This window comes from Marinilabilia sp., assembly GCF_016278715.1.
In the GTDB taxonomy this organism is placed as follows: Bacteria; Bacteroidota; Bacteroidia; order Bacteroidales; family Marinilabiliaceae; genus Marinilabilia.
Window position 1 is genome coordinate 1 of record NZ_JADQBH010000088.1, and the last position, 56,857, is coordinate 56,857.

Genomic DNA, 56,857 nt, shown 5'->3' on the forward strand with positions numbered 1-56,857 from the left:
CATATTTTTCCACAAGGAAGTTCTAAGATTTGCCGAAAGCTCTTTGCGCTTCACAAAGGTCAAATCTTCATTTTCTCCCTGAAGAGAATTGGTTGACTGCTCGGAAGCACCGTCATACCATCCCCACCATGCACCATCTGCCTGATTAAAGTTACCTGCATACTCATAAAAACCATCAATACTCATATCTGTATGCAGAACACTTCCAGATACGCTCAACATCAAGTCATCAACAACGGAAGAGCCTGAAAGAAAATCTTCCTGTCCTATTCTCCAGCCAAGTGTCACAGAGGGAGAAAACGCATCACGGTTCCCTTCTGCAAATTTTGCTGAATGAACCAAAGCTCCACCAAGATCAGCGTAATACTTATTTTTCAGATTGTACCCCAGTTGAAGACCAAGATTAGCATTGGCTGTGCTGTGATAAATCTCTGATTGCGTTTGCTGATAGCCGGTAGCGACCAACATGGCAGAAAAATTATGTGTGTTGTTAATAGTAGTGGTATAATCGAACCAACCTGAAAAGGCAATGGTTTGGAAATAGCTTTCATCCCTAAAAACAGGATCCCCTGATTTCTCATCATTACCTTCTTTTGTCAATTCAGCAATAACATCCTCTCCATTGTAGTTATACCATGAAGGGACAAAAACTGCATATTCATTTTCATAAGCAGATGTGTAAGCGGTAGAATAGTCAACTGCAAACTGGGTATGAAAAGAAAGCCCTTGTAAAAGGTTTTGCAGATCGAAATCCAAACCGGTATCAAACTGAAACTGACGATTGTTACTCTTATTATACCCACCGCCATAAACATCGGCAAAAGCATTTGTCATAGCAACACGCGAACCTCCAAGAAAATACTTTCCATCAATAATATTAAGACTATTGTCAATCATTGGCATGGCACTCAATGCATTCTCATCAAGATAACTTCTGGGAATAAGAGGAGAAACACGGTTGGGCCGCATTGTGGAAGCGTAGGTCCAATAATTATCAACATTTTCATCATCATCAGGATCACTATCTGTATAATTGTTTCCCCTTGATGTATAAAAAGTTGCATTGGCGTTTACATGTGCATCAATAAAATCGTTTAGCTTGATGTCTACATTTCCACGAATGTTCAAACGTTCCTCATAGTTATTTTCTGCTTCACCGAAGTTCATAACATTGCCCATACGAGAATACCCAACATTACTGTAATACTGTGCACGCTCATTTCCACCTATTAATTCGGTGGTTACATCTGTACGATTATAGGCTTTCTGAAGATAATCTGAAGAATAAAAATCTACATCGGGATAACGGTATGGATTGTTCCCTGATGCAAAGTTATAAATATCTTCATCGCTAAACGAGACATTTTTACCATCGTTGACCGAAGCCTCATTGTACAGGCTCATATACTCAGCAGAACCCAAATACTTGGGATAGCTTTTGGACACATGAAATCCGGTATTAGCCCGAACGTTAACCTCCAGAGGCTGCGCTTTACCGCGCTTGGTGGTGATGTAAATCACCCCTTTTGCGGCACGACTACCATACAAAACCACAGCAGAGGCACCCTTCAGGAAAGTAATTTCATCAATTTCGCTGGGCAAAACATTATTGGCATCGCGGGGAATACCATCAACCAACACAAGCCGGTCGTCCATTCCCCACATTGAATTTCCATTCCAACCACCAATAAAGCCCTCCATGCTCTCCAAACTATAGAGATAATAGTTTTTCTTAAGCAGGTCTTCTACATCGACAACAGAAACCCCCCCCAGAAGATCATTTTTAGAGACCTCCCGAAAGGCAACCTGAACCATAGAGTCCTGTTTTTCTATATTCGTCGAATCAGTTTCATTTTCTGCAGTTGCCTGTGCCTTCATAAAGAAAGGCAGCAAAACAAACGCCGCACATAAAATGATTCTTATTTGTATATGTTTCATTGTTTATTTCTTTGATAAATTACACTACATTTCTTTTTATAATTACCATCCGGGATTCTGTTCGAATTCAGGATACATGGAAGTATCAGAAATCTTCAGCGGAAGCCAATAGTGTTTTTTCCCAAATTTCCGGGTTAAAATAACCTCTTCGCGAAAGTTGGAAACCCTGGCATCACGGGGATCATTTTCCTCAAAGAAAGTGACATCTTCTACCCGGTCAAACTCCTGAGATGTCTTAATATTATAAGGCTCCTCTGTGAGCAACAACCACCTGCGCAGGTCATTAAATCTAAAGCCTTCGAAAGACAATTCCACCGCACGTTCTCTGCGTACTTCATCAAGAAACAATTCAGGGCTGCTGGTAAAGGTAGCAGCAACATGTCCGGCACCTACACGGTCGCGAAGCGTATTAATAGCTCCCTCGGCTGTTTTCGAAAAATTAGAAGCACTGTACGTTGCACCACCAGCAGCAGCTGCAGCTTCAGCATACATCAAATAAATATCACCCAAACGCATATATGGCAGATACACATGAAGGTTTCCTGACCAGTTATAAACCCCATCATACTTGTTGGCTGTATGTGGCACCAGCTTTTGAATAAAATATCCTGAACGGCTACCATTACTAGGCTCGCGCATAAGGCCACCAGTATGCAACCCGGCATACCTGAGATGTTCCATCTCGGCCGGCATTGATGCATTTACATATTGAAAACCATCAAATACTATGTCGTGATAGAAACGTGGATCACGATTCTGAAATGGATAATTCGGGTCGAAACCTGATGCAGGATCATCCAGAGGAAGACCATTGGCCATTCCGTACAAATTCACATAATTGGCAGTTGGCTGGTGAATGATGTTATCATGTTCAACAAGTCCCTGAACTTTTGGCCCAAAGGTTTTCGACGTACCCCAGTTACTTCCATTAGCATCGGATGAAGGACCTCGAAAAATCGCCTCTGTTGAACCTGGCATCAACCAATTCTGTCCGGTTGTATAAAATATATCACTGTATTTAGAGGTTGCACCTGCTGCAGCTTTATGATTGTAAATATCCTCATAATTAAATTCAGCAAGCGAGTACTGGGTTTGTCCGCTTTCCACAAGGTTCAGCAATTCTCCAAATGCTTCCGCGGCTTTGGCAGAATACTCTGCATTATAATTATAAGTCATGCTACCACCTGTCTGCGCTCCATGTTCCATAAGTGGACTTGCAGCCCATAAATAATTTTTACCCAGATAACCGAGAGCCATAATTTTATTTATACGCAATTGGTTTTTACCTGATGTCTGACTACCAGGTCTGGTGTTGTTCCAATCAATAGGTAATAATTTTGCAGCCTGGGCAAAATCAGCACCTGCCAGATCAGCACATTCCTGATAAGTCATCCGTGGTAAAGTGAGCTGCTCACCGGCAGGTAGCACTTCATTTATATAAGGTAAACCACCAAAATACTGCATCAGCTGAAAATGCCACCACGCTCTGAAGAAATATAACTGACCAGCGATCAGGTCCTTCTCCTCCTGAGTGGCATCAGTCATTAAATCAAGATTGGCTAAGCCCATGTTGGCCTTGCGAATAGAATACCAGGCATGTGGCCAAATGGCATGATTAAATTTATCAGTAGATGTAGGGTCAGCATTATCTTTATCCAGCCAGCTGCCATTTTGTGCAAGTCGGCCTGCTTGCCAGGACCAGAAATTACCAATATCTATCTGATTCACCATATGCCAATCAGCAGCGGGGTTCATAATCTCGTCCTCGCCCCAATTCCAGGAAGTAGTCCAGTATGATTTCTGCTTATCCGGGATACAATTGTAGATCTCCTCTATGAAACCCTGGAAATTCATAAAATTTTTAAACGCCACCTCCTCTGAGACCAATGCCTCTTCTTCTTTCTCCAGGTAGTCTTCACATGAGGTAATACTAAACAGCATTACGAACAATATGCTTCCCCACAAAAGTGTTTTATATAACTCTTTCATTTCAATCATATTTTACAATGTTATTTTTACTCCAAAATTGTATCGTCTCATCATGGGATAAGCCCCCTGAGCACCGGCACCGGCAAAATTCGATTCACGATCATCAGGCATATCAGACCATACCCACAGGTTGTTACCGTTGACGAAAACTTTCAACGAATTGAACCCAATTTGCTTTATCCAGCCGGCATTATTGAAAGTATATGCAATTTCTGCATTCTTCAATCTCACGTATGAGCCGTCAAACAGGAACTGAGTTCCGGAATTGTAGCTGGGTGTAGACAACCAGCGAGGTACAACAACATCAGCATTTGGGGTATCTTCTGACCACCAGGTGCCCAGGTCATACACATTATTCAACTGACTCCCGAAACTGTTAAGCGGTACATTCCGTGTCACATTACTTACACCATAAAACTGAACAAAACCACTTATTCCTTTCCATTCAAAACCTAAAGTCGCGTTATAAGTATTTTGCGGCGATTCGGGATAACCGTAAGGAACCTGATCTTCATTGTCAATGACTCCATCTCCGTTAAAATCAATAATCTGATAGTCACCAACCAATTTATCTTCATCATTGGTATCGTGTGGAGTAGTTCCATATAACTGATCATAAGTAGTAACAAAACCAGCATCAATGTAAGACCTGCTCTGCCCAATGCTATAACCCGCATCCTTCTGATAATCAGGCAACAACATAGGCTCCTCAGTTTGGATAATCTCATTTTCAGCATGGGTCCAACTAACATTGGCCCACAACCTCAGTCGGTTTGGCAGAACCTTGTTAAATCGCAACTCGGCTTCATAACCATTCACATGAACCTCTCCCAGGTTGGCTGCCGGAGGACCAGCACCAAAATATGAAGGAACCGAACGATCAACTCCATAAATCAGAACATTTTCACGCTTGTCCTGAAAAACGTCAACACTACCTGCCAGTAATCCATTAAAAAATGCATAGTCTGCACCAATGTTTAGCTTCTTTACAGTTTCCCACTGTACATCGGGATTACCCAAAGCAGCCTCACGATACCATGAATAGGGGCTTTCTCCCTGATTCAAATCCATTGTGGTAACGCCTCCATAAGCCCATACAGTTCTATAGAGCCCCAATGCCTCTGCATCCCGGCTAAATCCATCATCTCCAATCTCACCATAAGAAGCCCTCAGCTTTAACATATCCAGAAAATCAATCGACTGCATGAAAGATTCTTCCGAAATCATCCAGCCCACAGCTCCTGAACTAAAAAATGCAAAACGATTCTCGATTCCGAACATATCAGAACCATTATATGCACCATTAACTTCTAAAAAGTATTTGGTATTGTAATCATAGGTAGCCCTGAAAGCCCAGTCTTCTCTCTTAATAGGAATATATTGATAATCCTGGGAAGTATTCTCTTCTCTTGTGAAAACCCCCATTCCTGTCAGGTTGTGATTACCAAAACTACGCATCCAGTCTAACTGCAGCTGATAATACAACTTTTGTTTAGTCAAACTTGCACTTCCGGCATCAGTACTCCATAATACAGGCTGCTTATAATCAAATTTATTATTCGCATCATAATCCAGCTTATAAGTTTCCGCACCAGTTTTGGGATCAATCCATTTTTCCTGAGGATTATTAAATAAGTCATTAATACCTCTCTCCGTTTCCAGGAATGTGTTATCCCAGGCAATGAGCCCTTTGAAATTTAATCCATCTGTAACAAAATCCAAATCCTGTTCCAGAGTAAAATCGGTATTGATTCTGGTCGTTGTTGTGACCATACTACCGGCAACGGCCAAGTTAGCTGCAGAGTTACTCACGTTAGAAATATCGGGATAGTATCCCCAGGCTCCATCTGAATATTTAGGAAGGAAAACATCGGGAGCAATATTATAAGCCCCTGCCCACTGCTGTGCAACTGCCCATTCTGAATCATTTGTCTGTCCCCATGGAGATTTCTTCTCCCCATTTGACCCTGAGATATTCACTTTAAATACCGTACTATTGGTTATTTGAAAATCCAGATTACTCCGTACATTCAAACGATTATAGCCATAGCCGGACTCATAATTACGACCATTATCCCACAATTTGAAAATGTCGCCTTCATGAACGAAATCAGCTGCTGCATAATACTTCACAAAATCGGTACCTCCACTAACACCCAAATTCGCTTTGTACGACATGGCATAATCTTTAAATATCGCATCCTGCCAGTCAACATTCGGATAACGTTCTCTTTGAGCAACCGATGTTTGATTTCTATACTTTTCAATAACAGATTGAGGAGTCATATAATCCCATGAATCAGGATTCACACCTAATTCATGTTCAATGGCTTCATTCCTGGCTGTAAGGGCATCATAAGAATCAAACTTATTAGGTAATTTAGAAGGTGCCTTCAATGTGACATCACCCCCAACGCTGACCTGAGCAGCTCCTTTTTTCCCTCGTTTAGTAGATACAAGAATCACACCATTAGCCCCTTTTACTCCATACACAGCCGTTGCTGAGGCATCTTTCAATACTGAGATATTCTCAACAGAATTAATGTCCACGCTACTTAACGAACGCTCAATTCCATCTACCAGAACAAGAGGCGAACTATTGTTCCAAGAACTGGCGGAACGAATTAAAATCTCAGGGTCTTCTTCGCCGGGCATTCCTGAACTGGACATGGTAATTACACCGGGAAGATTACCGGTAAGGGCAGCTCCAACACTTGATGTACCACCCGAGCGTTGCAACACCTCTCCGGTTGTTTGGGTAATCGAACCAACAATACTTGCTTTCTTCTGTTGGCCATAACCAACTACCACCACATCGTCAAGAGCGATAGAATCACTCTCCAGATTTACGGTGACATTGGTTTGGGCACTAACATCAATTTCCTGTGCCTTCAGACCAATAAAAGAAACAACAATCACATTTTCCTCTTCAGGAATGTTAAGTGTAAATCGTCCATCAATATCAGTAATGGTACCATAAGCAGTACTTCCCTTTACCACTACTGTGGCACCCGGAACTGTTTGACCTCCATCATCCAGAACAACTCCACTAACGGTTTTCATATCCTGGGAGAATACGGCAAAACTTAAACAAAACATCATCAGGAATAACAAACCCCGCAGTTTAAAGCCCAACCGGCTTAATGATAGGGGATTTGCCTGACACACATTTTCATCACTTTTTTTCATTGTAATTTTGGTTTATTTTCATTTACAATTTAGTTTTTCCAACTTACCTGATTCACCCCGGTAGCACCCGGCAAAGGGTCCAAATTCCAGAATAAATGATCTTCAGGTTTGCTATCAGATCTGCTTTGTTTTTTCATGGTCTATTTTTTAGGTTAAACTTTTTGTTATTTCTTGTTATTTCGCAATCATTATAAATCTGTTCTGTTCTATACTTTTAAATCTCCAGTCATTAACATTTGAAAACATTTCACAACAAAAGTAAGAGACACCCTCCTTCAACCGTTCTAATTTGAGATATACAATTTTAAATTTAAGATAAAATTATTTTTAGACTGATTTTCAGCAACTTAAACAATGTTTTTCATAAATTCACTAACTTAAACTCAACCTCCTCTGAGAAATTGGAAAGTGTGATTTTTAGCTTTAAATTTCAGACACATAAAGCCCTTAATACCTGATTTAGAGGATTTCTAAAACCTTAATTTTATCTGAAATCTAAAATGAAGTAGCTGAAAACACTCGGGAAAACAATCAATGAAAAGAATTAACAATAGAAGTACTTTTTCACAAAAACGGCATGAAAGACTTTAACCATTTACAAAAAAGTAATTCATTTTTTTACACCTTTAAGTAATTTTGTCAACTTTTGGACAGGAGGAAAGAAACAACTGTCTGGAGATTAAAGAATTTTAACCACAGAAGAAGAACATTGGTGAACCATATAGGGCATATAAGAGAACGCAGATTAGCTGTTAGTTTCTCGAAAGCCGAAGTAAGAAAGTGGATTCACTCGCAATTGCACATTGCCTGGAATTAGGGTTAAAAGTGATATAATCAGCACAAAAAACAGAATATCACCTCGGTTAGATTAACAAACTTGAACCACATAACCAACATAAAGATATAATGTAAGGAAAGGCTCCATGCTCCTTGCACCCTGCGTTTTTCCTATTCAGTACCCAGAAACTCGGTAGGAGATTTTCGATAAAAACTCTTAAACACGGTGCTAAAATAGGAAACACTGGCAAAACCGCATTTCTCACTGACTTCTGTAACTGAGTAGTCCCCTGTTTTAAGAAGCTCTCGTGAATAATGTAGCCTGACTGTTCGAATAAAATCGGAAGGTGATTGGTCTGTCAGGGCTTTCATTTTCTTGTAAAGCAATGAAGAACTTACATTTAACTCAGCAGCAAATTCTGATTTTCCAAATGCAGAATTCGAGATATTGTTTTTTACTACTTCATAAGCTTTCTTAACAAATAAATCGTTCAGCTCATTTTCGGTCAAGGGAGCGGTTCGGTCATTATCCATCAACTTCATAGCTTTCTCCCTTACAATTCTTCGGTTGGTGAGTATCGATTTAATTCGCCCCAACAACAAGGAGACATCAAAAGGCTTAGTCAAATAGGCATCCGCACCCAATCCAAGCCCCTGCAATTGAAGAGCTTTATCGGTAAGTGCCGTTAACAGAATCACAGGAATATGCGATGTTTCATAAGTGCTCTTCAGCAATTTGCATAGTTCAAATCCATCCATCTCCGGCATCATAATATCAGACACCACCATATCCGGAATATTCTCCCTTGCCGTTTCAAAAGCCTCATTCCCATTGGCCGCCAAAAGTACATTAAACTCGTCTCTTAACGAAACCTGAAGAAATTCTCTCAATTTATCATTGTCTTCCACCACCAAAATATTCAATTTACCTACCAACTCTTCACTTTCATCCACCTCCGGAATGGATGTTTCATGGATGGGAATTTCTATATCGGCGGAAGAACCCAATTCTGTGTACGCATTCTCAGAGCTATTTGCAACATTACGGAGCGGAATTTCAACGGTAAAAGTAGAGCCCACATTCTCTTTACTATCCAAAACAACACGTCCGCCATGCATCTTAACGTAATTCTTAACCATCAATAAACCTATTCCAGAACCAACAACTTCTGAATTAACAGCATTATCGCTCCGGTAAAACTCCTTGAAAAGTTGCCGTTGACCTTTAGCGCTAATGCCTATCCCCTCATCTGAAACATTCAGCACCCACCTCTTCTTATTACGAAAAAGATGTATTTTAACATTACCTCCTTCATGGGAGTACTTTATGGCGTTAGAAAGCAGATTATCTATCACTTTCTCCATCTTGCTGACATCAATCCCGGAAAGAAAACCCTTTTCATTAACATTCAACGAGAGCGTTATATTTTTTCGCTGCGCATACGATTCGAACATCATCATCCTCTGTTCCACAAAAGCAGCTAAATCGACCATTTGAAGTCTCAGCTGGGCTTTACCCTTATCAACCTTCTGAAAATCGAGCAATTGAGTTGCAACATTCAAAAGCCCTTTTATCTGACCATTAGCCAAATCAAGATAATACCTACCTTTTTTCGACAAATCCGGTTCTCGTCCTATCTCTTCAATGGGACCGCTAATCAAGGTCAGTGAGGTTCGCAACTCATGTGCTGTATTGGAAAAGAAACGAATTTTCTCCTCCGAATGTATTTGTTGAATCAAATTGATATGGTAACGGAAGAAAAAGTAAAACACTCCTACAATCATAAAAATCAACAAAATATAAAACCACCATGCCCGCCAGAAAGGAGGTTTTATAACAATGGCCAGACTACGCTCATCAATTACCTGAGACAACGAACTGTCAAGCATTCTGATTTTCAGTTCATATTCCCCTCCCGGAAGGTTGGCAAAGGTCAGCATCCGATTCGAAGCGGGTATACTCCAGTCCTCATCCATTCCGGCAAGCTTCCAGGAAACCTTTGATTGTGGTTCCGACACTCCTACCGGCAACAACTCGAATGTAAGCGTATTCCTGTTGTGCGCAAGAATAATTTTACTCAGGCTGTCCACCGGTACTTGTAAATCAAAGACTGCACTGTCTCTGATGGTTCGGCCAGAAATAATAATGTCCTGAATAAAAATATCACCATCAGCATCTTGTGCCTCTAAATCTTCCGGATCAAACAAAAGCCCCCCCTGATTGGTTCCCAGCAACAATTCCCCGGTTGACAAAACAATTCCGGCATCCTGATTAAAAGAGGCATTTGAAAGAGATAAAACGGATGAATAAGTCACCGCTGCTTTCGTTTCCGGAGAGAAACGACACAGACCGCTTTCGGTTCCAAGCCAAAAAAACCCGTCAACACTCGAAATACTATTAACAAAATTACTCGGAAGTCCTTCCTTCACTGTAAATTCATTAACCTCATCATTATTCAGATTGTAACTGACCAAACCTCCTCCACTGGTTGCACACCAAACCACATCGCTGTCGATCAAAAAATCATGGATTATAAAGCCTTCAAGTAATACTTCTATACCTCCCCCTGAAATATCCAGCAACACCAGACCATAGGAGCATCCCAGCAACATCTTATCACCAGAAATTTCCTCCAGCATATAAACAGGATGAAAGCCGTATTTCTTAAATTCAAAAGTCTCAATATCATAGCGCACCACTTCTTCCACCACTCCTCCAATCCATAAATTCCCCTTATCATCGTCTGTGATATCGAAAATAAATTCACCAAAACCGGCCTCTTCGGATGACTTCCCGCCAAACCTCATTATTTCTTTGCCCGACTCCCTGTCGAAAACAAAAATACCGGAGCCCCAGGTCCCGGCCCACATTCGTCCCTGGTTATCTTCAAATATGGAAAGAAATACTCTGGCTTCTCCGGATTTATTCTCATAAAAACTACTCCAGAGATCCTTGCTCACATCCCATTTGCTGATACCATTGTTGGTGGCAAACCATAGATTCCTTTTACTGTCCTCATAAACATCATTCACCACATTATTCACGAGAGAATTTGGGTTGTTTATTTGATGTTTAATCTCTTTTACAGCTTTGGATGTTTGTTCGTAAAATGAGACTCCTCCGCTATAGGTACAAATCCAGACTCGATTCTTCCTGTCAAGAAAAATGTCATAAACTCCGTTTCCTGCAAGGGAGTTTGGATCATCCACATCCTCCGTGTAAATATTTAATACTTCTGTCCCTTTTTTATTCAACTCCCAAACTCCCTGTCCGTCAAAACCAACCAACATAGTACTATCTGTATTGGCTTCAATGGCCAAAACAGGCTGTTTAGGAAAATTATCTACCTGAACCGACAGAAGCCTGTCGAATCGAATGTCGTACAAAAATGTATCACCCGAATTGGTTCCTATCCACAACTGCCCGGATTCTTTATCAAAATAAAGCATGGACATCTGTAAGGATTCCCTGTTTTCGAATGTGTGTAAATGTTCGATTTTTCCCGAGGCTGCTTCCACTATTTGGAGACTTCCCTCGCGCCCCAGGAAAAAAAACTCTTCATCATACCACTCCACAAAGTGTTCTACGCGGTCATTCTCACTTAACAATTCAAGCCCTTTTTCCCCGGAATATCGATACAACCCAAAGGTTGTAGCAATAAAAAATGTGCCACCAGGGCCGATAATGACATTATTAACAACCAAATAGTTGTTATTCAGCAAACTTCTCATATCCAAAGCCAGGTCAAACCGGTCATACAATGGATCGTATTTAAAAAACTGGCCATTATTGGTATAGGCAAACAAACTGGAGTTTTTATACAGCAAGTCAACACTTATAACGTTAGGAGTTACATAAGGCAAAAGATATTGCCGTTTGTCCTCCTCGGTAAACCGGTAAACTCCTGCTTTCGACGAAACCCAGATAAAGCCTTTATCATCTTCACAAACTGAATTGGCTCCCCTTATCGAGATCCCATATATATCGTTAACACTGTAAAAAACCTTGTTGGTAGGAATGGCATTCAATCCCATTCCTCCAAAAAGAAGGATCCCAATGAAAACGGAAAAAATTCTAAAAGATTGATTTTCTTTCATCTGAAAAAAATTCTCTGCATGAACAACTCAACACCTTCTTTATAAAAGTATAACGTTTGATTGCCTCAAAAGTATTTAATTCTGTTTAAAATTCAAGAATCAATTGGCTGATTCGCCGGAGAAGTCAATGAGAAATTTCGTTTATAATCACTGGTTGCAGAAAATTTAACCATATTGGTAAAAACCTTGAGACCATGAAATTGAGTGAGGTTCAATCATTTTTTCTGACTTCCTAAATCAGACACAAAATTTATTATTTCAGATACCAATCACCTCCACATCTTATAATTTCACCAACAAAAAACAACCGCCTTTCTATACTATTACTGCAAAACAGAATATTGTCTTCTTCTCAAGACGACTCATTTACTGACTCCAAAACAAAGCCCAAAATATTGTCTCATTTCAGAATAATTTTATCTGAAACCAGAAAAATAGAATGAAAGTAACAAGTACTTTTCAATATTCAATTATTCACCTTTATTAATATTTTTTAGCATTTGAGTTTTTTGACAAAAATTTCTGTTGAATCTTTTTTCTTAATACTAAAACCTAATTTTTTATGAAAAAAACAACATGTTTAAAAAAAGAAGGGATTTTTTTATTAATCTTCCTCTTCTTCACCAATCTGGGCTTGTTTGCTCAGGATGTTACAGTCACTGGTACTGTAAAAGATAACACTGGTCAATCGCTCCCAGGGGTTAATATCATAGTTGAAGGAACAGCCACTGGTACGATTACCGACGTAAATGGTAACTATACGCTTGAAGCTCCTTCTGATGGTGCTCTTGTATTTAACTTCATTGGTTTTGCATCTCAAACTGTACCTATTGATGGAAGAAGTGAAATCAATGTTGTTTTGGAGCCAACAGATGTAAGCCTGACAGAGGTTGTAGTTGTTGGTTACGGAACACAAAGAAGAGAAAACTTAACAGGAGCGGTAACGGATGTACGGGCCGAACGGATGCAAAACAAACCGGTTAGCAGCCTTTCATCCGCGCTTCAGGGTGAAGCAGCGGGTGTTTCCATTGTAAATAGCGGAGGCCCCGGTCAGGAACCAAACATCCAAATCAGGGGAGTAGGTTCTGTTAATTTATCATCCGCACCTTTATATGTGGTGGACGGGATGCCCGTGGGAAGCATTGAGGGTCTTGACCCCAATTCCATTCAGTCAGTTTCCATCCTTAAAGACGCATCATCAGCTGCCATTTATGGTTCTCGTGCGGCCAATGGCGTACTCCTCATCACTACCAAGAAAGGAGATCGTAGCGGAGAAATCTCCATCAATGTAGATGCATCTAAAGGAACGCAACAAATGTGGAAAACCCTGGATTTGATGAACAGGGAACAATACATGGATTTTGCCACGGAGTATTTGACCAACGCAGGGTCTGATTTACCTGCAAGGTTTTCCAATATGAATGACCCCATCTATCCGGGTGCATCGCAAACTTTTGCTGAAACCGATACCGACTGGCAGGATGAATTGTTTCGCAGTGCCCCTATTTCAAAGGTCAACGTTGACCTGACCGGTGGAACTGACAAATTCCGTTTTTTTACCTCTTATGGTTTCATCGACCAGGAAGGAATCATGGTTGGAACTGACTATACACGACACAGTACAACTTTCAATGCCGAATTTAAAGTAAACGATTTTCTGACCATTGGAGAAAATGTGACCGGATCTTACGGTATAAGAAACAACGAAAAAGAATCGGGTGGTCGGACGATGATAAAACACATTGTCAACCAGATACCCTACATCCCCGCCAGTGTTCCAGTTGGAACAGAGGGTTATGAGCATGGATATCGCACAACATCGCAGGTGGACGATACTGACCCTGAAAACCCGTTAAGAATCGCGGAACAGGATAAAAACATTTACAAAAGAGCCAATATTATTGGTAATGCTTATGCCGAGTTATCCTTTACTGACTGGTTGACATTCAGGTCTGTTTACGGGATGGAATACACAAGTGACCAGACAATTATAGACAGCCCCAAATACAAAGATGATTACAATGAAAGGGTGAATCATGAACTGGAGGACAACCGCTTTAAATTCTATTCACGTATTTACACAAATCAACTGACCTTTGACAAGAGCTTTAATCAGCATGATATCAACGCAGTTGCAGTTGTTGAAGAACAGATAACAACAGGAAGCAGACTCATAGGCAGAGGTGAACATGAAACCAACCTGCTGAATCAACTAAATGGCACAATAAATCAGTCGGTTGCTGGAACACTAGATGAGACAACACTTATTTCCTACACAGGAAGAATAAACTACTCCTTTGCTGACAAATATTTGTTAAGCGCTTCATTCAGGAGAGATGGTTCATCAAAATTTGCACCGGGAAATAAATGGGGAGACTTCCCCGGAGCTTCCATTGGCTGGGTATTAAGCAAAGAAACCTTTATGCAGGATTTTGATTTAATATCGAACCTTAAACTCCGTGCTAGTTACGGAAAAGTTGGAAACAATGCCCTTGGAGCATACGACTGGCAATCTACCATCAATCAGAATACCTGGGCAGTCTTTAACAGCAATGCTGAAAATAACCCGGGCGCATACTACGGAAAACTTCCAAACGAAGATTTAGAATGGGAGATTACCACCATGAAAAACTTTGGTTTTGATTTATCTTTATTGGATTATTCCGTCACCTTTTCGGCCGAATACTTTAAAAGAGAAGTTGATAATCTGCTCTTACAAAAAAATCTTCCCGCATCACTTGGATACATTGATAACCCCTGGACCAATGTAGGTGCAATGGAGAACTCGGGACTGGAGTTCAGTGCAGGTTATCACAAGCGCAACGGTGATTTTCAATTCTCATTGACTGCCAACCTGGGAACCATCAACAATGAAGTAACTGACCTGGACGGAAAAGTATATGACCAGGTGGCAGTTACAGGAGATTATGGTGGAGGAACCATTACCAGAACACAAGAGGGACATCCCGTTCAGGGTTTTTATGGTTACAAGGTTGACGGAATTTTCCAGTCACAAAGTGAAATTGATGCTTTAAATCAAACAGCATTACAACAATTCAACCAGGGGAATGTCGCTAAACAAGTTTATCAAAACGAAGGAACATCTCCCGGGGATCTCAAATTTAAAGATTTGGATGGCAATGGAGTTATCAACGAAGACGACCGCACTGTAATCGGCAATTTCCTGCCTGATTTCAGTTATGGGCTAAACTTCTCGGGATCATACAGAAATTTAGATTTCTCTTTGCAGTTACAGGGTGTATATGGAAATGATATATACAGCGGAACCAAAGTCCTGACTCAGGGTATGATGCGGTTATTTAACTCAGATGTTGCAGTTTTGGATGCATGGACTCCCTCAAATACAGATACCGACATCCCCCGTGCTGTAAATGCCGACCCCAACAACAATGCCCGTACATCAGACAGGTTCATTGAAGATGGATCGTATATGAGAATAAAGAACTTAACCATTGGTTACAATTTTTCCGACAATGTCCTGTCCGGAATATCAGGAAACTCTGTCAAGGGTCTTAAACTTTATGTTACAGCACAGAACCTCCTTACTTTAACCGATTACTATGGTTATGATCCGGAAATTGCTCACCGTGGTGACAATAACATGTTGAATGGTGCCGACTTTGGGCAATATCCTCAACCACGCACATTCATGTTTGGAGTTAAAGCAACATTCTAATGTTTGAACACTTAAACAAAAAAGATATGAAACTAAAATATATTTTCTCAATTCTAATTGCAGGTTTGTTGATTTTTATATCCTGCGATGAAGAAGGTCTTGAAAAAACTAATCCCAACGGTTTTACCACCAGCTCTTATTATCAGAATGGACTACATCTTGAGAAGGCAACCAACGCAATTTATGGTCAATTTACCGGTGCAGACCTTTATGGCCGAATGATAAAATATCTATCTGCCTGTCGTTCGGATGAACATGCATCAGGCGGTCCTCAGCTGGAAGTTCATAACGCCCAGTTAATTGCTGGCACTTATGACAACACGATCTACACATTGACAGGCCCATGGCAAGGATTGTACCGCTTAATTCACCGCGCCAATGCTGTTATAGAGTTCGGTCCGGGCATTGAAGATCCGACACTGAATGCCGACATTAAAGCGCATCGAATAGCCGAAGCTAAATTTCTGAGAGCATTTGCCTACTATTACCTCGTGGTTTACTGGGGAGATGTACCTCTTTATACTGAAACTGTAAAAACAGCAGATGGAGAGAAAGCAACCTCTCCGGAATCGGAAATTTATACCTTTCTCGAGAATGACTTAGGTGATATTATTCCCGTTCTGAATGTTTCTCACGATGACAATAATCTTGGCAGGGCAACCAAAGGAGCAGCCCAATTATTGCTTGCCAGAGTTTTGATGCATCAGGGAAAATATGGAGCAGCGCATACGATTCTTCTCGACATTTATAATAATGGACCATACGAATTGGTTGACAATTATGCAGAAAATTTCCAGGAAGAAACTGAATACAATGAAGAATCCATATTCGAAATAGGATTCGCAGGAAGCAACTTCAACTGGTGGGCCGATGGCAACGGAGATTCACCCGCGGATAAGGGGCATGTTATGTTCCAGGACGTAAGCCCGGTCGGGTGGAGAAATCTTGTCCCTTCAGAAAAACTGATAAATGATTTTGAGCGTGTATCTGACGGCGATGCAAAAGACGACCCCAGGTTAGCTGAAACAGTTATTTTTGAAGGCGATACCTATGGGCTTAACGACGAGTTTACACTGACTGAGTCAGCATTCGGTTGGTATAAATATTCACCTATGTATAAATTAAACCCTGGTGGATACTATATATCAACGATTAACTACCGGAATATGCGATTTGCCGAGGTTCTTATAAAGCTGGCTGAATGCGAGAATGAAGTTGGTACTCCTGCCAATGCAATTGCTTACTTAAATGAAATAAGGAATCGTCCCAGCGTGGATATGCCGGATTATCCGACAGCCAATTATCCTTGCAGCAACAAGGAGGAAATTTACACTGCAATCATGCATGAGTCGTTGGTTGAGTTCTCTAATGAATTGTATAGGGCCGTTGAGTTGGCTCGCTGGAGGAAAAATGGTAAGTTCTCTGGAGCCAATCCCGAGCCTATTGATTATATCGCATCTAATCCCAACAAAGCGATATTACCTATTCCAAGCAACGAAGTTGATAACAATTCTCTTATTGATTAATTATCTTCATAGCCAGAAGGTTACCCAAACCTAAATCAAGTTGAAAGAGGTTGTCTCTAAACGGACAGCCTCTTTTTTTTACCTGTTTTTATCTAGTGTAAAGACCTAAAATTCCTCAAACTAATTTTTGTGCTATTATTTTTCTGGGTTAAGCTTTTTCGCAGTAGTTCACTATGGCTGTAAACCTTGCCTTAAAAAAACAAAAATTATAGTTCGAAAAACAATAGTGTCCTAAACATTTTCAAAAGGGATTTCATCCCTTAAACCCTGAACTACTTTTTTGTCTTGATACAAAAAAGTAATCAAAAAAGATCAAGACTTTGCCAGCTTTCGCTCTAAAAACTACGGTTCTTCCATCGAAATCGTCTAAACTCACCTCACTTGCTGCGCGCGTGAGATTCAAACAAAGACGATTTTTCGATGAAACAACCTTGTTTTTAGGCTTAACTGCCAAGGTCGGCACTCAACAAGCCCGACAGCTCTGTTAAAATAATAATTTTGAACAGGTTTGTTCGAAAAATTAAGGTTCATTACACTAGGCTGAGAATTTTTCAAACTTCAAAATGTTGCTTCAATATCGGGGAGCATAAATTAAAAAAAACACATTAACGTCTGGTTAAATAAAAGAAATTGGTTTTCTGAATGATGCTGAATAAAAAGGCTCTGGTTTAAAGTAGCGTTTATTTCTTAGAGATTGCTTCGGACATAGCCCTCGCAAAGACGGAAACTACCGATAACAGAGAAGAGGTTGGCAGATGGCAGGCATTTAAATCAAAATTCAGCTAATCTGGGGTTTTGGAATAAGTTGAGGAATACTTCGCAAAACTTGTATCGCTTAATCTGGCAGGACAATCCCAAAATATAATGTCATATTCCCTTTAACCTTTCTGCATGGTTAAAATCTTTCACCGTTGCTGTTTCTGCCGTGCAAAAAGAAAAGATGAAAGCAAAATATTTAAAAAATTATTCTATTAACGAGCAACTGGGTGTTACTTATTCCCAATAATATCTTTGGGTGATTTTCCATAGAATTTTTTAAATGCAGTACTAAAATATCCCACACTGGAAAAACCGGCTTTTTCGCTTACTTCTGTCACCGTATATCCTCCCGTCTGCAACAACTTAAGTGTGTAGTTGAGTCGAACAGCTCTGATAAAATCTGACGGAGATTGGCCGGTAAGGCTTTTAACCTTCTTATAAAGCAAGGACGGACTAACACTCATCTCAGAGGAAAACTCCTCTTTGCCAAATTTCAAATTCGACATATTGGATTCAACAACCTCCAACGCCCTTTTTACGAACCTTTCGTTTAGTTTGTTTTCAAACAAAGAAGTTTCTCTATCACAATCAATCAACTTTAATGACCTATCTATAACAACTTTTCGATTTGAAATAATTGATTTTATCCTGCCCTCAAGCAACCTCAGGTCAAACGGTTTGGTTAAGTAAGCATCAGCTCCCAAGCCCAACCCCTTCAATTGCAAAGCCTTGCCTTCAAGAGCCGTTAGTAGAACAACAGGGATATGAGCGGTTTCGGAATTGCTTTTCATTTTCTCACACAACTCAAAACCATCCATCCCGGGCATCAAAATATCGGAAACCACCATATCAGGTGTTTTTCTATGAACTATATCTAATGCCATCTGACCGTCTGACGCAGTGCAAACATTAAATTCATCCCTTAAAGATACCTCAAGGAAGCTTTTTAGTCTCTCATTATCCTCCACAATCAGAATACTCATTTTCCTTCCAATTTCCTGGTCTTTCCCGGGCAGGTCGTCAACAACACTATTGGAATTAATTCCGATCGTTTGAGGAGATTCATTTGTAACATCACAATTTTTATAACTATTTCCCACATTCCGAAGGGGTATTTCAAGGGTGAAGGTGGAACCAACATTCTCCTGGCTTTCAAACCGCACTTTTCCTCCATGCATCTCAGAATAATTCTTAACCATCAACAAGCCGATTCCTGAACCTACAACAGATGAATTAACGGCGTTCGGACTACGGTAAAATTCTTTAAACAATTGCTTTTGGCCTGCGGTGCTGATTCCAATTCCTTCATCCTGCACACTTAAAAACCAGGATTTTTTGTTCTTCCACAATTCAACCTGAACTTTTCCATTCTCAATGGAATATTTAATAGCATTTGATAGCAGGTTGTCTATCACTTTCTCAATTTTGTTTATATCCAACCCGGAAAACAACCCCGTCTCCGCCGAATTAAAAAACAAGGTAACACCTTTCTGCTGCGCATAAGACTCAAACATCATTATTCTCTGCTCCGCAAGCTGAACAACATCAACCATGTTGAAATTCATCTGTGCTTTCCCCTCGTCAATCTTTTGAAAATCGAGCAATTGCGAAGAGATATTGAGCAATCCTTTAATTTGCTCATTAGCCAGATCGATATAATATTTCCCTTGTTTAAAATGTCCGTATTCTTTTTCAATCTTTTCGAAAGGCCCGCTAATCAAGGTTAGTGATGTCCTAAGCTCATGCGCAGTGTTGGTAAAAAAGCGGATTTTCTCCTTCGAATGTAACTGCTGTATCAAATTGATATGATAACGGAACACAAAATAAAGAATACCAATGATAAACAGACTGAACAACAGATAAAACCACCAGGTATTCCAGAAGGCCGGCTTAATGACAATGGTTAGATTTCTTTCATCAATTACCTGGGACAAAGAATTACTCAACATCCTTATTTTTAATTCATATTCTCCTCCGGATAAATTTACAAAAGTCAGAAATCTGTTCGAAGTGGGTTTGCTCCAATCCTCATTAACGCCTTCAAGTTTCCATGAAAATTTTGTTTTGGGAACCGATGCGCCCACCGGCAACAGTTCTATGGTAAGAGTATTCCTGTGATGAGCCAATTCTACTAAGTTAAGACTATCCACTGGAACCCTTAAATCATACACTGCACTGTCTCTAATAGTACAGCCTGAAACAATGATGTCCTGAAAATAAATCTTTCCCACTATTTCCAAATCTTTTATATCTTCAGGATAAAACATTACCGCACCCTGATTTGTCCCTAAAATTAATTCGCCTGTAGTCAAAACCGAAGCCGCATCATGATTAAAGGAATTATTGGAAAGAGATAGGTTGGATGAATAAGAAACAACTTTCTTTGTTTTTGGAAAGAATTGGCACAAACCGTTTTCGGTGCCAAGCCAAAAACTATTATCATCCCGACATATACTATTCACAAAATTACTGGGAAGGCCATTATTCATATCATACTCTTCAATTGCCTCGTCTTCAATATCATAACTCACCAACCCTCTGCCACTCGTGGCACACCATACTATACCATCAAGAACCAAAAAATCGTGAATAATATATCCAGGCATTAGTATTTCAATACTTCCACCTTCTTTATTCAGGGATATTAAACCATAAGGGCACCCAAAAAGCATTTCATTTTCCGACGATTCCCCGATTTTATAAACCGGTTGTTTTTCATACTTTTTTAACTCGTCTGTTTCAATATCATAACGAGCAATATCTTCTACAATGCCCCCTATCCACATATACCCATCGCTATCCTGGTTGGCATCAAAAATAAAATCACCAAAATCCTTAGATCTTAACCTTTCATTTCCTGATTCCGGATCAAAAACCTTAACTCCTCCGCCCCATGTTCCGGCCCACATGCGTCCGCGGCTATCTTCAAAAATCGACAAAAATGCACGCGGATCTCCCGGTGGACTAGAAAAAAAGCTGACCCACTTATCCTTCTTCACATTCCATTTACTAATGCCATTATTGGTGGCAAACCAGATGTTTTTTTTACTGTCCTCAAAAACGTCATTAACAACATTATTCACCAATGAATTAACAGTGTTTACCCGATGCCTGATAATCCTGACGGGATTGATTGTTTGCTTAAAAAATGAAACACCACCAGTGAAAGTACATACCCAAACCCGGTTTTTACTATCTTTAAAAATATCATAAACCCCATTTCCCGCCAATGAACCGGGATTATCTTGATCCTCACGATATTTATTCAACACCCTGGTTCCCTTCTTATCAAATTCCCAGAGTCCCTGTCCGTCAAAACCCAGCATTATAGTACTGTCAGTATTGGCCTCAATAGCCATCAGGGGTTGTCCGGGGAATCCTTCCGGTTTAACGGGAACAAGTCTGTCAAATCTGGTATCGTAATAAAATGCATCTCCTGTAACAGTCCCAATCCAAAGATTTTCTGATTCCTTATCAAAATAGAGTTCAAGTATTTGAAGTGGTTCTTTATTTCCAATGGAAGACAAAAGCTCTGTTTTACCGGAATGGGCATTTACTAGATAAAGATTTTCGGAATGCCCCCAAAAGAAATACTTTTCATTGTACCATTCCAAAAAGTGCTCTTTCTGGTCCGATTCGTTGATGCGTTTTATACCATTCTCTTCAGAATAGTGGTACAGACCATAGGTAGCAGCAATATAAAATTTATAGTCATCGCTTACAAGCACATCACTAACAACCAGATAGTCATTCTCCAACAAAACTCTTAAATCCAGAATAAATTCAAATTTGTCGGATAATGAGTTATATTCAAAAAACTGACCATTATTAGTGTAAGCATACAGATGGTAATTACGATACAACAATTTAACGCTTAAAACATTGGGGGTAATGTATGGAAGATGGTACTGCCGTTTATCATCCTCTGTAAATCGGTAAATACCTGCTTTGGAAGAAACCCAAATAAACCCACACTCATCCTCGCAAACAGAGTTGGCACCACGGATTGAAGTCCCGTAAATTTCATTTATATTGTAAAACGAATAATCATTTGCCTCAGCAATAATACTACACCACAAAAAAAGAGAAAAGATATAGGTCTTTGATAGAAAATGATGAAGAACCGGCCCACTCATTTGCAATTGACTTTAGAAAACGATTAACAATTGACTATTAAAACAAAAACGAATAGCCAAAACTTTTCCTATCAAAAGTATTAATTATTGTTTAAAACTTCAATCAAATTGAAAATTAAATGTGCTTTTTACTTTTCATTTGCAAGAAAAACGGTTAAGTAATTCATTGGAAGATGAAACCATTTGCTTCTTCAGATTTGAAACTTCGTTTTTTTAATTTTCCACCTCAAAAGATGTAAAAACTAAGGTCATTCCATCTATTAATGTCTGAAATCAAAAATTTAATATCTTAAATCGAAAATCCCCAATACCTGATATCACTATTTTTGATTTATTAAAACCTCTTAACGCGGCCATGTTTCTTAAACTCTGCTCCTATTAACATTAACCCCTTCGTTAATAGCGATTTTAGGACCATTTTTCCCAACAAGAACATTTAATCATTGAAATAAAAAACACAAAATGAAAAAAAGAAATCTAATTTTTATCGCAATTCTTATTCTTGCTACCTACGGATTTTATTCGTGCAACAACGAAACAACAGATAACTCCAAATCCCTAAAAGAGGCCTTCTCTGAGCAGTTCTATATCGGAACCGCTTTAAATGCACGCCAGATAATGGGTCATGATTCCGCAACCATGGCAGTCGTAAAAAAACACTTTAATTCCATAGTGGCTGAAAACTGCATGAAAAGTGGTATGATTCAACGTAGCGAAGGAGAATTCAACTTTGAGCTGGCCGATCAGTTTGTAAAATTCGGTGAAGAAAACGATATGTTTATCATTGGACACACACTCATCTGGCACTCCCAGGCTCCTCGTTGGTTTTTCACTGATGAAGAAGGCAATGACGTTTCCAGAGATGTTCTCATCGAAAGGATGAAGAATCACATTCATACTGTTGTGGGCCGTTATAAAGGACGAGTAAAAGGTTGGGATGTGATGAATGAGGCAATTCTCGATGATGGATCCTTCCGAAAAAGCAAATATTATGAAATCATTGGAGAGGATTTTATAAAACTCGCCTTCCAATTTGCCCACGAAGCCGATCCCGAAGCTGAACTCTATTACAATGATTATTCGATGGCTGAGCCCGGGAAAAGAAGCGGAGTTGTCAAAATGGTCAAAAATCTTCAGGAACAAGCGATTAAAATCGACGCCATTGGAATGCAAGGGCATATTGGATTAGATAACCCTTCCATCCAGGAATTTGAAAAAAGTATTGAAACTTATTCCGGTCTTGGACTAAAAGTCATGGTAACAGAACTGGAGCTTACCGTATTGCCCATGCCCGACTGGAGTGCAGGAGCAGAAATATCAACCGATTATGAATACCAGAAAGAACTCAATCCTTATACCGAAGGGCTCCCTGACTCTGTGAATGTGGCCTTTGAAAACCGTTATCTTGATTTCTTTAAACTCTTCCTCAAACATCAGGATGTAATTTCAAGAGTAACACTGTGGGGGGTAAATGATAATAATTCCTGGAAAAACAATTGGCCTGTGAGAGGAAGAACCGACTACCCATTGTTGTTTGACAGAAATAATGAGCCCAAACCTGTAGTTGCCAAAATAATAAAAGAAGCGTTAAAATAAACCATTTAAAGTATATCCTGTCAAAAACAATAAATCAGTGCACTTCCCGGGATGACTAAACATCGGAGGAAGTGCACTTTAAATATTCGTTAACAAGTTAAATCCAAAATTTATTTTAATTCCTTTCTTTTTTTTCATCAATTGAATATTCATTTAGCTTAATAAGGCAGTTTACCGCTAACCCCGAAACATAACCACAGCACAAATGAACAATTCCGGAAGATTAATAACTCTGCTTCTCATTGCCTTGCTTTTTGCACCTGCGAAAGCCCAGGAAATAATCGAACTCTACAATGAAAACATTCTGAAAAGTGAGTTTGATAGCACTTATACAAAAAATCCCGGAGGATTAATAACAAAAGTTATTTCTCCGACAATAGAAATGTATCTGCCAACAGCAAACGATTCTCTCTGTCCGGCTGTTATTATCTGCCCGGGTGGAGGATACAGTGTTATTGTTTATGAAGGTGAAGGGATTTCAACAGCCAAAAAAATGGCGGCCAACGGCATCGCAGCATTTGTTCTAAAATACCGGCTGCCGGGCTCATCCTCCGACGATAATAAAAATCTACCGTTAAAAGATGCACAACAAGCCATCAAAGTTGTCCGCGAAAATGCCTCAAAATGGAACATAAGCCCTGTTAAAATAGGGATCATGGGTTTTTCTGCCGGGGGACATTTGGCATCAACATTAGCAACTCATTATCATTCATTAATTGACAACCCCGAAAACACAAGTCTGCGTCCGGACTTTCAAATATTGGTTTACCCTGTCATCAGTATGCTGGACAGCCTCACTCATTTGGGATCCAGAAACCAGCTTTTAGGCGAAAACCCAAGCCCGGAAGACATCAACAACTTTTCATCCGAACTACAGGTGGATTGCAATACACCCCCTGCTTATATTACACATGCAACGGACGACCTTGTGGTAGATGTGGATAACAGCATTTTCTACTTCGAACAATTAAGACATCATAAAGTGCCTGTTGAAATGCACATCTATCAGGAGGGAAATCATGGATTCATTTTCAAACATGAAACCTGGACAGATCCACTCTTTAAATGGATGAAAAGTTCTGGATTTCTGGTTAACTGAATGAATAAAACACTCATAGGTCATTTTTAATAAATACATAAATTAATGAATACACGAGCGCTAAAACAATTCCCAAAAACTCATTTGGCATTGATGGTTTTTTTTTCCCTGTTATCCTTTTCCTTACTCGGACAAAAACAAGAAGGAAGCAATACCCGGAATCTTTTTCTGGAAGCTGGATACAATCAGGCAGAAATAGACAAAAAAGTTGAAAAAGCATATTCTGACCTTTTTGAGGGCCCCAATCGCATCTATTTCGAGGTAGGAGATTCAATGGGCTATGTGTCGGACATAAAAAACGATGACGTTCGCACCGAAGGCGTTTCTTATGGGATGATGGTGGCTGTTCAACTCGACAAGAAAGAGGTTTTTGACCGCATCTGGCGTTGGTCAAAGAAGTATCTTCAGCACCAGAAAGGGCCCAGGAAAGGCTACTTTGCCTGGAGCTTTAACCCGGAAAAGATGAGAATCAACTCACCGGGAAGTGCATCGGATGGAGAGTTCTATTTCGTAACTACCCTTCTGCTGGCCTCCAATCGTTGGGGAAATGACACAGGGATTGACTATTATGCTGAAGCCCGCAACATATTAGATGCCATGTGGGAAAAAGACGGCGCCGCAAACGTCCATAACATCATCAATGTGGAACACAAGCAGATATCTTTCGTTCCTGAAGGTGACGGCTACAACTGGACAGACCCCTCCTATCATGTGCCTGCTTTCTACGAAATATGGGCGGAATACGCCAACGACGGACATGAACAATTCTACCGCGACTGTGCGGACACTTCACGGGTATTTCTTCACCGTGCCTGTCACCCTGTTACGGGCTTAAACTCCGACTATACAGAGTTCAGCGGAGAACCTCATCCCACCCGTTGGATGAAACCCGGATTCAGATACGATTCATGGCGTGTTCCCATGAATATTGCCATGGATTATATGTGGTATGGAAAAGATAAAGAATGGCAGGAAGATTATGCGCAACGTTTTCAGAACTTCCTGAGATCCGAAGGAATTGACTCTTTTAAAGACCAGTACAATCTCGATGGTTCAAAACCCGATTGGATACTTCCGGCAGGTAATTACCCTCCAAAACTGAGACATTCACTGGGACTAATATCCACAGCAGCCACTGCCTCTCTTATCAACATCAACAACAACCAAAACAGTATGGATTTTGTCCATAAACTCTGGGATGAAAAGCTGGAGCCTTATGAAGACGGATATTTCGACCCCTATTATGACGGCCTGATGTATCTTTTTAGCCTGATGCACCTGAGCGGAAAATATCAAATCATTACTCCAGCTCAGAAATAAAACTTTTTTATCACTTACTAAACCTTACAAAATGAAGAACATATTCCTTTCCCTTTGTCTATTGTTTACCCCTTACACTTTTGGTCAAAGTCCTGTAAACCCACCGTCCGCTGGCTTTGACATTTTTCAGGAAAGCATTCCACACGGCAAAACAGACACAGTCACCTATCATTCAAAAACCGTTGGCAATGACCGCACCGCATTAGTTTACACACCTCCCGGCTTCGACACAAGCAAGCAATATCCGGTGCTCTATCTTTTGCACGGCATTGGAGGCGATGAATTTGCCTGGACTAATAACGGAAATGCCGGTACAATTCTGGACAATCTGTATGCCCAGGACAAATTGGAACCAATGATTGTGGTAATGCCAAATGGCCGTGCCATGAAAAATGACCGCTCCGAGGGAAATATTTTCAGCCCTGAAAGGGTGGAAGCTTTTGCCACATTTGAAAAGGACCTGATAAATGACCTGATTCCATTTATTGAAAAAAAATATCCGGTAAAAGAGGACCGTAATAACCGGGCCATTGCAGGTCTTTCCATGGGGGGCGGTCAATCGCTGAATTTCGGTCTGGGCAATCTGGATAAATTTTCCTGGGTAGCAGGTTTCTCCTCCGCACCCAACACCAAAAAACCAACAGAACTGGCTCCGGAACCGAAAAGAATAAAGACTGAACTTAATCTTCTATGGCTTTCATGCGGAGATAAAGACAACCTGATCCCCATAAGCAGTAGTTTCCATGATTATCTCGATCAATCTGATGTTCCCCACATTTTTTTTGTCGATCATGGCTACCATGATTTCAACGTTTGGAAAAACAGCTTATACATGTTTTCCCAGCTTTTGTTTAAGACTGTAAATGAGGAGCTTTTCGATGTCATCAGCAATGTTGGACGCCCTGCGGAAACCAACATTCGTTCGGCTGAATTCCCAAAAGTCCATCCCGACGGAACGGCAACTTTCAGGATAAAAGCACCTGAAGCGCAAAAAATCCAATTAGATCTGGGACGAAAATACGACCTGAATAAAACCGAGGAGGGGGAATGGCAGATTACTACAGACTCGCTCGGTGAGGGTTTTCACTACTATTCTCTGATTATCGACGGTGTGGCCGTGGCCGATCCTGCCAGCGAAACTTTTTACGGGATGGGGCGCATGGCCAGTGGTATTGAGGTGCCTTTCAAAGGAGATGATTACTACACTCTGAAAAATGTTCCTCACGGAGATATTCGAATTAAACGCTACTACTCAAAAGTCACCAACAGCTGGAGACAGTTTTATATGTACACCCCTCCCGGGTATGATAATTCCGACCAGGAATATCCGGTTCTGTATCTCCTTCATGGTGGTGGCGAAGATGAACGCGGATGGGCCACTCAGGGAAAAACGGATCTGATTCTCGACAACCTCATTGCCGAAGAGAAAGCAGAGCCCATGATCATCGTTATGATGGATGGGAACATACCGTCACCGACTTTTGGTGAAGAGATGCTTACCATCTTCGAGAAAGAACTCACTGAATCAGTGATTCCTTTTGTGGAAAGCAACTACAGAACAAAGTCGGGTGCTGAAAATCGTGCCCTCGCAGGTCTTTCCATGGGAGGAATTCAAACTCTGTATGCCGGCATTTACAACACAGATACATTCTCCAACCTGGGTGTTTTCAGTTCAGGGTGGATAATAGGAGCCCACAACGATATTGCCGATGCTCAATACGAATTTATGGGCGAGAATGCGGACAAAATCAACAACAACTTAAACCATTTCTGGATTTCAATGGGTGGAAAAGAAGATATTGCCTGGAAAAACTGCCAGATCATGATGTCAAAATTTGATGAGCTAAACATCAATTACACCTACAGTGAATACCCCGGAGGACATACCTGGCCTGTTTGGAGAAATAATCTTTACAATTTTTCCCAGGTTCTTTTTAAGTAATCTGTTTTTAACCTGTAATTATTAGAACCTAATACCATGATCTTAAAAAACACAACCTTCGGCATCTGCTTGTTACTAAGCTTAATCCTAACAGGCAATGCTTCGTTTGCACAGACGCTGCAACTCAACGAAAAAGAATATTTTGAAACCACCGGATTAAATGTTCTGGTTTTCAACAATGAATACAACGGCTTCTTCTTTGATGAAAAAACGGCCGGAATAGAACTCATTCATCACGGTGTCAGAACTTCAACCGGGGGGGCAGTCAGGCTCCAGAACACCCCTGAACAATGGGATTTAATTCCTACAATGGTGAACAAAACGGTTGATAAAAACAACAAAAGCATAGAATTCACGCTTCGGTACGAAGCTTACGATTTTGACTCAAAAATCACCGTTTCTCCAAAAGAGGAAGGTTTTCAAATAACCGTATCATTAGACCAACCGGTACCGGAAGAATTAGAAGGAAGGGCAGGCTTTAATCTGGAGTTTTTACCTTCTGCATACTTCGAAAAAAGTTATCTCACAGACGGCAAGCCGGCAACATTTCCGTTATACCCGTCAGGCAATACCACCATCGAACCATTAAAGAACAAAATACCACAGTTTGCAGGTCACAGCACTTTTGATGACCGCGGCCTTGATGAATACATAGATCCCAAACCATTGTCGAAAGGTAACACACTGGTGTTGGCTCCCGAAGATCCCGAAAGGTATGTAAAGATTGAATCGGAATCGGAAATAATGCTATTTGATGGTCGGAATCTTGCCCAAAACGGGTGGTTTATTGCACGCAGCATATTGCCAACCGACCAAACAGGCGAAGTTCTAAAGTGGTATGTCGAACCCAACGCCATCGAAAACTGGGTGCGCGAACCAAACATCGGTTTTTCCCAGGCCGGCTACCATCCCGACCAAAAGAAAGTTGCCGTTATTGAACTCGACAAGAATGATACCCCTCTTCAACAAGCTTTTATCTATGAAATTACCGCATCAGGCGAGAAAGTAAAACGTCTGACTGTAAACACAAAAGAATGGGGAGAATATTTACGTTACAATTACGTAAAAATTGATTTCAGCTCTATCAAAGAACCAGGACTATACTACATTGAATATGGTGACCAAACAACAAATACCTTCTCTATTGACGAAAATGCGCTGAAAAATGTATGGCATCCCACATTAGATGTTTTCCTACCGGTACAAATGGATCACATGAAAGTGAACGAAGCCTATCGTACCTGGCATGGCGAACCCTTTATGGATGACGCTTTGCAAGCTCCCGTAAACACTGAGTTTTTCGATGGTTACCGCATGGATTCTGTAACAGACACCAAATACAAATCGCTGGAGCGCATACCCGGACTGGCTGTTGGTGGCTGGTTTGATGCCGGCGACTATGATATTCAAACCGGCACGCATTGCCGTACCATCCTGAGTCTGGTGGATTCATGGGAATACTTCAAAGTTAACAGAGACCAGACCTTTATCGACCAGGAAACCCGCTACGTTGACATCCACCGCCCCGACGGCGACCCCGATATTCTTCAGCAAATAGAGCATGGTACCCTTAACCTGGTGGCGCAGATTGAAAATATCGGGCATCCGGTAAGAGGAATTATTGTTCCCAAACTGCACCAGTACCATCACCTGGGAGATGCTTCCACTGAAACCGACAATTTGCCCTACAATCCGAGCCTTAAACCTTATGAAAGCGATGGAAAAAGTTCTGGAACCCTAGACGACAGATGGGCTTTTACCAACCGAAACTACATGCTTGATTTTTCAACCGTGGCAGCACTCGCTGCAGCCAACAGGGCGTTGAAAGATTACAACAGTGAACTGGCCGAAAAATGCCTCCGTCTGGCTAAGAATCTTTTTGCAGAGGCTTCTGAAATTATGAAAACAGCGGAACCCAACAGGTTTTCACGTTGGGGCCAGTTTAATGAAATATCCGCAGTATTACAGCTGTATATTGCCACCGGAGAAAAAGAATTTGCAAACCGCTATGAAGAACTCATCTGGCCGGCACTGGAGGAATCATCAGAATGGACCCTTTCAATGGCGCTTCAAGCCATTCCTCACATGGATGAAGACTTTAAAGGAAAACTTAAAAAATACGTGATTAACCACAAAACAGAAATCACTGGATTAGACGCTGACAACCCTTACGGAGTACCTGTTTCGACCAGAGGATGGGCAGGAAACTCAGGAATTATCGATTGGGCTATTACCAATTACATGGCACACAAAGCCTTTCCCGAAATCATTGAAAAGGAAGATGTGTACAGGGGATTAAATTACTTGTTCGGATGTCATCCCTCCTCCAATCTTTCGTTTGTTTCGGCCGTAGGAACCCGCTCCAAAAAGGTAGCTTATGGCAGCAACAGAGCCGACTTTAGCTTTATCGCAGGCGGAGTGGTTCCGGGGGTTCTGATTTTGAATCCTGACTTTCCCGAAAACAAAGAAGACTGGCCCTTCTTCTGGGGTGAAAATGAATATATTATCGATATTGGTGCGTCGTATATTTATTTAGCCAATGCAGTCAACGAACTGCTTAGTGAGAATTAACCCTAACCCAAACCAGAAAAACTATGAAACTTTTTAAGAACATTTGCTTTTTCACATTACTATTCTGCTTGTTTTCAGGCAATATTACTGCACAAAAAGCTGCATTAATAAAAATCGATCCCGATCGAAAAATTGACACCATTGATCCTAATATCTACGGAGCATTTGTTGAACCAATCCGAACGGTGGTTTATGGAAATATCTATGATCCCGAATCCTCCTTTGCCGATGAAAATGGTTTTCGAAAGGATTTCATCGACCTTATCAAAGAGCTCAACATTCGTAACGTCCGTTGGCCGGGTGGAAATTTTGTTTCCGGCTACAACTGGGAAGATGGTATTGGCCCGAAAGACCAACGACCGTCAAAACTTGATCTGGCATGGAAACAAGTCGAAACCAACCAGATGGGAACCGACGAATATGCTAAATTCTGTAGCCTGATTGGGGCCGACAACTTCCTTTGTATCAACGGCGGTACAGGCACGCTCGATGATGCCCGTAACTGGGTGGAATACTGCAATTATGATAAGGGCACTTACTATTCCGACCTTCGACGAAAAAACGGAAATGAAGAGCCTTTCAATGTGAAATACGTAGGCCTTGGCAATGAGATAGACGGACCCTGGCAAATGGGACAAAAATCGGCAGAAGATTACTGCAAATTTGCGCTGGAAGCCGGAAAACTTATAGCCCTGATCGATGAAGACATTAAACTGGTTGCCTCAGGAGCTTCGCTGTACCGCCCCGGAAACGAGTGGGTGGATTGGAATGAATACGTCCTGGATAAAATGGTGGGCAAAATTGATTACATCTCGGTACACAGATATGCCACCGAAGCTTTGCCCGGTGGAAGGGAAAACAATATCTTTTCTGACCGAATGTCACTTGGGCTGGATATTGATGAGAAAATAGAAACCACACAGGCGCTCATAAAAAAGGCAATGATCAAATCTGAGTCCGAACGCCCGGTTTACATCTCTTTCGATGAGTATTCTCCTGGTTTTGGAGGCATTGCCAGTTCTTTATTGCTTGCACAACATTTGAATTCATTTATCAGGCATGCCGATATTGTAAAAATGGCCAATATCACCATGATTACTGCCCTGACCGGACATTCTCCTAAAGGTGTTTTCAAAAATTCCCTGTTTCATACATTCAATCTCTATTCCAACAATGCCCTTGGCACAGCTTTGGATGTTTATGCTGATGGGCCATCTTATGACAATGAGATATTCGACAACATCCCTTATCTGGATGTGACAGCAATATTTAACGAATCAGAGCAAAAAATAATTGTTAATGTGGTCAACAGACATGAGACTGATGACATCGAAACAAAAATCGATTTACAAGCCGGCAAATACTCAGGCAAGGCTACAGTCAATTTGATTAATGCTGAAAGTCTTGATGCAAGAAATTCCATTGAAGAATCTCCTGTTTCAATAAAAACCAAACAGATGAGTTTTAAAGGCACCGTTATTCAACATACATTCCCTGCTCATTCATTTACCCAAATTGAAATTCCGACGAAATAATATTATAAAATTTCTGTCATGCAACGTACTCTAGCGAAACTATTTATATTAACACTTTTCAGTGTTTCCATAATTGCTTTCATCCCGGGCGGGGAGCATTCCAAAAAGCCAATATACCTCAACACTTCTTATTCATTCGAAGAGAGAGCTGCAGATTTGGTTTCCAGAATGACTCCCGAAGAAAAGCAAAGTCAGTTTGGCAATACCATGCCTGCAATTCCACGATTGGGAGTCAATGCCTACAATTTCTGGGGCGAGGCACTACATGGTGTTATGGGACGCAACAACAACAGCGGAATGACCGCCACATCATTTCCAAATAGTGTAGCTGCCGGAGCAACATGGGATCCTGAATTGATTAAAAGAGAAACCGAAGTTGTTTCGGATGAAGCCCGCGGGTTCAATCATGATTTGATTTTCACCCTCACATACTGGTCGCCGGTGATTGAACCTGCCAGAGACCCACGTTGGGGAAGAACTGCCGAAACTTTTGGAGAGGACCCGTTTCTGGTTTCTGAAATAGGTAAAGGATTTATTCAGGGAATGATGGGTGATGACCCCCGGTACCTGAAAACTGTTCCCTGCGGAAAACACTTCCTGGCCAATAATACTGAGTTCAATCGTCATTCCGGAAGTTCTGATCTGGATCAAAGGGATATGTATGAATATTACCTCCTGCCCTACCGGACCCTAATACGCGATTACAACCTCCCTTCTGTTATGACTTCCTACAATGCTGTGAACGGAGTTCCCGTTTCAGCCAGTAAATTCCTGGTCGATACCATTGCCCGGAAGTTGTATGGATTGGAAGGATACATAACCAGCGATTGTGGGGCTATTGATGACATTGTAAGAGGCCATCATTATGCCGAAGATTACACTCAGGCGGCTGCAATGGGAATCAAATCGGGTGTGGACATTGACTGTGGAGGTGTTTATCAAAATCATGCACTCAAAGCATTGGAAGAGGGATTAATATCACAAGGCGACATTGATAAAGCGCTGATTAACATCTTCATGACCAGAATGCGAACCGGCGAGTTCGATCCAAAGGGGATGGTTCCTTATGCAGGCATCAAACCCTCCAAAGTTAATGATCCATCACATCACGATTTGGCCATTGAAATGGCAACAAAGACTCCTGTACTACTGAAAAACGACAAGGTTGCAACTACAGAAAATAAAGCCTTGCCAATAGATCTATCCAAAATCAAAAAAATTGCTGTGTTAGGCCCCCAGGCCAATCTGGTTGAACTGGGAGATTATTCAGGTCCGGTGGAACCTGATTTACGAATTACCCCACTAGCCGGGATTCAGAACTACATTAAAGAACACAACCTAAACACAGAGGTTGTCTCAAAATCAGGTGGTAACACTGCAAAAAACACAGACTTCTTTACCATTTCCGGCTTTTCAACAGTAACCACCGATGGGAACATTAAAGAATTTGACGCCACCAAATTTGATAAATCGGCCAAAGGACTGATAGCCTCCGAACGTTTCGGTCAATCGGCTGTCAGAGGAATAAAAGACGGTGACTGGACCTTATACGAGAACATCGACATAACCAATGTGGACTCCATCCGCTTTAACATGACTATTGCGGATGAAGGAGGATTGCTTGAGGTGCGCGTCGGGTCGGCAACCGGAAATGTTCTGGCATCCCAGACAATTGTTTCCGGCAATCAGGAAAATAACAATTCATGGTTCAGACGCCCGGAAACAGTGTCAGTAAAAATCAACACACTGGGGATAACCGGACCGCAACCCATTGTTTTGGTTTATCATGAACCGGAACCTGACGGCACGGACCAGGAAACACTGGACATGGCGGCTTCTGCCGATGTGGCTTTGGTATTTGTCGGAACCGACCAATCAACCGGAAGGGAAGAATCCGACCGTTTCTCTATTACGCTTCCCGGGAATCAGAATCAGCTGATTAAAGCTGTAGCAGATGCCAACCCCAATACCATTGTGGTAATGCAAACCATGGGCATGGTAGAAGTTGAAGAGTTTAAAAATCATCCCAATATTAAAGGTATTATCTGGACTGGGTATAACGGTCAGGCACAGGGAACCGCTATGGCAAAAATCCTCTTTGGCGATGCTAATCCCGGCGGAAAACTTAATGTTACCTGGCATAAATCGCTCAATGACATCCCTGATTTTAACGACTATACCCTGAGAAAAAGTACAGAAAATAACGGCCGTACTTATTGGTATTTCGACGGTGAGGTCTCCTATGAGTTTGGTTTTGGACTTTCATACACCACTTTCGAGTACAGCAATTTTGCCATCAGCCAAACCAACATTACGCCCAACGATAAAATTACTGTAAGTGTTGATGTATCTAACACCGGCAAAGTTGATGGTGACGAAATTGTACAGGTTTATGTAAAAACACCTGACAGTCCCGCCTCCCTCGACAGACCAATCAAAAGGTTAAAAGGGTTCAAAAGAGTAACCATTCCTAAAGGCCAGAGTAAAAGAGTCCAAATCGATATTGACTGCAAAGACCTTTGGTTCTGGGATGCAAAAAACAGCAAAATCACATTTGATCAGGGCGCATACATTTTCGAAATTGGTGCTTCATCAAGCGACATTAAAGGTGAGTTAGAAGCCACCATGAATGGGAAATATAAACCCGAACTTGTTAATGTTGTTGCCGAAAGTGACAAGGTGGTTCTGAAGCCGGGTGACATCATCCAATCCAGCGTAACTGCAGCCATGGATGACGATACTTTTTATGACATTAATAAAGCCCGGGTAATCTACAGAAGCAATAATCCATCAGTCGTTGATGTTGACCAAAACGGAAAAGTTACGGCTACCGGGGTGGGCATTGCATCTGTTTTTGCTGATGTAACTATTGATGGTAAAACATTATCTGACGGTTATCCTGTGAAGGTGATGCCAGACCTGACGCCTGAATCAGTCTCGGTGAATGGCAAAATCATCCCCGGATTTGACAAGGATGTGAAAGCCTACAGTTTTCTGCTGAAGAATACATCAAATGTACCAACAGTGGAAGCAGTGGCCGTCAGTGATAATATCAGAGTGGATATTCAACAAACCAAAGATATTCCCGGAACTGCCGTAGTTACTCTTGTGGATGACATCACTCTGGAAAAAAACATCTACTATGTGAATTTTGATGTAAAATCTGTCAGTGAGGAGTTTAATGGTTCTGAAATTGGTTCGCAATGGGAATGGATACGCGAAAACCCATCGACTCATAGTCTCTCAAAAAAAGACGGCGCCATTACTATCACCAGCGAACCCGGAGGCGTTTCGGAGAACACCAACAATGCAAAAAACATATTGCTGCAAAGCGCCAATTCCGACTGGACCATAGAAACAAAGCTGGTAGGATCCAGAATGCCTTCCCAGCCTGAAAATGCCGGAATTATTGTTTATCAGGATGATGAAAACTTTATTAAACTGATGTTAAGGGCTGTCATCAAAACCACCCGTGTAAGGGAGCCCCAACCGGGAACCATTGACCTGGTGATGGAAGAAAACGATATTTCCAAATCGCTGGCTTCCTTTAAACTCAAAGAAGCCATAACCGACAACAATGAGTTGGTTCTTAAACTGACAAAAAAAGGGAGTATCTACACCGCTTATTATTCCATGGATGACGGCGAAAACTTTGAAGAAATGGGAACGGCGGATCTCCTGCTGAAGGACATTAAGGCCGGGCTGATGGTGGCAGACGGTATCATCGCCAATTACATGAAAAGTACTTTCTGGTTCGATTCTGACACCACAAAACCGGATACACCTTTTAATGTTTCGTTCGATTATTTCCGCATCGAAAACAGCGGCATTGAGTAATCAGAAACAATACACCTTATTGCGGCAGGAGCAATTTCTGTCGCAGATAGTGAAAATAAAATACTATTTACTAACCAAATAATCAGGAGAAGTTATTATGAATTACAAAATCAAAACCCTTTTAGCAATATTTCTGATGTCCGGCAGCTACTGTTTTGCCCAGTCAGATGATAAAATAATCGAAGATTTTGAGCCATCGCCAGTCAATCAGCCGGGTAGTGAGTATCCTATGGTCAACTCGCAGGGCCGTGTGCGCACACAAATACTTGCACCCGACGCAAATTACGTTAAACTCGATATTGGTGGTGTAAAATACGATTTGGTGAAAGACGAAGAAGGAATGTGGATTGGTGAATCGGCCCCCCAGGATGTTGGTTTTCACTATTATCAACTGAATATCGACGGAGCATCGGTGCCCGATCCGGGAAGCCTCTTTTACTTTGGCGCTTGTCGTTGGGGAAGTGGTATTGAAATTCCTTCCGACGATCAGGATATGTTTGCAGTAAAAGATGTACCTCATGGGCATGTTCATGAAATTCTGTTCCCATCGGAAAGCACCAAAACATCCCGCAAAGCTTTTGTTTATACACCTCCGGGCTACGACAAAGAGACTTCGAACCGTTATCCAGTTTTATACTTGCAACATGGCTATTGCGAAAATGAAACATCATGGCCCAGTCAGGGACATGCCAATTTAATCATGGACAACCTTATTGCCGAAGGAAAAGCCAAACCTTTCATTATTGTGATGACCTATGGCATGACCAATGAGATTGAATTCGGTGGTCTCCGTGAGTTCGACATCAAACCTTTCCAGACAGTTTTGGTTGATGAACTGATTTCATACATCGACTCCAACTACCGAACCTTAGCTAACCAGGAGAACCGGGCTATGGCCGGCTTGTCGATGGGTGGTTTCGAAACAAAATTGATTACCCTGAACAGACCTGATGTGTTTTCGTATTACGGTCTTTTTAGCGGTGGGATATATAATCCGGAAGAACTTAAAGACCATGAAAACCTGAAGCTTGTGTTCATAAGCTGTGGAAGTAAAGAACGTCCCGATGGTGTTAAAAATGCCGTATCTGAGCTACAAAAGGCAGGATACAATGCCGAATCTTACATATCTGAGGGAACTGCTCACGAATTCCATACCTGGAGGCGAAGTTTGCATCAGCTTGCTCAACAGCTGTTTAAATAATTGATTATTAACGTCAAACTTGCTATGAAACAGATACAATTATTAATCCTGGTCTTTGCCCTGATTAGCGGCAATATTGCTGTTGCCCAGACAGAAAAGGTCGTGGAAGATTTCAAACCTTCTGAAGTAAACCAGATCGGAAAAGAGTACCCGCAAGTCAATTCTGAAGGACGCGTTCGGGTTCAGATTGAGGCCCCTGAAGCAAACAATGTTCAATTAGATATTGGCGCTGTAAAATATGACCTTACTAAAGATGAAAATGGCGTTTGGATAGGAGAATCTGCCCCTCAGGACGAAGGTTTTCACTATTATCAGCTCAATATTGACGGAGCCTCTGTTCCCGACCCGGGCTCCAGGTACTTTTACGGTGCAAGTCGCTGGGGTAGCGGAATAGAAATTCCTGCTCATGATCAGGATTTCTATGCTTTAAAAAACGTTCCCCATGGTCAGGTGCGTGAATTACAATACTATTCCGAAGTACAAGAAAGCATGCGTCGGTGTTTTGTTTATACACCCCCCGGTTATGAAAAAAATGTGGAAAAACGTTATCCGGTTCTTTATCTCCAGCATGGCGGAGGTGAAAATGAAACAGGATGGTCAAATCAGGGTAGGGTTAACTTAATTATGGACAACCTTCTTGCGGAAGGGCAAGTCAAACCTTTTATTATTGTTATGGATAACGGGTCCTGGTACAGACCTCGTGACCAGCGCCCCGCACCCAGAGATACCACCGAAAAGAGAACCTGGCCTCCAAAAGGTTGGGCCGATGGTTTTATGAATGTATTGTTGAAGGATGTTATTCCTATGATTGATGCCAATTTCCGAACCATCGCCGACCAGGAAAACAGAGCCATGGCGGGACTTTCTATGGGCGGTATGCAAACGCGCATTATCACACTGAACAATCCTGATGTGTTCTCACATGTTGGAATGTTCAGCGGTGGCAGCATAAGTGTTGAAGATGTTGAAAATGCTGAAGGCTTTAAAGAAAATATTAAACTGGTCTTTATCAGCTACGGAAGCAAAGAGCTGGAAAATCCAAGACCAGGTCCCTGGGGTGATCCTAAAGAAAACACAAACGCACTTAAGGAGTATGGCATGAATACCCATTTTTATGTCTCACCCGAAACAGCTCATGAATGGCAAAGTTGGAGACGTAGTTTTTATCAATTTGCTCCTCTGTTATTCACCGAATAAGGATTACCGTTTTTTTAAGCGTTAAATTTTAGAACAAAAGGTCGTTAGATATACTGAAATAAGATTTAGGACAAGTTGTATCCCGGGCATCAGGCATGATTAACTGCCTCTTATGGCAAATTGCCAGGACAGTAGAAACAGTATGACTTCTGCAGGATACAAAAATTTAACGGTCAGTTTTCAAAACGAATATGTTTAAAAAACACACTTTATGAGAGCGAATGGCCCCCTGTGTACTGAAAGGTAGTTATTCGCTCTCGTTTTATAATCTTAGTTCCTTTCGGCCAATATAATTTAAGTAAACTTTAAACGAATGAAACGAGCATGGCAATGATTGCCTCAAAAGAACATGTATAAGTTCTTACATGCGAGTTCTCCCGAATTTTCGGGAATCAATTACTTAGATAAATTTTATACTGATGAAATACATTGCAATAACAGCCGTTTTTCTTGCTTTATCCTTTAGCAGTTCAGGTTTGGCCCAACAACAAAAGGTCGTCGAAGACTTTAAACCTTCATCCGTAAACCAAATCGGTAAAGAGTACCCGCAAGTCAACTCTGAAGGACGTGTCCGGGTTCAGATTGAAGCTCCTGAAGCAAACAATGTTCAGTTGGACATTGGTGCAGTTAAATATGATCTTATCAAAGATGAAAATGGTGTTTGGACAGGAGAATCAGCTCCTCAGGATGAAGGTTTCCACTATTATCAGCTCAATATTGACGGAGCATCTGTTCCTGACCCGGGAACCAAATACTTTTACGGTGCTGGTCGCTGGGGAAGCGGCATTGAAATTCCGGCACACGACAAAGAGTTTTATGCATTAAAAAATGTCCCACATGGCTTGGTCAGCGAAAACATTTATTATTCAGACCTTACCGAATCATGGCGACGATGTTTTGTTTATACACCTCCGGGTTATCAGACAAATCCGGACACCCGTTATCCAGTACTTTACCTTCAGCATGGAAGTTTCGAAGACGAGACCGGCTGGTCTGCTCAGGGACATGCAAACCTCATCCTTGACAATCTGATTGCAGATAAAAAAGCCGTTCCGATGATCATCGTAATGGACAACGGTTATGCATTTAAACCAAATAAGGAACAAGGGAGCACCCCTACCCGTCCGGCATTTATCTTCGAGGAAGTATTGATCAATGAAGTAATTCCCATGATCGATAAAAAATTCCGAACAATAGATAATCGTGAAAACCGGGCAATTGCCGGTCTTTCAATGGGAGCTAATCAGACTATGCGCATTATCATGAACAACCTCGACAAATTCGCATATTACGGAGGGTTTAGTGGAACGGCCAATTATCCAAGCTCCGATGAAATTGATGTGGAAACATTTTTGGAAGGAGCTTTTGCAGATGGTAAAAAAGTAAATGAGCAAATAAAAGTTTTATGGCTGGGAGTTGGCACAAAAGAAGCCGAAGTTTTTCCAAAGTCTATTGGAGCTTTTCGTAATATGTTGGACAAACAGGGAATCGAGCATGTTTTTTACAAATCCGAAGGCACTGCTCATGAGTGGCTGACATGGCGTAGAAGTCTGTATCAATATGTTCAGTTACTGTTTAATTAGTGTCTGGCCAGAAAGTCCCGTGTACCGAACAGATCCATGATTCTTTAAAATCTATATCCAATAATCTGTGAAATAAGGAAAAACACAAAATTTTTGGACATCTGTTCAAATTTTCCTGTAAATGAAATATTATGAAATTTTTGATATCCAAAAATAGAATTTCCTTCTCGATATTAATTGTGTCAATGGCTTTTTCAACCGGATTTGCCAAGGCACAACGAATCGAAAACTCAGTTCCTGCCCCAACAAACATCAATCAAAGTCAATGCCCCTGCATTATGCCCGACAACAGCGTGGTTTTTCAGGTGAAAGCACCCAATGCGCAAAAACTTCAAATTGATTTGGGGAAGAAATACAACATGGTAAAAAATGAGAACGACATCTGGACTGTCCGCACTGAACCCATCGAGCCCGGATTTCACTATTACTTTCTGATAATTGATGATTTGCCCGTTGCCGATCCGGCAAGCCAGTCGTTTTTTGGAACAGGAAAAATGACCAGTGGGATTGACATTCCGGAACAAGGCATTGATTTTTACTCCATTAAAGACGTACCCCACGGCGCTGTCAGTTCAAAATACTATTTTTCCAATGTTACCAATAGTTGGCGGAGACTGTTTGTTTATACCCCTCCCGGATATAATGAAACCCCTGAAAGAAAGTATCCTGTGGTTTATCTCCAACATGGTGGAGGCGAAGACGAAACAGGATGGGTTCGTCAGGGAAAAACGGACCTGATTCTGGACAACCTGATTGTCGAAAGAAAAGCAGAACCTATGATTGTGGTAATGGCCAACGGGAATGTCAGTTCAGGTATTGGAGGATACAGCAGCCAAGCCATGATAAGTTTCAAAAAAGAAATAACAGAAAACATTGTCCCCTTTATCGATAAAAACTACCGCTCTATGGCAAACGCCCAAAACCGGGCTATTTGCGGTTTGTCAATGGGTGGAGGACAATCCTTTTACACAGGTCTCGAAAATCTCAATATCTTTAGTTCGATCGGAATCTTTAGCTCTGGAATTTTCGGTGGAATTAGAACAACGGCAGACAATACTTTCGATGCCGAAAAAGAAATTCCGGGATTGTTGTCTCAAACAGCAGATTTCAACCAAAAACTCGATTTATTCTATATTTCCTGTGGAGAAGCAGATCAACGCATTGAACATACAAAAAAAGCTGTAACCACCATGAAAGAAAATGGGCTGACTATTGAATTCAATTCCTTTCCCGGGGATCATGAGTGGCAGGTTTGGAGAAAATCGTTCTGCGATTTTGCATCCCAGGCATTCAAATAATCGCTTTTAAAAATAAAATCAACAAACCTAAACTGATTAAACATTATGAATAAAAAATGGACTTATATCGTTGGTTTGCTTTTACTAACACCATTTGGAGTTAGTGCACAACAAGCCAATGTAAATCTGGACTACAACCCCCAGGAAGATACCGAAGGTCTCACTCCCTTTAGTGCCCAGGTTAACTCCCCGGAAGTGCATGATGACCAAACCGTAACATTTCGAATAAAAGCACCCGACGCTAAAAAAGTCGAATTACCTGCAGGTGCCATACATACAGCTCTTGACAAAGGTCGTGAACCAATTCCTTTCACCAAAGGAGAAGATGGAATCTGGACATTGACCATTGGCCCCTTAAAGCCTGATATGTATGCCTATCATCTGCTGGTTGACGGGGTACAAATTGCCGACCCCAGTAACACTTATGCTGCCTTTACAGCCATGCCGCCGTACAGCCAGTTGGTAGTGCATGGCGAAGGCCCCGCATATTATGATGCCCAAAATGTTCCTCACGGAAATGTTACACGCCATGTTTATCATTCGGAGGTAACCAAAGGCGAACGGGAACTTTACGTTTACACCCCTCCCGGTTATACTCCTGACAAACAATATCCTGTTCTGTACCTGATAGGTGGAAGTGGCGAACTACCTTCAAACTGGGTGTACGATGGCCGGGTAAATTTCATCATGGACAATCTGCTTGCCGAGGGGAAGGCTCAACCAATGCTAATTGCCATCCCAAACAATCAGGTGATTCATCGAAATCACCCTCAGCATGCAGAACTAACTTTTGATATTTTCGAAAAGGAACTCCGGAATCATGTTATTCCATTGATTGACCAGAGTTACAGCACTATCCGGGAACCGGAAGGAAGAGCGATATCCGGATTATCAATGGGCGGTCGTCACAGTATGTTTATTGGGTTCCGTTCACTCGACGTCTTTGCTAATTTTGGCATTCTTAGCGCCGGAGACACCGATGCTGAAACATCGCTAAAACAGTTTTTAAACGATCCTGATGTCAACAACAAAGTTGATTATCTTTTTGTGGGACAAGGGACAAAAGAAGCACAAAGCTTTTTTAATCATCGCTGTCAGGCACTTCACGATGCTTTAAAAAATCATGAAATCGAACACGATTATTATATTGGCGGAAACGGCGGACATGACTGGTCTACCTGGCGTCATCTTTTATACTACCGGTTTTTACCAAACCTCTGGAAATAATATTCAGTTGAGAAACGTCAAAAATGATTGGATGCAAAGGCTTTATTTCAATAAATATTTGGTGTACCCACGTAGCATATCGTTCTTATTGAACAGAACGGAGCCTGAAGGGCTCCAATATTTGTAGCTTTTTTTCATAAAAAAAATATCGACGCTGAAGGTGTCGTACATTTCCTGAGTTCAAGGAAGAAAAGATATTTATTAAAAATTTACGTATTCCATTAAAAATTAAAGCATATACCAATGAAAAAAATAACGACTTCACTCATCGTAGTTCTGACATTTTTGATAACCTCATGTGCCAGCCGGCAACAGCCCGGTCAGGTACAGATCGAAGGCGGAACCATTCAGGGAACAGTCACCGAAGACCTGAGTATTTTTAAGGGTGTTCCTTTTGCAGCCCCCCCCGTGGGCGATTTGCGATGGAAAGCACCACAACCCGTTGAGGCCTGGGAAGGAGTGAAACAAACTACCGAATATGCTCCTGCCCCCATGCAGGCGGGCAATCCGCCATCAGGAAAAAGCGAAGATTGTCTCTACCTGAATGTTTGGACACCAGCCCAATCATCCGAAGAAAAGCTCCCCGTCATGGTTTGGATCTATGGCGGAGGATTTAGCTTTGGGTCTACGTCTGCCCCCGTTCATAACGGAGAACACCTGGCCCGCAAGGGAGTTGTAGTGGTGAGTGTTGCCTATCGTGTCGGACAGATCGGATTTCTTGCCCATCCTGAATTGAGCGCCGAAAGCCCCAACGGGGTTTCAGGAAATTATGGCTTGCTAGACCAGATAGCCGGACTTCAATGGGTTCAAAACAACATCGAAGCGTTTGGTGGCGACCCCAATAATGTGACCATTTTTGGTGAATCGGCGGGAGGCATTTCTGTGAGTATGCTTTGTGCATCTCCATTGACCGAAGGCTTAATCCACAAAGCCATATCGCAAAGCGGCGGTTCGTTTGGTCCTTCACGTTCGACCACTTATCCCGGTGAAAACATGAAAACCCTGGAACAAGCTGAAAAGGATGGTGTTGAATATCTTAAAAAATTTGAGGTTTCATCCATCGACGAACTGCGTGAAATTGAAGCTGAGAAACTTATTCCTCAAGGCTGGACAATGCCGGGAAGTTGGCCCGTTGTTGACGGATATGTCATTCCCGACGATCAGTATAAATTATATGAGGCCGGAAAATACAGAGATGTTCCGGTGCTGATTGGATACAACTCAGACGAAGGCTTAAGTTTTCCTGCCGGCCGTACCCCGGAAGAGTATATTCAGAATGTAAACGAACGTTTTGGCCCCTATGCCGACACTCTGCTTGAGGCTTATCCAGTGGGAGAAAACACAGTGCCCCGAAGTGCACGCAACCTGATGCGCGACGCTGCATTTGGCTGGCCTACCTGGACTTGGGCCCGTTTACAAACCGAAACCGGAGAATCACCTGTTTATCTCTATTATTTCGATCAACATCCCGAATATCCTGAAGATTCCCCGCAGGCTGACCATGGAACTCCACATGGAGTGGATGTACCTTATGTTTTTATGCACATGGATTCATCCAATCCAAACACAACAGAAGCGGATGTAAAAATATCAGAAATCATGGGAACCTATTGGACCAATTTTGCAAAAAATGGAAACCCGAACGGTGAAGATGTCCCGCAATGGCCGGTTTTCAGCAATGATGACCCTCAATTAATGATTCTGAAAACAGAGCCTGAAGTGGCACCAGTACCTGATGAAGAATCACTAAAGGCAATGGATGCTTATTTTGAGTGGAGACGCACACCGGAAGGACAAGAATGGGCTAAATAAAACAGCAAACAATTAAAAAAACAATCATGAGCAAATTAAACTTTTCACAAAAAGCATACTTCTTTTTATGGCTGCTTCTCGCCACTTCATTGTTTTCGTGTTCAGAAAAAAAAGAGAGTAGCAACCAGAATCATTATATTTCATTGAATTCACAATATGTCCACCATGCCGCAGGCAACCCGTATCTTCCACTATGGGAACATTTACCTGACGGAGAACCCCGGGTTTTTGAGGATCCGGATAATCCCGGGAAATACCGGGCTTACATTATAGGGTCTCACGATGTTCGCTATGAAAGTTATTGTGGCCCTGATATCAGAATGTGGTCTGCTCCAGTGGAAGATTTGTCAACATGGCGCGATGAAGGACCAATTTTTACTTATGAAATAGATGGGCAATGGGATGTGATGTATGCACCAGACCTTGTAGAGGTAAAAAGGAAAGACGGTTCAAAAGAGTACTATTTGTATCCCCATAGCAGAGGACCGAATCGTGAAGCCATGGTAGCCAAAGGCTCACGACCTGATGGCCCTTTCACCCCCATAAACCTAACGGAAGATGGAACCCGCACAGTGCCAGGAAGTATTCTTGGCTTCGACCCTGCCGTTTATATTGAATATGTGACCGACCCGAATGACCCAGATTACGAAATTGGTTTCAGAGCTTACGGTTATTGGGGATTTCAACGATCAATGGCTGCACAGTTGGATCAGGAAACCATGTATTCGGTACGTCCCGGAACAGATGTGATTGATTATTTTCTGCCTGCCAGTTCCAGATACGGAGAAATCAGAGATCCTGAAGGAACAGAATATCCCTGTATTTATGAAGGCGAAGATTTGGGTAGGTTCAATTTCTTTGAAGCCTCATCAATCCGCAAAGTTGGGAATAAATACATTACCGTTTACAGCGGTTATTCAGGCCCCGAATACGGAGTAGGAAGTTCAAACTCCACATTGCGCTATGCTGTTGGCGACTCTCCCCTTGGCCCCTGGAAAAGTGGCGGAGTTCTGGTGGACTCTCGTGGAATAGTTCCAAATCAGGATGGATCTGCGTTGCAAACAACCAACGGTGGTCACAACACCCATGGCAGCATAGAGTTGATCAACGGACAATGGTATGCATTTTACCACAGACCTCCCCGCAATTTTGGCTTTGCCCGTCAGGCGGTGGTTGCACCGGTCACTATCGAGTGGGACGAAAAGCCGGTTGCTGAAGGCGGAAGCGCCACTATCAGGGCCTATGACCCTTATGCAAAAGACCAAACATGGACAGCAAAAGACAAACAAGGAAACGAATATACAGGAGCAGAAGTAACTTCCGAAGGTTTCCACATTTATGGTCTCGACCCTTACCAGTATTATTCTGCCGGTTATGCATGTTATCTTTCCGATGTAGGAATGCAGCAGGATTCATGGGATATATGGGATAACCACATGCCTGTTACCAATGTGAAGAATGGCAACATTATAGGATATAAGTATTTTGGTTTCGGCGGACTTGATGAAGACAAAAAAGGCCTGAAAGCTTTCGAAGGAACAAAAGAAGGAAACGAAACAGCATTCAATCTTTTTCTTACCCCCAAAACCAACAAATCTTTCAAAGTTAATGTATGGTTAGATGGCCCGTGGGACAATGAAACCTGGAACGGAACAAAAATCGGTGAGATTATTGTTCCCGAAAATTCGACACAGGAAATTGCAAAATTCACTGTTGATGTGTCAACGTTCGTTGACCAGTTGGACAAAAAGCACGCGATTTTCCTTGTAGCAGAAAGTGATGAACAGGGTGGGCTTTTCGATTTAGCCGGACTTGGTTTTAGCTCAAAAAACAAACAAATTGAACGGCCAATAGTACCAAAAGTAAACATTCAGGTTAATGGTGAATCCATCGAAGTGCCCGAAACGCCCGTAAGATCTACAAATGAAAACGGGATTGTTGGCTACGACCAGTACGAAACAATTGTGACGTTGCCCTCAAACACAACCGAGGTTCCTGTAGTGGCCGCCACCGCAGATAACGATGCGGTCAAAATAGAAATCCAACAGTCACAATCCACTTCCGGTAGAGCCATCGTAAATTGTGATTACAATGGTGTGGTAAAAACATATAATATCGTATTTACAGCTAAATAGTGGCTGTTCAAAAAGTACATTTTGCTACATTTCGGGCAAGCGCAATGCGTCACGTTGGGTTTGCCCGAAAACTATTCAGTTGCTAGGTAAACTCAGTGTCTTCGGGCTTCGCACGCCTGACTTCCAACACTGAAATTAAAGACACAGCACTTGAAAAATATGCTCCTGAATTAATAGCCAATAGTTCGTTAAAAAAAGCCTAAACGCAAAGACGCAATGGCGCAAAGTTTTTATTGTCAGAGAGTTGTGATAAATATCGCACATTGTGCAAATTACTCACTAACAGGCTTTTAAAAAAGTTTAACGGAGTATTGAATAGCCAGACCCTGAGAAATTGACTTCTATTCTTTTTCGAATTAAAAGCAAAAACCCTATATTTTCGTATTTTAACAGCTGGAACAATTAAACAAATTATATTATGAAGTTAATTCAGACATTCCTAATCCTGACTCTGTTTTGTATTCATGGGGTTCTTGCAAATGCCACAGAAAATACAAGATTTATATCAGAAAGTAAAAGTGAAGACTCTTTCGTCATTGCCGAAAAAGGGGAAGCAGCACAAATGCTGATTGATTCAAAAGACGATCCCGGGGTCATCAGAGCCTTTAACGACCTGCAGGATGATATCCTTAAGGTCACTGATATCAAACCTGTAATGAATACCGGAAAAGTTTCCGGAGCAAAGAATGTCATTATCGCCGGAACCCTCGGCCAAAGTAAACTGATTGATAAACTTGTTTCTAAAAACATCATTAATGCCGATGACCTGAAGGGAAAATGGGAAAAATTCATCATCAAAACAGTGAAAAATCCAATGCCCGGCATTGAAAGTGCACTTGTGATTGCCGGAAGTGACAAGCGGGGAACCATATACGGTATTTACGACCTCTCTGAACAAATAGGAGTTTCTCCATGGTACTGGTGGGCCGATGTTCCGGTAAAAAAGAAAGAGAACATCTTTGTTAAAGCAGGTACATATACGGATGGCGAACCAGCCGTACAATACCGGGGAATATTTTTAAATGATGAGGCACCAAGTCTTACGGGCTGGGTAAATCAAAGATATGGAACCAACTATGGCGGGCATAAATTCTACACCCGTGTATTCGAACTAATCCTCCGCCTGAAAGGAAATTATCTATGGCCTGCCATGTGGGACTGGGCATTCTATGCCGATGACCCTATGAACAGCAAGATAGCCGATGAAATGGGTATAGTAATCGGAACATCCCACCATGAGCCAATGGCCCGAAATCATCAGGAATGGGCCCGCAACCGTGATGAATATGGTGCCTGGAATTACTCCACCAATCAGGAAGTGATTGACGAATTCTTCCGCGAAGGAATTGAACGTGTAAAAAACACCGAAGACCTGATTACCATTGGAATGCGTGGCGACGGAGACGAAGCCATGTCGGAAGAGACCAACGTAGAACTACTTGAAAGAGTTGTGAAAAATCAGCGTGCAATAATCGAGGAAGTAACCGGCCGTCCTGCAGAAGAAACACCTCAGGTGTGGGCCCTGTACAAGGAGGTGCTCGATTATTACGACCAGGGAATGCGTGTTCCTGATGATGTCATTATTCTTCTGGCTGACGATAACTGGGGAAATGTCAGACGTTTACCCAACGAAGAGGAGTTGAAGCACCCAGGTGGATGGGGGATGTACTACCATGTGGATTATGTGGGTGCCCCAAGAAACTCCAAATGGCTCAATGTCACCCCTATTCAGCACATGTGGGAACAGTTACAACTGACCTACGATTATGGTGTGGACAAACTCTGGGTGGTTAACGTGGGTGACCTGAAGCCTATGGAATATCCCATCTCCTTGTTTATGGATATGGCCTGGGAACCTACCCGCTATACAGCAGACAATCTAATGGAGCATCCAAGGGCATTCAGTGCACAACAATTTGGAGAGGACCAGGCCGACGAAGCTGCACGAATACTCAATCTTTACAGCAAATACAACGGACGCGTAACCCCTGAGATGCTTGATCGCAACACTTACAACCTCGAAACCGGAGAGTGGAAAAAGGTTTCTGATGAATACATCAAACTGGAGGCAGAAGCCCTGCGTCAGTATTTAAGCCTGGAACCGGAATACAGGGATGCCTACAAACAACTCATTCTTTACCCCGTCCAAGCCATGGCCAATCTGTACGAAATGTATTACGCACAAGCCATGAATCATAAGCTTTATGCCGAAAACAATCCACGTGCCAACTTCTGGGCCGACAAAGTGGAAAAGGCTTTCGAAAGAGACAAAGCGCTTAGTTACGACTATAACAATGTAATGTCCGATGGCAAATGGAAGAACATGATGTCGCAGAAAAAAATCGGTTACACCTCCTGGAACGATAATTTCCCGGCCGACCAGCTTCCGGAAATACATCGAATTGAAAACCCGGAAGAGGCGGTTGGCAATTATATTTTCACCTCTAAAAATGACTTTATCTCCATTGAAGCACCACATTATTATGAATTGAAGGACGCGGAAAAGGCCGAATGGACTGTGATTCCTCATGTGGGACGTACATTGGGTGGCATTGCGGTTATGCCATATTCCGAGCCGGTGGATGGTTCATCCGTATCCTACAAAATGGAATTACCCGAGGATGTCAGTTCGGTAACGGTGCATGTGGTGGTTAAATCAACCCTGGCATTTAAGAGACTTGAAGGTCACAGATACAAGGTTGGCTTTGAAGGGGCTGATGAAAAGGTCGTCAATTTCAACTCAGACCTGAACGAGAAACCCGAAAATATCTATACCGTTTTTTACCCCACCGTGGCCCGACGGGTGGTGGAGAAAAAGGTTGATCTGCAGGTTCCCGAAACATCGGATGGCAGGCAGACTCTCACAATCACACCAATGGACCCGGGAATTGTATTCGAAAAAATCGTGATTGATTTTGGTGGATATGAAGATTCCTATCTATTTGGTGAAGAATCGCCTAATAAAAGAGTAGTAAATTAAAAACCAATGAGTGTCGTATCCTTTACAGATTGTGGAATAACCATTGATGTAAAAGATACGACATTTCTTAACTTTCAACAAAATGAAGCTCAAATCATTATTATTATTCATGACATTGGTTGCATTACTTTCGTCATGCACTCAAAAACAACCCGATAAATCTGATTTCCAGGTATATCTTTGCTTTGGCCAATCAAACATGGCTGGTGCTGCTAAAGCAGAAGCACAAGACTCCGTTGTAGATCCACGATTCAAAGTAATGAGCGCGATGGATTGTCCTGCCCTGAACAGAGAAAAAGGTAAATGGTACACAGCTACTCCTCCCCTGGCCGATTGTAATGCCGGCCTCTCTCCTGCCGACTATTTTGGAAGAACCATGGTGGATAATCTCCCAAAAGAGATCACCGTCGGAGTCATTAACGTGGCCGTTGGAGGATGCAAAATTGAATTGTTCAACAAAGACAATTATCAGGCCTATGTGGATTCAGCCCCTGGCTGGATGCAGGGATGGATCGCCAATTATGGCGGTAACCCTTATGGACGCCTGGTCGAAATGGCCAAACTGGCACAAAAAGACGGGGTTATCAAAGGCATTCTTTTGCACCAGGGAGAATCCAATCCCAATGATACCCTTTGGACCAGGAAAGTAAAAGCTATTTATGACAACCTCATGACCGACTTAAATTTAAATCCGAAGGAAGTACCGTTGCTTGCGGGTGAAACTTTAAGTGCTGAATATGAAGGCAAATGTGCCGCCTTTAACCAATTCATCAACCAACTACCCGAAACTATCCCCAATTCTTTTGTCATCTCATCGGAAGGATGTCCCGGCCAGCCCGACGGACTGCATTTCACCGCTGAGGGATACCGCATACTGGGAAAACGGTATGGAGAAAAAATGTTGTCCGCTCTAGGAAATGAAACAACAGGTAAATAAACAAAATGAAATTATTAATTTGGATTACCGGAATTTTTGTTTTGGCGGTATTGAGTTTTTCCAACCTGAATGCCCAAAGTACTGAAGATAGCACGAATAAGGTTTTTAAAGATTTTAAATCCGAACTGGTTTGGGAGGCAAAAGTTAAAATCGGAGAAGCGCAAAATGTTGGGGAAAGCAAACGGGGAGTGCGACGGGTTATTCCAATTCTTGGTGGTACATTTGAAGGTCCGGAAATCAAGGGATCAATTTTGCCAATGGGAGAAGACTGGCAATTGGTCAGACCAGATGGAGATACCGAACTCTATGCCCGGTATCTTTTAAAAACGAATGATGGACATATCATTCACGTGCTCAATCAGGCTTTGATTCATGTTGGAGAAGAAAACAACAAATTTTATTGTAAATCGGTTCTGGATTTAGAAGCTCCGATAAACAGTCCCTACGAATTTCTCAACCATTCGGTATTTATTGGAACACTGGGGTTTCCTGAGCTCCAGCAAGGAGAAGAACCTTATGTTATTATTGGGGTATATAAGCTATTGCAATAGTTTCAATGATTGTTTCGGGAGGATTAACCGTAATAATCTCTTTGCAAGGACTACTCATCAGGTTTTAAAATCCGAAACTCTTAATGCCGACGACACACTTCTCATAGACCTTAAGATTTGCCTGGTAAAACCTGATGGCATTCATTTTTATTATTGGAATTAAAGTGATACGTCATAATTATTGCATTTCGATATAAACCTCCCCCCTCCCCAAATAGAACCTTTTCCCTGCCTTAAGTATCCATAATTATTGCCCAACCAATAATACTAGTTGTTGACACTGCTCCCGAAAGTTTCTGGCTTATTAGTATGCCAAGAACCGAATATTCAAACCACGGTTGTACCCAACAAGCAGTATTAGAGTGTTTTTGAATGCTTTAATAATTTATTATGAACTTAAGAAACTTAAAGACATCAACCAAACTAATTTTAGGATTTGGTATCATTATTACGCTTACCGTTGGTATAGCAATAGCTGGAAGAATTGGAATTCAAAAGGTTCATTCTCAATCTATAATTTTATCAAAACTCGGATCGGTAACTTCTGAGTACAACCTGGCCCGCGTTTATACCCGATCTTACGCACATACGAGGGATACCTTTTTTCACACCAAAATGAAAGAGTCCTTTTCAAAAGTTTCCAACGATATTATTGGTTTGAAAGACTATACAACCAATAAAACTGAAAAAGAAATCCTTGACTCCCTCCAGATTTATATATCCATGTATTTTAAAGAATCCCTCGGTTCGGCACAAAACATTGCAGACCTTTCTTCTGTAATTGCCAAAGAAGAACAGATAGGTGGAAAAATCATATCAGAATTATCCCAACCATCTATAAAAAACAATACCGGTTTTGCCGACGGCTTTAATAAGGTCAGATTTCATTCTGTCCAATATATCTTGACCTATAAAGATTCACAATTACAAAAATCAATTAGTTCTTTAGACAATTTACTAAAAAGGCTCAATGGTTTAAATGACAATGCCTTAACAGAAAACCTGCACCAATACAATACCGTACTGGATGAGTTGAATGATATTGGAAAAAAACAGGCAGGTTTTGACAAAACGATTCCTCCAATAGGAGGCCAGGTAACCACCCTTTTTGACAAATTAATGGCCCATGCAAATGGTGAAGCAGCAAATACAAAAAATACATCAACCCTTCTGGTAATAACATTTACAGTTATTGCTTTCCTTTTGGCTCTGATAATTTCGTATTCTATTACAAGATATCTCACTTCAAGACTCCAAAAAGTAATGAATATTGCACAAGAATATGCCGATGGGAATTTAACCGCAACATTATCCAGCACTGATCTAGTCCTGAAAGATGAAATCGGATTACTCATGAGGGCCATTAGCGAAATGGGTCGTAACATAAAAGATGTTGTCCGGTTGATACATAGAAGTTCAGAAAATGTCTCCAATACGACGAATCAAATTAATACTTCCGCCCGGCTCATTTCGAGCGGAGCAAACAAGCAAGCAGCCTCAGCAGAAGAATTAAGTGCGTCGATGGAGGAAGCTGTTTCCAGTATGCAGCAAAACGTTGAAAACGCCTCAAATATTGATACTTTTGCATCCGAATCAGGTAATGACCTAAAGGTGATTTCTACCCAATCACAAAATAGTCTGAAATCTGTTGAACAAATTTCCCAAAAAATTGGAATCATAAATGACATCGCCTTTCAAACAAACATTCTGGCTCTTAATGCGGCAGTTGAAGCTGCAAGAGCCGGTTCAGGTGGCAAAGGCTTTTCCGTTGTAGCAACAGAAATAAGAAAGCTTGCTGAAAAAAGCAAAGGGGCAGCGACTGAAATCATCGCTTTATCAGAAGAGGGATTTCAAATGACTAAAAGAATGGTTTCCCAATTGTCAGAAGTTGTTCCAAAAATTGAAAAAAGCCTCCGGCTAATCAAAGAAATCACAAATTCAAGTAAAGAGCAACTTATTACATCGCAACAAATCAACTCGGTTATCGAAAGTTTAAATGAAATTACTCAGCAAAATGTTGTCTCTTATGAAAAAATTAATTCAAAATCAGAAGAACTTACAACAAACGCAAAAGACCTGCTTGATTCGGTTGTTTACTTCAAAATAAATGAAACGAATATTTAAGAATGAAATATCAGAACGCAAAAAAGAAATTTTAAAAAGGATATAATTAAGGTCAGGAAAACCTCTTATGGCGAAAAAAATTGCTGTCCCGAAACCGGGACAGGCTGCTTAGCTGGCAATATCCAAATCGTCCAGGTTCTCAGCTGGATGACAGGGGTTGATTTTCGATAAAAGCAGCCCGGCCACTTGAGTAAAAAGCAGCACCTACCAGGTGTGGCGGACTCTGATCCGCCACTTTTTTTTTTGCGGCAGAGTTAAACCGGTTTTACTTCATACCCAAACAACCTGAGGTAAGAATGACTATTGGAAGTGAAAATATCATAACCTCACGCTTCCCAATGAATGACACTTCTGGAATACTTCCCCCCATTGATGAATCATCAACAAGGGAGAAATTCATTCAAACAGGATCTTTTTGGATTCATCCATCGTAACAGAAAAAAGGATGCCCCATGATCCCTTGTTTTTCTAAAAACGAGTACGAAATATTCAATTTTATAAAACATTCACCTGTTGGCTTTATTTTCATCCTGTTTCTTTTAAACTTTTATCTGAATTTGAAACAGGAATATCTAAAAAAGCAAATGCAAAAGGTATTTGTCTGCTATATTTGTTTCAACAGCTGAATAACAGAGGTGATTCCATTATCAAAGTTTATTAATTGTACAATACAGCTTTCGACCTTTCCATTCTCAAATCCCCCCCAAAAACCATAATTTGAAATGCTCTGCTGATGCACAATTAGCCGAATTCAAACATGTTTTACTAATAATATCCAATAAAAATGAGAAAAATTAGACTTAAACTATTCTGGCAAAAAAACGGGCGGCCCATGATGTTGTCGGTTTTTATGGCTCTTTTTGCTTTTTCGGGTCTTCAAGCCCAGGGCAAGAAAAACGCACCTGTTTTTTCAGATTTCGTTTATCAGGGTAACGATCAGGTCTATAAAGACCATCCATTGGAGGAAGGTGAATTCTACAATCCGATTCTTCAGGGATGTTACCCGGATCCTGCCATTATCCGCCAGGGAGATGACTATTTTATGGTGCACTCTTCCTTTGCAATGGCTCCGGGTGTACCCCTTTTCCATTCCAACGACCTGGTCAACTGGAAGCAAATAGGTCATGTACTGGATCGTCCTTCACAACTTAAAGTGCATGACTCGGGAATTAGTGCCGGGGTTTATGCCCCAGCCATCAAATACAACCCGCACAATGAAACTTTCTATATGATTACCACGCAGTTTGCCGGTGATTTTGGAAACATCGTGGTTAAAACAAAAGACCCGTTTAACGGATGGAGCGATCCTTACAAACTTAAATTCAACGGCATCGACCCCTCCCTGTTTTTCGATGATGACGGGAAAGCCTATGTGGTGCATAACGATGCACCGGATCCAGGCAAAGAGCTTTATCAGGGACATCGGGTGATTAAAATATGGAATTATGACCTTGAAAACGACCAGGTTGTTGAAGGATCCGACGAAATAATTGTAGACGGTGGTGTGGATCTCTCCAAAAAGCCTATCTGGATTGAGATGCCTCATATATACAAGAAGAATGATAAATACTACCTGATGTGTGCCGAAGGTGGAACAGGTGGAAATCACAGTGAAGTGGTTTTTATCAGTGATAATCCACGTGGACCATACAAGCCCGCACCATCAAACCCGATACTCTCACAAAGACATTTGCCCCAGCACCGTCCAAACAAAGTGGATTGGGCAGGTCATGCCGACCTTGCAAAAGGCCCCAATGATGATAAATACTACGGGGTTTTTCTGGCCATTCGTCCCAATGAAGTAAACCGTGTAAATACTGGTCGCGAAACTTTCATTCTTCCGGTGGACTGGAGTGGTAAATGGCCTGTTTTTGAAAATGGACTGATTCCGTTCGAACCAAAGCTTAAGACACCCGAAGGCGTCGAGAATAAAAGAGGACAAGACGGATTCTTCCCAAATGGCAATTTCACTTTTGCCGATAATTTCAACTCTGAAAAACTCGATTATCGCTGGATTGGTGTCAGGGCTTTCCCTGAAGAATTCATTTCAACTTCCAAAAAAGGTTTGAAAATAACTCCTTTTGAAAATAACATCAAGGCGGTTGCTCCTATTTCTACTCTTTTTCATCGCCAGATGCACAAGAGTTTTTCGGCAACCACAACCATGGAGTACAAACCCGGTTCGGAAAAAGATTTGGCGGGTCTGGTATGCTACCAAAGTGAAAATTTCAACTATGTCTTTGGAATTACAAAAAAAGACAAGGAGTATTACCTCCTGCTGGAAAGAACAGAAAAAGGAAAATCAAAAATCATTGCCAGCAAACAGATTGACATCAAAAAACCTATAAAATTGCAGGTGGTCGCTGAAGGGGATGATTACAGTTTTAACTATTCAGTGGAAGGTGAAGATTTCCAAAACCTTGGTGGAGCTGTGTCAGGAGACATTCTTTCAACCAATGTAGCAGGTGGTTTTACAGGGGCACTAATCGGACTGTATGCCACTTCGGCAAACGAAGCACAACCTGAATAAACTTAATTTCTAAACAAAATACTCAATAATATTTGACTGGGAGTTGTCCAAAAAGTATTAAGGACCAAAAGAATGTCATATTGAAGGTAGTCGAAACATCTGTCTTTCAAGTGAAAAGATTCTTCGACAAGATCAGAATGACATCAAAGTTGGACTTTTTGGACAGCCCCTTTTTTTTTATTCATCAGCAAAAAAACAGATTACTCTAACCAACAGCCCATTACACTTCGCTTCTGCCAGTAAGACCGATGCGAACCAAGCCCCATTTTTTTTAGCAGAGAAAGAAAGCTGCTTACTTAAAACAATATTCAGTTATCCCGAAGTCTCAGGATAATACCCAACTGATAATCAACTCATTACAAAATCAGACAAGCAAACCATAACTTGCTCATAATAAAAACTTTGCGTCATTGCGTCTCTGCGTTTAAGCTTTCTTTACCATACTATTGTTAAAAGAATCGGCTTTCAAAACGGAAGATTCTCTCACTTTTAACTCCGTTTTCAGTATGACCATTTGATGAGAACTCCGGTTTCTTGTTTGATCTAAAAAAAGCCTTGCCGCACTTTCGCCAATCTGAAAGGTTGGATGTATAATTGAAGTTAGTTCGGGAGTGACAACCGTCGCATGAAAATCGTCAGTAAATCCGACCAGTCCAACATCATCTGGAACCTTCAGACCAAAGCTTCTAATCTCCTTCATGGCCGAAAAAACCACAAAATCATTCACCCCAAAAACGGCATCAGGTCTCGTGTATAATTTAAGCATTTTGTTCATCGCCGCCCTGGCAGAAACATCACTCAAATCACATGTTACAACCAGATCAGGATCGATTGGTAAATGACAATCATTCAAGCCGTCATAATAACCTGCAATTCGTTCTTTTGATATATTTAAAAACTCCGGACCGGAAATGAACGCTATTCGACGATACCCCTGCTCATAAAAATGATGAACTACTTTTCTTGATGCCTCCCTGTTATCCACTGTAACACATGAAACCTCATTTTCCATGCATGTCCTGTCAAAAAAAACCAATGGTATATTTCTTTTCAGAAGGTTGTCGAAATGGTCGTAACTCTTTGTTTGCTTACTTAAACACACAATAAACCCTTCAACCCTGGCTTTCAGCAAATTATCAATTGACTCAACCTCCTTTTGAAAGGATTCATTGGAACTGGAAATCAAAACAAAATATCCATTCTCTCTGGCTACACTTTCAATTCCTGAAATAATCGAAGAGTAAAAATGAGTAACAACATCAGGAATAATGAC

At 41.4% G+C, this 56,857-nt stretch carries 27 protein-coding genes; 21 read left to right on the forward strand and 6 right to left on the reverse strand.

The genetic code is table 11. The features are described 5' to 3' along the window. The 4 genes from QZZ43_RS05455 to QZZ43_RS05470 form a co-directional block, all read right to left on the reverse strand. On the reverse strand, positions 1–1,938 hold a 1,938-nt coding region (locus QZZ43_RS05455), incomplete at its 3' end, for a TonB-dependent receptor plug domain-containing protein (protein ID WP_291856915.1). 42 nt (positions 1,939–1,980) lie between these two features. Continuing rightward, complete coding sequence (locus QZZ43_RS05460) at positions 1,981–3,927, reverse strand: RagB/SusD family nutrient uptake outer membrane protein (RefSeq protein ID WP_291856916.1); 1,947 nt, start codon at positions 3,925–3,927, stop codon at positions 1,981–1,983. 12 nt (positions 3,928–3,939) lie between these two features. Beyond that, complete coding sequence (locus QZZ43_RS05465; RefSeq protein WP_291856917.1) at positions 3,940–7,116, reverse strand: TonB-dependent receptor; 3,177 nt, start codon at positions 7,114–7,116, stop codon at positions 3,940–3,942. A 948-nt stretch (positions 7,117–8,064) separates the two neighbouring features. After that, positions 8,065–11,991: a response regulator gene (locus tag QZZ43_RS05470; RefSeq protein ID WP_291856918.1), complete on the reverse strand. Its 3,927-nt coding sequence runs from the start codon at positions 11,989–11,991 to the stop codon at positions 8,065–8,067. Between the two features lie 562 nt (positions 11,992–12,553). Between QZZ43_RS05470 and QZZ43_RS05475 the strand changes: the two genes are divergently transcribed. Further along, the gene (locus QZZ43_RS05475; protein WP_291856919.1) at positions 12,554–15,688 is read left to right on the forward strand and encodes a TonB-dependent receptor; all 3,135 of its coding nucleotides are present in this window, start codon (positions 12,554–12,556) and stop codon (positions 15,686–15,688) included. A 26-nt stretch (positions 15,689–15,714) separates the two neighbouring features. Further along, on the forward strand, positions 15,715–17,214 hold the full coding sequence (locus QZZ43_RS05480) for a RagB/SusD family nutrient uptake outer membrane protein (protein ID WP_291856920.1): 1,500 nt from the start codon (positions 15,715–15,717) through the stop codon (positions 17,212–17,214). 989 nt (positions 17,215–18,203) lie between these two features. Here the strand turns inward: QZZ43_RS05480 and QZZ43_RS05485 are convergent. Beyond that, a complete protein-coding gene (locus QZZ43_RS05485) occupies positions 18,204–22,109 on the reverse strand; it encodes a two-component regulator propeller domain-containing protein (RefSeq protein ID WP_291856921.1) in 3,906 nt (1,301 codons plus the stop codon). Between the two features lie 462 nt (positions 22,110–22,571). Here QZZ43_RS05485 and QZZ43_RS05490 point away from each other — a divergent pair, with 462 nt between their 5' ends. The 19 genes from QZZ43_RS05490 to QZZ43_RS05580 all read left to right on the forward strand — a co-directional run bounded on the left by QZZ43_RS05490 (position 22,572) and on the right by QZZ43_RS05580 (position 55,584). Beyond that, positions 22,572–23,705: an endo-1,4-beta-xylanase gene (locus QZZ43_RS05490; protein WP_291856922.1), complete on the forward strand. Its 1,134-nt coding sequence runs from the start codon at positions 22,572–22,574 to the stop codon at positions 23,703–23,705. Positions 23,706–23,910: 205 nt separating this feature from the next. After that, a complete protein-coding gene (locus QZZ43_RS05495) occupies positions 23,911–24,804 on the forward strand; it encodes an alpha/beta hydrolase (RefSeq protein ID WP_291856923.1) in 894 nt (297 codons plus the stop codon). 45 nt (positions 24,805–24,849) lie between these two features. Then, positions 24,850–26,124, forward strand: coding sequence for a glycosyl hydrolase family 8 (locus QZZ43_RS05500; protein ID WP_291856924.1), 1,275 nt, complete (start codon positions 24,850–24,852; stop codon positions 26,122–26,124). Positions 26,125–26,155: 31 nt separating this feature from the next. Continuing rightward, positions 26,156–28,066, forward strand: a complete 1,911-nt coding sequence (locus tag QZZ43_RS05505; protein ID WP_291856925.1) for an alpha/beta hydrolase-fold protein — start codon at positions 26,156–26,158, stop codon at positions 28,064–28,066. A 36-nt stretch (positions 28,067–28,102) separates the two neighbouring features. Further along, a complete protein-coding gene (locus QZZ43_RS05510; RefSeq protein WP_291856926.1) occupies positions 28,103–30,637 on the forward strand; it encodes a glycoside hydrolase family 9 protein in 2,535 nt (844 codons plus the stop codon). A 23-nt stretch (positions 30,638–30,660) separates the two neighbouring features. Further along, on the forward strand, positions 30,661–32,172 hold the full coding sequence (locus QZZ43_RS05515) for an alpha-L-arabinofuranosidase C-terminal domain-containing protein (RefSeq protein ID WP_291856927.1): 1,512 nt from the start codon (positions 30,661–30,663) through the stop codon (positions 32,170–32,172). 18 nt (positions 32,173–32,190) lie between these two features. Continuing rightward, on the forward strand, positions 32,191–36,009 hold the full coding sequence (locus QZZ43_RS05520) for a glycoside hydrolase family 3 C-terminal domain-containing protein (RefSeq protein WP_291856928.1): 3,819 nt from the start codon (positions 32,191–32,193) through the stop codon (positions 36,007–36,009). A gap of 97 nt (positions 36,010–36,106) precedes the next feature. Next, positions 36,107–37,210, forward strand: coding sequence for an alpha/beta hydrolase-fold protein (locus tag QZZ43_RS05525; protein ID WP_291856929.1), 1,104 nt, complete (start codon positions 36,107–36,109; stop codon positions 37,208–37,210). 24 nt (positions 37,211–37,234) lie between these two features. Continuing rightward, positions 37,235–38,407 carry an alpha/beta hydrolase-fold protein gene (locus tag QZZ43_RS05530; protein ID WP_291856930.1) on the forward strand — a complete coding sequence of 391 codons (1,173 nt, stop codon included), beginning with the start codon at positions 37,235–37,237 and terminating at the stop codon, positions 38,405–38,407. 419 nt (positions 38,408–38,826) lie between these two features. Further along, on the forward strand, positions 38,827–39,990 hold the full coding sequence (locus tag QZZ43_RS05535) for an alpha/beta hydrolase-fold protein (RefSeq protein ID WP_291856931.1): 1,164 nt from the start codon (positions 38,827–38,829) through the stop codon (positions 39,988–39,990). Positions 39,991–40,121: 131 nt separating this feature from the next. After that, on the forward strand, positions 40,122–41,288 hold the full coding sequence (locus QZZ43_RS05540; protein WP_291856932.1) for an alpha/beta hydrolase-fold protein: 1,167 nt from the start codon (positions 40,122–40,124) through the stop codon (positions 41,286–41,288). A gap of 45 nt (positions 41,289–41,333) precedes the next feature. After that, entirely contained in the window at positions 41,334–42,515 is a 1,182-nt protein-coding gene (locus QZZ43_RS05545; RefSeq protein ID WP_291856933.1) for an esterase, read from the forward strand. A 243-nt stretch (positions 42,516–42,758) separates the two neighbouring features. Then, complete coding sequence (locus tag QZZ43_RS05550) at positions 42,759–44,327, forward strand: carboxylesterase family protein (protein WP_291856934.1); 1,569 nt, start codon at positions 42,759–42,761, stop codon at positions 44,325–44,327. Between the two features lie 26 nt (positions 44,328–44,353). Beyond that, complete coding sequence (locus QZZ43_RS05555) at positions 44,354–46,462, forward strand: hypothetical protein (RefSeq protein ID WP_291856935.1); 2,109 nt, start codon at positions 44,354–44,356, stop codon at positions 46,460–46,462. A gap of 418 nt (positions 46,463–46,880) precedes the next feature. After that, a complete protein-coding gene (locus tag QZZ43_RS05560; RefSeq protein ID WP_291856936.1) occupies positions 46,881–49,442 on the forward strand; it encodes a glycosyl hydrolase 115 family protein in 2,562 nt (853 codons plus the stop codon). 82 nt (positions 49,443–49,524) lie between these two features. Beyond that, positions 49,525–50,379, forward strand: a complete 855-nt coding sequence (locus QZZ43_RS05565; RefSeq protein ID WP_291856937.1) for a sialate O-acetylesterase — start codon at positions 49,525–49,527, stop codon at positions 50,377–50,379. Between the two features lie 5 nt (positions 50,380–50,384). Beyond that, entirely contained in the window at positions 50,385–50,930 is a 546-nt protein-coding gene (locus tag QZZ43_RS05570) for a DUF3237 domain-containing protein (RefSeq protein ID WP_291856938.1), read from the forward strand. Positions 50,931–51,320: 390 nt separating this feature from the next. Continuing rightward, positions 51,321–53,054 (forward strand): methyl-accepting chemotaxis protein, encoded by a 1,734-nt coding sequence (locus QZZ43_RS05575; protein WP_291856939.1) that lies wholly within the window; start codon positions 51,321–51,323, stop codon positions 53,052–53,054. A 784-nt stretch (positions 53,055–53,838) separates the two neighbouring features. Next, the gene (locus QZZ43_RS05580) at positions 53,839–55,584 is read left to right on the forward strand and encodes a glycoside hydrolase family 43 protein (protein ID WP_291856940.1); all 1,746 of its coding nucleotides are present in this window, start codon (positions 53,839–53,841) and stop codon (positions 55,582–55,584) included. A gap of 424 nt (positions 55,585–56,008) precedes the next feature. On the opposite strand, the gene QZZ43_RS05585 is transcribed toward QZZ43_RS05580, so the two are convergent. Further along, a partial coding sequence (locus QZZ43_RS05585) for a substrate-binding domain-containing protein (protein ID WP_291856941.1) occupies positions 56,009–56,857 on the reverse strand: 849 nt, incomplete at its 5' end.

Bases quoted from the DNA above. Each gene is read 5' to 3' on its own strand.
- QZZ43_RS05460 (WP_291856916.1), bottom strand. From the start codon at position 3,927: ATGAAAGAGTTATATAAAACACTTTTGTGGGGAAGCATATTGTTCGTA.
- QZZ43_RS05465 (WP_291856917.1), bottom strand. From the start codon at position 7,116: ATGAAAAAAAGTGATGAAAATGTGTGTCAGGCAAATCCCCTATCATTA.
- QZZ43_RS05470 (WP_291856918.1), bottom strand. From the start codon at position 11,991: ATGAAAGAAAATCAATCTTTTAGAATTTTTTCCGTTTTCATTGGGATC.
- QZZ43_RS05475 (WP_291856919.1), top strand. From the start codon at position 12,554: ATGAAAAAAACAACATGTTTAAAAAAAGAAGGGATTTTTTTATTAATC.
- QZZ43_RS05480 (WP_291856920.1), top strand. From the start codon at position 15,715: ATGAAACTAAAATATATTTTCTCAATTCTAATTGCAGGTTTGTTGATT.
- QZZ43_RS05485 (WP_291856921.1), bottom strand. From the start codon at position 22,109: ATGAGTGGGCCGGTTCTTCATCATTTTCTATCAAAGACCTATATCTTT.
- QZZ43_RS05490 (WP_291856922.1), top strand. From the start codon at position 22,572: ATGAAAAAAAGAAATCTAATTTTTATCGCAATTCTTATTCTTGCTACC.
- QZZ43_RS05495 (WP_291856923.1), top strand. From the start codon at position 23,911: ATGAACAATTCCGGAAGATTAATAACTCTGCTTCTCATTGCCTTGCTT.
- QZZ43_RS05500 (WP_291856924.1), top strand. From the start codon at position 24,850: ATGAATACACGAGCGCTAAAACAATTCCCAAAAACTCATTTGGCATTG.
- QZZ43_RS05505 (WP_291856925.1), top strand. From the start codon at position 26,156: ATGAAGAACATATTCCTTTCCCTTTGTCTATTGTTTACCCCTTACACT.
- QZZ43_RS05510 (WP_291856926.1), top strand. From the start codon at position 28,103: ATGATCTTAAAAAACACAACCTTCGGCATCTGCTTGTTACTAAGCTTA.
- QZZ43_RS05515 (WP_291856927.1), top strand. From the start codon at position 30,661: ATGAAACTTTTTAAGAACATTTGCTTTTTCACATTACTATTCTGCTTG.
- QZZ43_RS05520 (WP_291856928.1), top strand. From the start codon at position 32,191: ATGCAACGTACTCTAGCGAAACTATTTATATTAACACTTTTCAGTGTT.
- QZZ43_RS05525 (WP_291856929.1), top strand. From the start codon at position 36,107: ATGAATTACAAAATCAAAACCCTTTTAGCAATATTTCTGATGTCCGGC.
- QZZ43_RS05530 (WP_291856930.1), top strand. From the start codon at position 37,235: ATGAAACAGATACAATTATTAATCCTGGTCTTTGCCCTGATTAGCGGC.
- QZZ43_RS05535 (WP_291856931.1), top strand. From the start codon at position 38,827: ATGAAATACATTGCAATAACAGCCGTTTTTCTTGCTTTATCCTTTAGC.
- QZZ43_RS05540 (WP_291856932.1), top strand. From the start codon at position 40,122: ATGAAATTTTTGATATCCAAAAATAGAATTTCCTTCTCGATATTAATT.
- QZZ43_RS05545 (WP_291856933.1), top strand. From the start codon at position 41,334: ATGAATAAAAAATGGACTTATATCGTTGGTTTGCTTTTACTAACACCA.
- QZZ43_RS05550 (WP_291856934.1), top strand. From the start codon at position 42,759: ATGAAAAAAATAACGACTTCACTCATCGTAGTTCTGACATTTTTGATA.
- QZZ43_RS05555 (WP_291856935.1), top strand. From the start codon at position 44,354: ATGAGCAAATTAAACTTTTCACAAAAAGCATACTTCTTTTTATGGCTG.
- QZZ43_RS05560 (WP_291856936.1), top strand. From the start codon at position 46,881: ATGAAGTTAATTCAGACATTCCTAATCCTGACTCTGTTTTGTATTCAT.
- QZZ43_RS05565 (WP_291856937.1), top strand. From the start codon at position 49,525: ATGAAGCTCAAATCATTATTATTATTCATGACATTGGTTGCATTACTT.
- QZZ43_RS05570 (WP_291856938.1), top strand. From the start codon at position 50,385: ATGAAATTATTAATTTGGATTACCGGAATTTTTGTTTTGGCGGTATTG.
- QZZ43_RS05575 (WP_291856939.1), top strand. From the start codon at position 51,321: ATGAACTTAAGAAACTTAAAGACATCAACCAAACTAATTTTAGGATTT.
- QZZ43_RS05580 (WP_291856940.1), top strand. From the start codon at position 53,839: ATGAGAAAAATTAGACTTAAACTATTCTGGCAAAAAAACGGGCGGCCC.